This window comes from Mucilaginibacter sp. 14171R-50 (assembly GCF_010093045.1).
In the GTDB taxonomy this organism is placed as follows: domain Bacteria; phylum Bacteroidota; class Bacteroidia; order Sphingobacteriales; family Sphingobacteriaceae; genus Mucilaginibacter.
Genome location: NZ_CP048115.1, coordinates 2,419,156 through 2,476,826, shown reverse-complemented (window position 1 = coordinate 2,476,826; position 57,671 = coordinate 2,419,156). Strand labels below are relative to the sequence as shown.

62 protein-coding genes and 3 tRNA genes (2 of these 65 only partly in view) are annotated in these 57,671 nt (G+C 42.5%); 32 read left to right on the top strand and 33 right to left on the bottom strand.

Translation table 11 applies throughout. The features are described from left to right. The 17 genes from GWR56_RS11400 to GWR56_RS11320 all read right to left on the bottom strand — a co-directional run. Positions 1-280, bottom strand: the beginning of a protein-coding gene (locus GWR56_RS11400; protein ID WP_162431366.1) for a 4Fe-4S dicluster domain-containing protein. The gene continues 311 nt to the left of window position 1, outside the view; 280 of the gene's 591 nt are visible here — the first part of the coding sequence; its start codon is at positions 278-280; the stop codon falls past the left edge of the window. A gap of 106 nt (positions 281-386) precedes the next feature. Continuing rightward, a complete protein-coding gene (locus tag GWR56_RS11395) occupies positions 387-1,457 on the bottom strand; it encodes a complex I subunit 1 family protein (protein ID WP_162431365.1) in 1,071 nt (356 codons plus the stop codon). 687 nt (positions 1,458-2,144) lie between these two features. Beyond that, positions 2,145-2,984, bottom strand: a complete 840-nt coding sequence (gene murI / locus GWR56_RS11390) for a glutamate racemase (protein WP_162431364.1) — start codon at positions 2,982-2,984, stop codon at positions 2,145-2,147. Between the two features lie 62 nt (positions 2,985-3,046). After that, a complete protein-coding gene (locus GWR56_RS11385; RefSeq protein ID WP_162431363.1) occupies positions 3,047-3,559 on the bottom strand; it encodes an OmpH family outer membrane protein in 513 nt (170 codons plus the stop codon). A 49-nt stretch (positions 3,560-3,608) separates the two neighbouring features. Then, complete coding sequence (locus tag GWR56_RS11380; RefSeq protein WP_162431362.1) at positions 3,609-4,139, bottom strand: OmpH family outer membrane protein; 531 nt, start codon at positions 4,137-4,139, stop codon at positions 3,609-3,611. Positions 4,140-4,155: 16 nt separating this feature from the next. Then, entirely contained in the window at positions 4,156-6,708 is a 2,553-nt protein-coding gene (bamA, locus tag GWR56_RS11375; protein WP_162431361.1) for an outer membrane protein assembly factor BamA, read from the bottom strand. Between the two features lie 63 nt (positions 6,709-6,771). After that, on the bottom strand, positions 6,772-7,512 hold the full coding sequence (locus tag GWR56_RS11370; RefSeq protein ID WP_162431360.1) for an isoprenyl transferase: 741 nt from the start codon (positions 7,510-7,512) through the stop codon (positions 6,772-6,774). A 392-nt stretch (positions 7,513-7,904) separates the two neighbouring features. Beyond that, complete coding sequence (locus tag GWR56_RS11365) at positions 7,905-8,426, bottom strand: biopolymer transporter ExbD (protein WP_162431359.1); 522 nt, start codon at positions 8,424-8,426, stop codon at positions 7,905-7,907. A gap of 131 nt (positions 8,427-8,557) precedes the next feature. After that, on the bottom strand, positions 8,558-9,343 hold the full coding sequence (locus tag GWR56_RS11360) for a DUF6089 family protein (RefSeq protein ID WP_162431358.1): 786 nt from the start codon (positions 9,341-9,343) through the stop codon (positions 8,558-8,560). Between the two features lie 124 nt (positions 9,344-9,467). Further along, positions 9,468-10,349, bottom strand: coding sequence for an NAD kinase (locus GWR56_RS11355; protein WP_162431357.1), 882 nt, complete (start codon positions 10,347-10,349; stop codon positions 9,468-9,470). Between the two features lie 9 nt (positions 10,350-10,358). Then, positions 10,359-11,021, bottom strand: a complete 663-nt coding sequence (locus tag GWR56_RS11350; protein WP_162431356.1) for a CBS domain-containing protein — start codon at positions 11,019-11,021, stop codon at positions 10,359-10,361. A 2-nt stretch (positions 11,022-11,023) separates the two neighbouring features. Next, positions 11,024-11,785 carry an alpha/beta fold hydrolase gene (locus GWR56_RS11345; protein ID WP_162431355.1) on the bottom strand — a complete coding sequence of 254 codons (762 nt, stop codon included), beginning with the start codon at positions 11,783-11,785 and terminating at the stop codon, positions 11,024-11,026. Positions 11,786-11,908: 123 nt separating this feature from the next. Next, positions 11,909-12,358 carry a GatB/YqeY domain-containing protein gene (locus GWR56_RS11340; protein ID WP_162431354.1) on the bottom strand — a complete coding sequence of 150 codons (450 nt, stop codon included), beginning with the start codon at positions 12,356-12,358 and terminating at the stop codon, positions 11,909-11,911. Between the two features lie 117 nt (positions 12,359-12,475). Further along, positions 12,476-13,234, bottom strand: a complete 759-nt coding sequence (locus GWR56_RS11335; RefSeq protein ID WP_162431353.1) for an SDR family oxidoreductase — start codon at positions 13,232-13,234, stop codon at positions 12,476-12,478. Between the two features lie 78 nt (positions 13,235-13,312). Further along, positions 13,313-14,068, bottom strand: a complete 756-nt coding sequence (locus tag GWR56_RS11330) for a DoxX family protein (protein ID WP_162431352.1) — start codon at positions 14,066-14,068, stop codon at positions 13,313-13,315. A gap of 197 nt (positions 14,069-14,265) precedes the next feature. Further along, positions 14,266-14,976, bottom strand: a complete 711-nt coding sequence (locus GWR56_RS11325; RefSeq protein WP_202925311.1) for a DUF1080 domain-containing protein — start codon at positions 14,974-14,976, stop codon at positions 14,266-14,268. A gap of 8 nt (positions 14,977-14,984) precedes the next feature. After that, complete coding sequence (locus tag GWR56_RS11320; protein WP_162431351.1) at positions 14,985-16,352, bottom strand: Gfo/Idh/MocA family protein; 1,368 nt, start codon at positions 16,350-16,352, stop codon at positions 14,985-14,987. Between the two features lie 195 nt (positions 16,353-16,547). Between GWR56_RS11320 and GWR56_RS11315 the strand changes: the two genes are divergently transcribed. The 4 genes from GWR56_RS11315 to GWR56_RS11300 all read left to right on the top strand — a co-directional run bounded on the left by GWR56_RS11315 (position 16,548) and on the right by GWR56_RS11300 (position 19,408). Continuing rightward, positions 16,548-17,162: a hypothetical protein gene (locus GWR56_RS11315; protein ID WP_162431350.1), complete on the top strand. Its 615-nt coding sequence runs from the start codon at positions 16,548-16,550 to the stop codon at positions 17,160-17,162. Then, the gene (locus tag GWR56_RS11310) at positions 17,155-17,847 is read left to right on the top strand and encodes a DUF3307 domain-containing protein (protein WP_162431349.1); all 693 of its coding nucleotides are present in this window, start codon (positions 17,155-17,157) and stop codon (positions 17,845-17,847) included. The genes GWR56_RS11315 and GWR56_RS11310 overlap by 8 nt, the downstream gene beginning before the upstream one ends. Positions 17,848-17,954: 107 nt before the next feature. Continuing rightward, positions 17,955-18,686, top strand: coding sequence for a bifunctional demethylmenaquinone methyltransferase/2-methoxy-6-polyprenyl-1,4-benzoquinol methylase UbiE (ubiE, locus tag GWR56_RS11305; RefSeq protein ID WP_162431348.1), 732 nt, complete (start codon positions 17,955-17,957; stop codon positions 18,684-18,686). Further along, the gene (locus GWR56_RS11300; RefSeq protein ID WP_162431347.1) at positions 18,683-19,408 is read left to right on the top strand and encodes an outer membrane beta-barrel protein; all 726 of its coding nucleotides are present in this window, start codon (positions 18,683-18,685) and stop codon (positions 19,406-19,408) included. The genes ubiE and GWR56_RS11300 overlap by 4 nt, the downstream gene beginning before the upstream one ends. On the opposite strand, the gene GWR56_RS11295 is transcribed toward GWR56_RS11300, so the two are convergent. After that, positions 19,389-19,928 (bottom strand): GNAT family N-acetyltransferase, encoded by a 540-nt coding sequence (locus GWR56_RS11295; RefSeq protein ID WP_162431346.1) that lies wholly within the window; start codon positions 19,926-19,928, stop codon positions 19,389-19,391. The genes GWR56_RS11300 and GWR56_RS11295 overlap by 20 nt on opposite strands. Before the next feature lie 58 nt (positions 19,929-19,986). After that, positions 19,987-20,679: a S24 family peptidase gene (locus GWR56_RS11290; RefSeq protein WP_162431345.1), complete on the bottom strand. Its 693-nt coding sequence runs from the start codon at positions 20,677-20,679 to the stop codon at positions 19,987-19,989. A gap of 194 nt (positions 20,680-20,873) precedes the next feature. Between GWR56_RS11290 and GWR56_RS11285 the strand changes: the two genes are divergently transcribed. Both GWR56_RS11285 and GWR56_RS11280 read left to right on the top strand, forming a co-directional pair. Beyond that, on the top strand, positions 20,874-21,056 hold the full coding sequence (locus GWR56_RS11285; protein ID WP_162431344.1) for a hypothetical protein: 183 nt from the start codon (positions 20,874-20,876) through the stop codon (positions 21,054-21,056). A 44-nt stretch (positions 21,057-21,100) separates the two neighbouring features. Next, positions 21,101-21,517 carry a hypothetical protein gene (locus GWR56_RS11280; protein ID WP_162431343.1) on the top strand — a complete coding sequence of 139 codons (417 nt, stop codon included), beginning with the start codon at positions 21,101-21,103 and terminating at the stop codon, positions 21,515-21,517. 70 nt (positions 21,518-21,587) lie between these two features. Here the strand turns inward: GWR56_RS11280 and GWR56_RS11275 are convergent, their stop codons facing one another. The 4 genes from GWR56_RS11275 to GWR56_RS11260 all read right to left on the bottom strand — a co-directional run bounded on the left by GWR56_RS11275 (position 21,588) and on the right by GWR56_RS11260 (position 24,430). Further along, entirely contained in the window at positions 21,588-21,920 is a 333-nt protein-coding gene (locus GWR56_RS11275) for a hypothetical protein (RefSeq protein WP_162431342.1), read from the bottom strand. Between the two features lie 70 nt (positions 21,921-21,990). Beyond that, positions 21,991-23,325: a sensor histidine kinase KdpD gene (locus tag GWR56_RS11270; RefSeq protein ID WP_162431341.1), complete on the bottom strand. Its 1,335-nt coding sequence runs from the start codon at positions 23,323-23,325 to the stop codon at positions 21,991-21,993. 156 nt (positions 23,326-23,481) lie between these two features. Continuing rightward, positions 23,482-23,772 (bottom strand): RNA-binding protein, encoded by a 291-nt coding sequence (locus tag GWR56_RS11265; protein WP_162431340.1) that lies wholly within the window; start codon positions 23,770-23,772, stop codon positions 23,482-23,484. A 118-nt stretch (positions 23,773-23,890) separates the two neighbouring features. Next, on the bottom strand, positions 23,891-24,430 hold the full coding sequence (locus tag GWR56_RS11260; protein WP_162431339.1) for a hypothetical protein: 540 nt from the start codon (positions 24,428-24,430) through the stop codon (positions 23,891-23,893). 308 nt (positions 24,431-24,738) lie between these two features. Here GWR56_RS11260 and GWR56_RS11255 point away from each other — a divergent pair, with 308 nt between their 5' ends. The 6 genes from GWR56_RS11255 (at position 24,739) to GWR56_RS11235 (ending at position 30,162) form a co-directional block, all read left to right on the top strand. Next, complete coding sequence (locus tag GWR56_RS11255; RefSeq protein WP_162431338.1) at positions 24,739-25,200, top strand: terminase small subunit; 462 nt, start codon at positions 24,739-24,741, stop codon at positions 25,198-25,200. A gap of 208 nt (positions 25,201-25,408) precedes the next feature. After that, positions 25,409-26,623, top strand: coding sequence for a PBSX family phage terminase large subunit (locus GWR56_RS11250; protein WP_162431337.1), 1,215 nt, complete (start codon positions 25,409-25,411; stop codon positions 26,621-26,623). 69 nt (positions 26,624-26,692) lie between these two features. Beyond that, entirely contained in the window at positions 26,693-27,340 is a 648-nt protein-coding gene (locus GWR56_RS11245; RefSeq protein ID WP_162431336.1) for a hypothetical protein, read from the top strand. Between the two features lie 59 nt (positions 27,341-27,399). Further along, complete coding sequence (locus tag GWR56_RS20700) at positions 27,400-27,525, top strand: hypothetical protein (RefSeq protein ID WP_255456696.1); 126 nt, start codon at positions 27,400-27,402, stop codon at positions 27,523-27,525. 80 nt (positions 27,526-27,605) lie between these two features. Continuing rightward, complete coding sequence (locus tag GWR56_RS11240) at positions 27,606-28,046, top strand: hypothetical protein (RefSeq protein ID WP_162431335.1); 441 nt, start codon at positions 27,606-27,608, stop codon at positions 28,044-28,046. Between the two features lie 40 nt (positions 28,047-28,086). Then, positions 28,087-30,162: a hypothetical protein gene (locus GWR56_RS11235; protein WP_162431334.1), complete on the top strand. Its 2,076-nt coding sequence runs from the start codon at positions 28,087-28,089 to the stop codon at positions 30,160-30,162. 97 nt (positions 30,163-30,259) lie between these two features. Here GWR56_RS11235 and GWR56_RS11230 read toward each other — a convergent pair whose 3' ends face one another. Then, complete coding sequence (locus GWR56_RS11230) at positions 30,260-30,694, bottom strand: hypothetical protein (protein ID WP_162431333.1); 435 nt, start codon at positions 30,692-30,694, stop codon at positions 30,260-30,262. A gap of 66 nt (positions 30,695-30,760) precedes the next feature. On the opposite strand from GWR56_RS11230, the gene GWR56_RS11225 reads away from it, so the two are divergent. Both GWR56_RS11225 and GWR56_RS11220 read left to right on the top strand, forming a co-directional pair. Beyond that, on the top strand, positions 30,761-32,809 hold the full coding sequence (locus GWR56_RS11225; protein ID WP_162431332.1) for a hypothetical protein: 2,049 nt from the start codon (positions 30,761-30,763) through the stop codon (positions 32,807-32,809). Positions 32,810-32,921: 112 nt separating this feature from the next. Then, positions 32,922-33,497 (top strand): hypothetical protein, encoded by a 576-nt coding sequence (locus GWR56_RS11220; protein ID WP_162431331.1) that lies wholly within the window; start codon positions 32,922-32,924, stop codon positions 33,495-33,497. A 196-nt stretch (positions 33,498-33,693) separates the two neighbouring features. Here the strand turns inward: GWR56_RS11220 and GWR56_RS11215 are convergent, their stop codons facing one another. Together GWR56_RS11215 and GWR56_RS11210 are read right to left on the bottom strand one after the other, a co-directional pair. Continuing rightward, positions 33,694-33,849 (bottom strand): hypothetical protein, encoded by a 156-nt coding sequence (locus tag GWR56_RS11215; RefSeq protein ID WP_162431330.1) that lies wholly within the window; start codon positions 33,847-33,849, stop codon positions 33,694-33,696. Between the two features lie 276 nt (positions 33,850-34,125). Then, positions 34,126-34,785: a hypothetical protein gene (locus tag GWR56_RS11210; RefSeq protein ID WP_162431329.1), complete on the bottom strand. Its 660-nt coding sequence runs from the start codon at positions 34,783-34,785 to the stop codon at positions 34,126-34,128. Positions 34,786-34,881: 96 nt separating this feature from the next. On the opposite strand from GWR56_RS11210, the gene GWR56_RS11205 reads away from it, so the two are divergent. After that, positions 34,882-35,019, top strand: coding sequence for a hypothetical protein (locus tag GWR56_RS11205; protein ID WP_162431328.1), 138 nt, complete (start codon positions 34,882-34,884; stop codon positions 35,017-35,019). Positions 35,020-35,112: 93 nt separating this feature from the next. On the opposite strand, the gene GWR56_RS11200 is transcribed toward GWR56_RS11205, so the two are convergent. Next, on the bottom strand, positions 35,113-35,250 hold the full coding sequence (locus tag GWR56_RS11200; RefSeq protein WP_162431327.1) for a hypothetical protein: 138 nt from the start codon (positions 35,248-35,250) through the stop codon (positions 35,113-35,115). Between the two features lie 408 nt (positions 35,251-35,658). On the opposite strand from GWR56_RS11200, the gene GWR56_RS11195 reads away from it, so the two are divergent. From GWR56_RS11195 to GWR56_RS11140, 12 genes are all read left to right on the top strand, one after another. Next, positions 35,659-36,039 carry a hypothetical protein gene (locus tag GWR56_RS11195; RefSeq protein ID WP_162431326.1) on the top strand — a complete coding sequence of 127 codons (381 nt, stop codon included), beginning with the start codon at positions 35,659-35,661 and terminating at the stop codon, positions 36,037-36,039. Positions 36,040-36,232: 193 nt separating this feature from the next. Next, positions 36,233-36,832 carry a hypothetical protein gene (locus GWR56_RS11190; RefSeq protein WP_162431325.1) on the top strand — a complete coding sequence of 200 codons (600 nt, stop codon included), beginning with the start codon at positions 36,233-36,235 and terminating at the stop codon, positions 36,830-36,832. A gap of 56 nt (positions 36,833-36,888) precedes the next feature. Beyond that, entirely contained in the window at positions 36,889-39,303 is a 2,415-nt protein-coding gene (locus GWR56_RS11185; protein ID WP_162431324.1) for a hypothetical protein, read from the top strand. A gap of 45 nt (positions 39,304-39,348) precedes the next feature. Then, the gene (locus GWR56_RS11180) at positions 39,349-39,636 is read left to right on the top strand and encodes a hypothetical protein (protein WP_162431323.1); all 288 of its coding nucleotides are present in this window, start codon (positions 39,349-39,351) and stop codon (positions 39,634-39,636) included. Positions 39,637-40,281: 645 nt separating this feature from the next. Next, positions 40,282-41,466 (top strand): head maturation protease, ClpP-related, encoded by a 1,185-nt coding sequence (locus GWR56_RS11175; RefSeq protein WP_162431322.1) that lies wholly within the window; start codon positions 40,282-40,284, stop codon positions 41,464-41,466. A gap of 105 nt (positions 41,467-41,571) precedes the next feature. Continuing rightward, positions 41,572-42,780 (top strand): hypothetical protein, encoded by a 1,209-nt coding sequence (locus tag GWR56_RS11170; RefSeq protein WP_162431321.1) that lies wholly within the window; start codon positions 41,572-41,574, stop codon positions 42,778-42,780. A gap of 104 nt (positions 42,781-42,884) precedes the next feature. Further along, complete coding sequence (locus GWR56_RS11165) at positions 42,885-43,472, top strand: hypothetical protein (protein WP_162431320.1); 588 nt, start codon at positions 42,885-42,887, stop codon at positions 43,470-43,472. 336 nt (positions 43,473-43,808) lie between these two features. Next, positions 43,809-45,080 (top strand): hypothetical protein, encoded by a 1,272-nt coding sequence (locus GWR56_RS11160; RefSeq protein ID WP_162431319.1) that lies wholly within the window; start codon positions 43,809-43,811, stop codon positions 45,078-45,080. A gap of 79 nt (positions 45,081-45,159) precedes the next feature. Further along, positions 45,160-45,774, top strand: a complete 615-nt coding sequence (locus tag GWR56_RS11155; protein ID WP_162431318.1) for a hypothetical protein — start codon at positions 45,160-45,162, stop codon at positions 45,772-45,774. Beyond that, the gene (locus GWR56_RS11150; protein ID WP_162431317.1) at positions 45,774-47,246 is read left to right on the top strand and encodes a hypothetical protein; all 1,473 of its coding nucleotides are present in this window, start codon (positions 45,774-45,776) and stop codon (positions 47,244-47,246) included. The genes GWR56_RS11155 and GWR56_RS11150 overlap by 1 nt, the downstream gene beginning before the upstream one ends. Positions 47,247-47,294: 48 nt before the next feature. Then, positions 47,295-48,860 carry a hypothetical protein gene (locus tag GWR56_RS11145; protein WP_162431316.1) on the top strand — a complete coding sequence of 522 codons (1,566 nt, stop codon included), beginning with the start codon at positions 47,295-47,297 and terminating at the stop codon, positions 48,858-48,860. 2 nt (positions 48,861-48,862) lie between these two features. Continuing rightward, positions 48,863-49,249 carry a hypothetical protein gene (locus GWR56_RS11140; protein ID WP_162431315.1) on the top strand — a complete coding sequence of 129 codons (387 nt, stop codon included), beginning with the start codon at positions 48,863-48,865 and terminating at the stop codon, positions 49,247-49,249. Here the strand turns inward: GWR56_RS11140 and GWR56_RS11135 are convergent. Further along, positions 49,244-49,972 (bottom strand): FkbM family methyltransferase, encoded by a 729-nt coding sequence (locus GWR56_RS11135; protein WP_162431314.1) that lies wholly within the window; start codon positions 49,970-49,972, stop codon positions 49,244-49,246. The genes GWR56_RS11140 and GWR56_RS11135 overlap by 6 nt on opposite strands. 138 nt (positions 49,973-50,110) lie before the next feature. On the opposite strand from GWR56_RS11135, the gene GWR56_RS11130 reads away from it, so the two are divergent. Continuing rightward, positions 50,111-50,332: a hypothetical protein gene (locus tag GWR56_RS11130; protein ID WP_162431313.1), complete on the top strand. Its 222-nt coding sequence runs from the start codon at positions 50,111-50,113 to the stop codon at positions 50,330-50,332. A 61-nt stretch (positions 50,333-50,393) separates the two neighbouring features. Next, positions 50,394-50,645 (top strand): hypothetical protein, encoded by a 252-nt coding sequence (locus tag GWR56_RS11125; protein ID WP_162431312.1) that lies wholly within the window; start codon positions 50,394-50,396, stop codon positions 50,643-50,645. Positions 50,646-50,691: 46 nt separating this feature from the next. Here GWR56_RS11125 and GWR56_RS11120 read toward each other — a convergent pair. Next, positions 50,692-50,775 (bottom strand) — tRNA-Leu (locus GWR56_RS11120). 74 nt (positions 50,776-50,849) lie between these two features. Further along, positions 50,850-50,933 (bottom strand) — tRNA-Leu (locus tag GWR56_RS11115). A gap of 113 nt (positions 50,934-51,046) precedes the next feature. On the opposite strand from GWR56_RS11115, the gene GWR56_RS11110 reads away from it, so the two are divergent. From GWR56_RS11110 to GWR56_RS11100, 3 genes are all read left to right on the top strand, one after another. Continuing rightward, positions 51,047-52,057, top strand: a complete 1,011-nt coding sequence (locus GWR56_RS11110) for a YCF48-related protein (protein ID WP_162431311.1) — start codon at positions 51,047-51,049, stop codon at positions 52,055-52,057. A gap of 129 nt (positions 52,058-52,186) precedes the next feature. Beyond that, positions 52,187-52,259 (top strand) — tRNA-Lys (locus tag GWR56_RS11105). A 104-nt stretch (positions 52,260-52,363) separates the two neighbouring features. Next, positions 52,364-52,978, top strand: a complete 615-nt coding sequence (locus GWR56_RS11100; protein ID WP_162431310.1) for a hypothetical protein — start codon at positions 52,364-52,366, stop codon at positions 52,976-52,978. Between the two features lie 652 nt (positions 52,979-53,630). On the opposite strand, the gene map is transcribed toward GWR56_RS11100, so the two are convergent. The 3 genes from map to GWR56_RS11085 all read right to left on the bottom strand — a co-directional run. Beyond that, positions 53,631-54,398, bottom strand: a complete 768-nt coding sequence (map, locus tag GWR56_RS11095; RefSeq protein WP_162431309.1) for a type I methionyl aminopeptidase — start codon at positions 54,396-54,398, stop codon at positions 53,631-53,633. 133 nt (positions 54,399-54,531) lie between these two features. After that, positions 54,532-56,259, bottom strand: coding sequence for a RagB/SusD family nutrient uptake outer membrane protein (locus GWR56_RS11090; protein ID WP_162431308.1), 1,728 nt, complete (start codon positions 56,257-56,259; stop codon positions 54,532-54,534). 10 nt (positions 56,260-56,269) lie between these two features. Next, a protein-coding gene (locus tag GWR56_RS11085) for a SusC/RagA family TonB-linked outer membrane protein (RefSeq protein WP_162431307.1) crosses the window boundary here: on the bottom strand, positions 56,270-57,671 show its 3' end. Its footprint extends 1,586 nt past the window's final position; 1,402 of the gene's 2,988 nt are visible here — the last part of the coding sequence; the start codon falls outside the window, past its right edge; the stop codon is at positions 56,270-56,272.

Below are 57,671 nucleotides of genomic sequence, written 5' to 3'. Positions count from 1 at the left end.
TCGACTCGATATCGATGCAGTTTACCGGGCAAATCTTGGCGCACAGGTCGCACACTATGCAATCGTCAATCTCTACATCCAACTGGTAGCGGCCCACTTCGGGCACCGGCAGTTCCTGTTTAGGATACTGTATGGTATTGGTGTTATTTTGCTGATGAAAATAGTTATCGTTAGTAATAGGCGTAACGTTACGTTTCGCGTTTGAGGCAAACAAAGCCTTTACGGTAAGGGATAGCCCCTTCCATGCCGTTGTAAAACCGTTTATTGCTCTTTTAATCAAATCCTAAACCCTAAACCCTAAATTCTAAATTCTAAACCCTAAATTCTAAACTTAAATACTAAATCATAAAAATCCGAAATCGAAAATCTGAAATCCGAAATCAACCTTACATTACCCACAGCCGCCATACACCCGATATCAGCATACATACAAACGCAAGCGGGGTCAATACCTTCCAGCACAGGTTCATCAGTTGGTCTACCCGTAAACGTGGAAGTGTCCACCTGATCCACATTTGCACGCCTACCAGCAGCAGCGTTTTCACCAGCATCCAAAAAATGCCCCATAAGGTGCCAGTGGTCCATGTTGCCAAAGTTACCGAACCTATGTTTGGTAAAGGCGTGTTCCATGCACCTAAAAACAATATTACGCCAACCATCGATACCAGGAACATCATGGAATATTCGGCCAGGAACACCAGCGCGAACTGTAACCCGGTAAATTCGGTATGGAAGCCGGCCACCAGCTCCGATTCCGCCTCGGGGATATCAAATGGCGCGCGGTTACTTTCGGCCAGCGATGCGATAAAATATATGGCGAAGGCCACCAGTAAATGCGGCGCCTGGAAAACATTCCATGAAAGCATACCCCCTATTTGGGATACATCCCAAAAGCCAAAAAACTTTGCTTTATCAGCGGATAGTACACCCTGCTGAACAGCGATATCCTGCAAGTTTAATGTCTGCGCTATCATTATTACGGATATCAGCGCGAAGCCGGCAGGTATCTCGTAAGAGATGATCTGAGCCGCCGAACGCATAGCGCCTAATATTGAATATTTGTTGCTTGAACCCCAACCGGCCATGAGTATGCCAAGAGTTTCGATCGAGATGATCGCGAAGACATAATACAGGCCTATATTAATATTCGCGGGCACCAATCCGGGTGCCCACGGCAGGGCCGCAAAACCCAGGTAAACGCCTATAAATATGATAACGGGTGCCGCCAGGAACAATATCTTATCAGCCGCCGCCGGAATGATCATTTCCTTTTGCACCATTTTTATCATATCGGCCAACACCTGAAGGGTACCATATTTACCGGTTTCGGTAGGCCCCAGACGATGTTGTATAAAGGCGCTCACCTTACGCTCGGCGTATACGCCAAACATGGTGAATAACCCCACAAAAGCAAATAATCCTGCTGCTACAATAAAATATGTGAGGTAAAAATTCAAGGGCGCTTGCTTTGGGTGCAAACTTAATAAATGATGGGGATAGTTGACTGGTTTAGTAGTTGTTTTTTACAGTGTTAAGGTTGCTGGAATCATGGCGATCGTACGTTGGTACTTCGTGAGGACAGGTAGTGTGCTGTATGAGCCGTCAGTGGATGTTACTTTCTTTTCTCTCAAAAGAAAGTAATCAAAAAAAATCGCGGCTGCGTCCTGTTCTGTGAAAGGGTGTGCTTTCGCACTGCCTGTACTATCCGAACAGGCCAATGCCGCATTTTGAGGTTACGTTCCGTTCATCAGGCTCGAAATTATAACAAAGAGCGCGGGGTTCCGTCAGAGTGAGCGGGCCGGGCGTATGGCGGGAATGCCGGTTTAGCTTTTTTCGATGGATTGGAGCAAAACGAACAATCGGGAAAAAAGCGTTAAGAACCGGCAGGGCGGGCGGAAGCATCGCTCTGACTTGATTTTTTGCTACTTTTTGATCAAGCAAAAAGTAGTAGCCCTCCGCGGCAATGAGCGGCTAACGTTCATTCAAAGCACAACACTTTAACAGTGCGTGAGGGATGGTAGTGAGTTATTGAGCCGTTAGTGGATGTCACTTTCTTTTCTCTCAAAAGAAAAAGTACCAAAAAGAAAAATCGCGGCTGCGTCCTGTTCGTGAAAGGTTGTGCTGAGGCAATGCCTGCTACCCGATCAACAACCTTCTCTTACATCAACAAAGCTGCTTTTAATTTCGCTGCCAAAAAATTGCGATGCGTGGCTGTTAAATTCAGGCGTGTCATCCATTGTAGTGTAAAACCGGCGGTCGCTGGTTTTGCTGAGCCGTTGTTCCATTTCCGGATGGCGGTGCAGGTAATCTGTTAAACTGGCGGCCACAATATCGCCCTGGGCCACCACCTTTATATTGGCCGGCAGGTGGGCCTTTATCTTATCCTGCAAAAGGGGGTAATGGGTACATGCCAGCAAAATGGTATCTATACCGGCTGATTGCTGCATCAACTGATCGAGGTATAGCTGTACGTAATAGTCGGCACCGGGCTTGTTGTATTCGCCGTTCTCAATCAAAGGCACCCAAAGCGGGCATGCCTGTTGAAAGACTTCAAGATGAGGGAAAAAACGCGCTATCTCTAACAGGTATGAGCCTGACTGTACGGTGCCCTTGGTGCCCAGTACGCCGATTTTTTTTGTTTGGGTATAGGTGCCGATTACTTCGGCCGTGGGCCGGATAACACCAAGCACACGCTTATCAGCATGGCTGCCGGGCATGTCCTGCTGCTGAATAGTACGCAATGCTTTTGCCGATGCTGTGTTGCAGGCCAATATTACCAGCGGGCAGCCCTGTTTAAACATCCACTGCACACACTCCCAGGTATATTGATGTATGGTATTAAAAGACCGGTTACCGTACGGCGCCCTGCCATTATCGCCTAAATACAAATAATCGTACTCCGGCAGCTGCTCTACTATTGAGCGGAACACGGTTAATCCGCCGATACCCGAATCAAATACGCCGATAGGGCTCCCTGTTAACATATCTCAAAAATAAAAAAAGCGCCCCGGAATGGAGGCGCTTTATAAATAATTTAATTTTCAGATTACTTCAATCCTAATTTAAGCTTTACTGCAGCCATCAGGTCATCGGCAGCCGGCGATACCACTAAATATTCGCTGGTTGTATCTAATACATACGAGTAACCTTTTTCCTTCGCAACAGCTTCAACCGCCCCGCGCGCTTTGTCGATAAGTGGTTTACCTAACTCACCGCGTTTGGTCTCAACCTTTTGCTGTGAAGACTGTTGGTAATCCTGTAAACGCTTAGCCAGATCCTGCAACTCGGTTTCTGCAGCTCCGCGCGCCGCATCGGTCATTTTATCCCTGCCGGTTTGGTAGGCCTGGCCCTTGGTTTGGTATTCGTTATTCATTGCGGTTAACTGGTCAATGAACTGTTTTTGATAAATTTCAAGCTGAGATTTTACTGTTTTGGTCTCAGGCATCATGTCAATCAATTGCGAAAAATTGATGTGACCAATTTTTGACTGCGCCTGGGCAAAGTTGCCTGCAAATAACATTCCTGCTGCAACTAAAGCAACTTTAAATAGTTTTTTCATTTCTGTTCTTCTGTGTTTAATAATAGTTCTGATTTTAAATATAAAATTTTTATTTGGCAAATACACCCGGCTTTAACCCCAAGCGGGTTATTACCGCATCGCTTTTGTTATAACGCGGATTTGCGTACAGCATTATAACTTCGCTGTTTTTGTCAAATATCATGTCCAGGTTTTCGCTTTCGGCAACAGCCTGTACAGCTTTAGACACTCTATCCTGTATTGGTTTAATTAGGGCATTGCTTTTTTTAGAAAGCTCGCCATCCGGCCCAAATATCTGGCGCTGGTAATCTTTGGCCTGCTTCTCTTTATCCACTATTTCCGCTTCGCGGCGTTTACGCATTTCGGGGGTCATTAAAACCTGATCGGCCTGGTAAGCTTTATACAAACGGTCAATCTCCTGGAAACGGCCGTCGACATCCTTTTGCCATGACTCTGATAAAGAAGCCAGCTGCTTTTGTGATGATGTGTACTCGGGCATGTGCTTTAATATGTAATCCGAATCAACATACGCAAATCGTTGTGCCAGCGCCGCTGTGCAGGCTGTAAACGTAATAAAAAGTACTAATATTATCTTTTTCATAAACTGCTATGCAAATTTAGTTAAATCCTCCGCTTAAGCTCTGTGAAATTGTAAAATGGAAATGGCCTTTGTTAGCATCAGGCTGGCCCGGGATTTTATCAAAACCATAACCATAATCTAAGCCCAATAAGCCAAATATCGGTAAAAATATCCTTGCACCCACACCAACCGAGCGCCTAACATTGAACGGATTAAACTGGTTAAAATTATCCCAAACGTTACCACCTTCGGCAAAACCGAGCAGGAATATTGTGGCCGACTGCCCAGTAATTACCGGGTGCCTTAACTCAAACGTATATTTATTGTAAATGGCGCTGCCTTGGTTTGTATTGGCATTTAAGTTTGAGCCTACTGGCACTATCGAGAAGTTTTCGTAACCACGCAAACCTACCACATCGGTACCTTGTAAAAACTGGTAACTTTGCATACCATCGCCGCCCAGTTTAAACCGCTCGAATGGTGACGGGCCTACCAGCTTGTTATACTGGCCCAGGTAACCAAAACGCACCTGCGACATCAGCACCAGTTTACCGGTTATCCTCTGGAACCACTGCGCGTCAAATTTCCATTTATAATACTCAACAAAGTGATACCTTTCTTCAGGGGTAGCTACCTTATAATTGATATTGTTAAACAATGAATACGGCGGCGTTGCCTGTATGGTAAGCTTAATATTTGAACCTGATGTTGGATAAAGCGGCATATCAATAGAGTTGCGGCTTAGCTCCTGGGTCAGTTTAATGTTATACGATGTACCGTTCTGGAAAAGGTAACCGCCGTAATTATCCAGGTCATAGTGATCTACGTTTAACGAGTAGTTTAACTGGAAATAGTTATCGGGCCAGTTTAAACGTTTACCTAAAGTTACACCAATACCATTTATACGCAGTTTATTGTAATAAGGGCTCGATTTAGGGTAATATTGCCCCGTTGAGCTGCCTTGCGTGTAAGCAGATAAAGCAAAGTAAATTGGTTTTTTACCACCCAGCCACGGTTCAGAGAACGTAAACGAGAAGTTTTGATAAGTACGCCCGCTGGATTGACCTCTTAAACTTAGTTTTTGGCCATCGCCTTTTGGCAGTGGTTTGTAGGCTTTAAGATTGAATATGTTACGCAGGGCAAAGTTGTTAAACGTTAAACCCAGGGTACCTACCAGCTGGCCGCCCCCAAAACCACCCGAAAGCTCAATCTGATCTGACGGCTTTTCAACCACGTTGTAAACCAAGTCTACCGTACCATCTGCCGGGTTAATGTTGGTTGGCCTTGGTTCGGTTTTTTGCTCATCAAAATTGCCTAGCTGGCCAATTTCGCGCGCGCTGCGTATCAATAATTCCTTGTTAAATTTCTGGCCGGGTTTAGTCCTTATTTCGCGCATCACTACTTTATCATTGGTAACATCGTTACCTTTAAGCAGTACGCGGTTAATGGTGTATTGCGGGCCCTCGTATATCCTGATATCCAGATCAACGGTATCGTTATAGATACGTGTTTGCACTGGGTCGGCCTGGAAAGTTAAATAACCGTCATTTAAATACAACGATGAAACATCATCGTTATTTGGCGTTGGGCCGGTTAAACGCTTATTCAGTTCTTCTTCGCTGAATACCTGTCCTTTTTCAATCTGTAGTATCCTTGTTAAAGCTTCTGTAGGATAACGGGCGTTGCCTGAAAATTTGATATTACCGAAGTAATATCGAGGCCCCTCGTAAACTTTAATTTTTACATCAACAGATTTTTCATCGTGTTTGGTAACCGTATCGCTTAAAACTTCGGCATCACGGTAGCCTTTGCCCTGCATTTTTTCTACAAGGGTTTGTTTGTCTTCCTCGTATTTATCCTGCTTAAACTTTTTGTTGCCGAAAATGTGCCAAAACTTTTTCTCGCGTGTGTTTTTAAGAAACTTGCGAAGCTTAGCGTCAGAGAAAGCTTTGTTTCCCTCAAATGTTACGCTGTTTATTTTAACTTTGGATCCCTTATTTACAGCTACGTCCAATATAACGCTGTTAGGGTCGCCGGGATCTTTTGTCTGCTTTATATTAACGGTTGTATTCAGGTAACCCTTTTCGTTAAAATGCTTTTTAATGATAGCGGTGGTAGTGCTCAGCAGGTTTTCGTTTACAATTTTGCCCGTTTTATCGTTCAGTTTTTTGTTAACGTCCTCAATTTCGCCCTTCCGGATACCGGTAATATGTAAACGTGACAAACGCGGACGCTCCACAACAGCTATTTGCAGGTATATGGTATCCATATTTATCCGGGTAACATTTAGCTGCACATCGTCAAAAAGGCCCTGCTTATACAGGTCCTTAATAACGTTGGCGTTTGCTTCGCCCGGCAAATTGATCCTGTCGCCTTTATTTAATTTAGATATGGTAAGCAGTATATCTTTGTCTACATATTTGGCACCCGATACGGTAATATCGCCTATGATATAATCTTTAGGGTTAAGGTAACTTAAGCTATCGGCTGATATGGATTGAGACAACGGAGATTGCCTTGAACCATTAACCTGTGCCAGTGCTGCGGTGCTTATAATAGAGAAGAAAAGGGCAAAAAAAACTTTATTCATCCGAATATTTTAGTGGGCTAAAAATAATTTATACAGTTGTTAAAAAGTGTTAAAAGTAAAAATTTAGTTTACCTGCTCACTTGTCATCCCAAAACGACGCTCGCGTTTCTGGAAATCGAGTATAGCCTCATACAGGTCTTCGCGCCTGAAATCAGGCCAAAGTTTTGTAGTAAAGTATAGCTCGGCATAGGCAATTTGCCACAGTAAATAATTACTTATGCGGTATTCGCCGCTCGTTCTGATCAACAGTTCGGGGTTTGGCATACCGCCGGTATATAAATTATCTTCAAACATTTTTTCGTCAATATCGGCGGGCTGCAATTCCCCGCTTTGTACTTTAGCAGCCAGATTTTTAGCGGCGTTCACAATTTCGCCCCTCGAGCTGTAGCTTAAAGCAAGCGTAAGTACCAGCCCGGTGTTATCAGCTGTGTGGTTAATGGCGTTTTGCAACTCCTTATGGCATTTGCCCGGCAGCATGCTCAGGTCGCCAATAGCATTCAAACGTACATTGTTCTTCATCAGCTTGGCAATCTCCTTATTAAGAGTACTGATAAGGAGTTCCATAATAGCGGTTACCTCAAATTTTGGCCGGCTCCAGTTTTCGGTGCTAAAGGTATATAAGGTTAGGTACTCGATGCCTAACTCACCGGCACCCTCAACAATATCTCTTACAGACAGCACCCCGTTATGATGGCCAAACACCCTTAACTTGCCTTTGCCCTTGGCCCACCGCCCGTTACCGTCCATAATAACGGCTATATGCCGGGGTAATTTCTGAAGATCTATCTGGTCCTTATAACTCATTTCCCGAAGGGCTTTAACAGCTTGGTTTGGGCTGCTGCACCTGTTGCATTGTAAAATTTAAAACCTTTTTTAGCAAAGCTTTCAATTACTTATGCTATTTTTTTCAGGTGACAAAGGTAAAACTTAATTGTATTTATTTTAGTATGCGGTAAAAAGAAATAATTGCAGGGTGAGTATATAAAAACTCCACGAGGTGAGACCCCAGCCTCTCTCCGGCAGAAGAGGACTTTAAAATCTACCTGCCGGAGGAGGTGCGGTTGCTATCGATCAGAAGGGGTATCAATCGGAAGTTTTCTGAAAAAAATTTTGCGTTGCAGCCCAAAGCTTTTTCGTTCAGATCCTTCAAAAAAAGCCAGAAAAAAGTCGGATAAATTCAAGTTTTTTCGATGTTATCACAAAGCCTGCATCTTCTTTAGCAAACTAACATCCTTTGGCGCTATATCGGCAATAGCGTATTGCTGTACACCGGTTATGTTCAATTCATCGATCGTGTTTACCAGGTTGCCGTAAACAGCTTTTTCAGACGGTTTGATGATCACTATCATACTTTTACCGGTGCTTTGCATTACGCGTCTCCGGGTTTCAAGTATAGCATGGCGCAGGCCGCTCCGGCTATAGTTGGTTATCGCCGGCGCGATAGCTGGCTTATCTGCAATGCCTAAATAATACATGGCTTTATTATCTTTACCAAGACAGATGGTCATGGTACGCGACTCCGCCGCACCCGCCGGCTCATCGCCCACCGGCATAGCTACATCCATTGCTTTTGGTTTTGTTAACGATGTGGTAAGCATAAAAAATGTAATAAGCAGGAATGCAAGATCTACCATCGCGGTAAGATCTACCCTTAATGCAGGTTTTTTTGAACGATTTTTATTTCCTGATTTTTCGGAGGGTGAATTTAATTCGGCCATGGCAATACAGTTTAAGGTAAAACAATAGGTTACTAATTATTAAACGTATAAATGTACTGCTTTGTTCCATTAAACAAAATTAAATTTTGTTTAATTCATTTATATAGAATAATATTCTATTTCGCGCCGTTTTAGTAATAGCACGCAGATGTTACAAATGTGTAAGAAAGCGTGAAGCCAACAAACATGTAATAATCCCGGGGCTTAAAATCGCCCCGCTGGGTACCGGGAGCCCCTATGTAAACATGTGTTTTTTCGCCCGAACGGTCGGCCAGTTTTACTGCCGTGGCACTCGATAACCGGGACGGATCTGCATACAGGCCGCTTACATCGTCAAGGTAATCTGTGGTGGTGTACCTATATCCCAGGTCGGCAGCTACCGTCCACTTACCCGAAAAATTGTACTTAAAGCCGGCGCCAAAAGGAATTACAATAGTGGTGGTTGCATAAGGGTTGCTTTGCCCCTCGGTGCGCAGGGGCCTTAAGCCCACAACCTTATCATCTAACACAGCCCTTGGGGCGTACGATGTAACACCCGCGCCAAGGTATATATATGGTGTGTATTTGTTTTTGCCGGCGTCGGGTATATAGCTCATGAAATTAAACTCGCCCATCAGGCTAAGTTCATTCAAAGGGGTTTTAAAACTGAGGTTCCGATCACGAAACTGCTGGCTGGACGACGTACTATCGGCACCACTTATCTGCGCGAAACTGTAGCTTAGCTTTACCCCCAAATAACGGTTAAAGTTTCCTTTCACAAACAAACCGGCAAATCCGCCGCTGGGTTTAACGGGGTTATTTACATTCAGGTCGCCAATGTAGCCTGCGGCGCCTATTGCCCCTCCTATTTCCCAGGTTTGGGCCTGTACCTTAATAGTGATAAACAATAGTAAAAAAGCTGCAAGAAATTTACGCATTAAAGGCAATTTAATAATTGTTTAGCCTCACCTAAATCCTCTCCAAAGGAGAGGACTTTAATCTCTCTTTTTTGAACCCTCTTCATTGGAGAGGGCAGGGTGAGGCTAAGCATCAAAAGGCAATTTAATAATTACGGGCATCTAAACCCCATAATAGCTTTTTCCTTAACGTAGACAGGTAACTTTCATTATTAAGGCGTACCAAATTAAGCTTAAAGCCAGCCTTATACACTTTAAACTGCATGGGCTTATTAACTATTACGGTTCGGCTATCGCACGATACAATATAGTTATTGCCCCGGTAGTCAATATCCAGCGTAAGTGTGCTGGTATCGGGCAATACTACCGGCCTTACATTTAAATTATGCGGCGCAACGGGCGTAAGTGCAATACTGTTTGACTGCGGAAAAATGATAGGCCCGTTACAACTTAACGAATAAGCGGTTGACCCCGTTGGGGTTGATATAATGATACCATCGCCCCAATACGAGTTTAAAAACTCGCCGTCAAGGGATACGTGGGTGGTTATCATAGCACTATCGTCGCGCTTATGAATGGTTACATCGTTCAGTGCAAAGTTATTGTCGCCAAACAGGTTTTGTTCTGAATCGATAACCAGCAGTTCGCGGCTGTCTAATGAAAATTCGTGGTTGACAACCGCGTGTATAGCAGCCGCTATATCGCTTTTGTTGATACTTGCCAAAAAGCCCAGTCTGCCAAAATTGATACCGATAACCGGTACGCCCGAATCGCGGATAAGGGTCACCACATCCAACAGGGTACCATCACCGCCAAGCGTTAAAAAAATATCGATATGGTTTTTTATAGGTTCTTCGCAATTAAGGGTGGCACACGCAGATATATCAACATTTCCCTGTAAGTAATCGCTTAGCGCAGGATGTACATAAACGTCAACCTTATGCTGTGCCAGACTATCGAAGACCTGGCGGATATACGGAAACACCGATGGATCATTAAACTGTCTGCCGTAAACTGCTATCTTCATATGGTAAGGTTACAAATTCAGGTAGTTCATGAACGAATCAAACCTATCCATGGAGTTGTCATTATGGTCGGTGAAGTTAAAGGTGGCTTTAACATCGTAATTATATCGTAAAAACGTTGCCAGTATATTTGAAATATCCTGCTTGTTAACCTTCAGGGTTACTTCGATGCGGGTGCTATCGGGGAAAGTGCGGACATACGAGCTCAATACCTGCGCGTTATCAGACTCAACAACCTGCGACATGTGTGCCAGGGAGTTGTTTTTATTATCAACTTCTAAAACGATGATGCCGCCCGGCTCGGATACCGAAGTAAGCTTGGCAAAATACTCGTTCATGGCGTTAATGGAGATCATGCCCTGGTAATCCTTTTTTGTGTTAAGCACCGGCACAACGGTCAGTTGTCGTTCATAAAACAATCTGATCACATCATAAACATGTTGTTCTTCCAGTACATACGGGTTAACCAGCGATAAAGCAAGCGAGCCGATGGGCGCGTTAAAGTCGCTTTCTTCCACCAGGTCGTCTTCGCTTATAAGACCCAGAAACTGCTCCTCGTTAACAATTGGCAAATGGCGAACTTTAAACTCTGCCATACGGTCAAAGACCTTCTGTATACTATCAGAAGTATGTACCGGTGGCATAGCGTTAGATATCAGCTCAATTGCATACATGGTTATTTTTTTATTTTATTTAAAAACATTGCAAGATACCTGTTAAACTCTTCGGGCCGTTCCATCATGGGCGCGTGGCCGCATTTATCTATCCAATGCAGTTCGGCATTGGGCAACGACTCGTTGAATTCCACAGCCACCTCCGGCGGGGTGATCTTATCATCGCGGCCCCATATCAACGATACCGGCATGGTAATTTTGCGCAACTCGGTTTTCATGTTGTGCCGTATGGCCGATTTTGCCATAGCCAATATCCTGATCACCTTATGGCGGTCATTTATCATTTGATATACTTCGTGCACCAGTTCGTCCGTAGCTATCGCGGGGTCATAAAAAGTGTATTGTACTTTCTCTCTCACAAAATCGATACTTTCGCGTCGCGGGAAGGAACCGCCGAATGCGTTCTCGTACAACCCCGAACTGCCGGTTAAAACAAGCGCCTTTACATACCCCGGATGTGCCAGTACATAGATGAGCCCAACATGCCCTCCCAGCGAATTACCCAGCAAAATAACGTTGCTAAGTTTTTTGAATTTTATGAATTTATGTACAAACTTTGAAAGGCTGCGTACCCCGGTTGTCAGCAAAGGCATATCATAAATAGGCAAAACAGGAATAATGACCCTATAGTTCGGGCTAAATGCTTTTATCACCTCGTCCCAATTGCTTAAAGCGCCCATTAACCCATGAAGCAGCAACAGCGTTTCGCCTTCGCCTTCTTCAATGTAACTGAAACCTTTTTCTTCTTTAAGCGCAAAATTCATATATGAAGGATGTGAGTTATCATGTAAATATATCAGGCCGCGCCTGGTTTTGGTCTCAAATGTTGTAAAATTATAATTATAATACCGTTTACAAGGCTTTGTTTGATAATAATTACGCTAAAACTAACCCAATAGTTGTTTTACCACTTCTGATACGGTTTTACCATCAGCACGGCCGGCAAGCTCTTTATTGGCTACTCCCATTACACGTCCCATATCTTTTACCGAAGTTACACCCAGCCTTTCTATAACATTCTGTACAAAACCTTCTATCTCAAACCGGGTCATCTGCTTGGGCAGGTATGGCTCAATTACATACATTTCGGCCATTTCTATATCATAAAGATCATCGCGGCCCTGAGTTTTGTAGATGTCTGCAGACTCTTTGCGCTGTTTAATAAGCCTTTGCAAAACTTTGATCTCGGCATCCTGAGTTAACTCTTCAGCAGCACCTTTTTCTGTTTTGGCCAGCAGCAATGCCGACTTAATGGCGCGTAAGCCCCTCAGCCTGTCGGCTTGCTTACTTAACATGGCTTGCTTTATATCCTGGTCTATCTGCGTTATTAATGACATGGTTTTAAGTTTTAAGTCCGACGGTCCGGTACGTCCGAACGACGGAAAGTATTTATATTATTATCCGTTCTTGCAATTCTTCTTTCGGACTACCCGACAGCCGGGGTATCCGACTTATTACTTCCTGAATATATTAGTTGCTGTGGCCTGCGCCGTTGGCATAATAACCAGGTCGTTAATGTTTACATGCGCCGGGCGCGATATTGCAAACCAAATTGTTTCCGCTATATCATTGGCTACAAGTGGCTCAAAACCCTCATATACTTTTTTTGCGCGCTCTTTATCGCCCTTAAACCGTACCTCTGAAAATTCCGTTTCTACAGCGCCGGGATGTATGCCGGTAACCCTGATACCATAGCCATTCAGATCTATACGCATACCTTTGTTAAGGGCATCCACGGCATGCTTGGTAGCACAATAAACATTCCCGTTAGGGTAAACCTCTTTCCCGGCTATCGATCCTAAGTTAACAATATGCCCGTAGCCGTTTTTTATCATCCAGTTAGATACTACGCGACTTACATAAAGCAACCCTTTTATATTGGTATCTATCATGGTTTCCCAATCTTCGTAACTACCGTTTTGAATAGGGTCTAACCCCTGACTAAGGCCGGCGTTGTTAACTAATACATCAACTTTTTTCCAGTGGGCGGGCAGGCCTTCAAGGCTTTGAATAACCTGTTCGCGGTTGCGTACGTCAAATGACGATACAGCTACCTCTACATTGTATTTATGATTCAGTTGCTGCGCTATTTTTTCCAGGCGCTCCATACGCCTACCGGTAAGTATCAGGTTGTATCCCTCGCGCGCAAATGTGTGGGCACAGGCCTCGCCAATCCCTGCGGTGGCGCCTGTTATCAGTGCTATCTTTGCCATAGATATGAATAACTATCGGCAACGAAATTATGTTTTTATGTTGACTTTATTTGTCTTTTTACCGTAAGGATAGTTTGGCTACGTTACTGCCGGCTTATCTACCGGGTTAAGCCGTTTTATAAACGACAGGCTTATCAGCAATAATACAACAAGCGTATTATATAAAACCAGCTTTTGCACCATTAGGCCAAACCTGCCGGCAAGCGTTATCATTATCATATTCAACATAACCAGGGCAACTATAATTGCCTGCATTTTGGTAACGGCTTTTACCTGTATTATAGCGTACCCAAAGCATACAAATGCCGCTATGGCAAAGGCATTGGTAAATATAATATCGTACCGCGAAGCAATAATTGCAACTGCAGCAAAAACCATCCCCGCTATGTTGTATATATTATATGTATGCGCATCTATAATAGTGGGCTTTACCGATGATGCCCGTTTAGGGTTTACCAATATTTTTAATTTATGCCAATCATAAATAAGTAAAAGCACATTTAACAGGGTGAAGAAACCATTAACATACGGTGTGCCCTGCCAATTAAGGGAGATGGTTACAGCAAAGATAGATAAATTCATAGGCACAAGCATAATTGCACCAATGGTACTAAACCGTTGCGATAGCAGCAGTATACCGCACACTACCTGCAAAGTAGCCACTACCCGGGCAAATAAAGCTAAACCATATTTTGCCAGCATAGCCTCAAACAATGGCGGGCCAATTATTTGCCCGAAATGCCCGTTGGTTAGCTTACATAAACCTGACGACAAAAAAATGTAGCCCAGGAACAAACGAATGAGTACAATGAAAAAATCTTTATGGTGGATCATAATGCTGGTTTAGATTTTACAAAGGAACCTGCATTTTAAAAACAGCTGAAATCTATTAGACAAACAAGCAACGATGGTAGACAAATTTGAGGGCAATGTAACACTTGCCAGACGAACAGGGTTCGATAATCGACGAAATAAAAAAGGCCTGTCGATTGACAAGCCTTTTCAGATAATTAATGCTGATGCTTAGTTCCTTACAACCGCCTTATTTTGATATTACGGTAGTAAGCCTTATGACCGTGATCCTGTAAAGCGATACGGCCAATTTTAGCCATGCCATATTCAGGATGGTCTTTCCATTTACCTTCGGCTTTTTTCTTTTGCCAGTCGGCATCCCATGCGGTAAACTCAACTATTTTCTTTCCGTTTAGCCAATGCTCAACATGCCCGTTTTTAAATATAATGCGGCTGGTGTTCCACTGCCCAACCGGCATTATCTTTTTTTGCGAATTGGGGATGTGCATAGCGTAATCGGCGCCGGTTTTTTGCCATTCCTCCAGTTTATCAGGAACCCAGCCTATATCATCTATGATCTGGTACTCGGGGCCGGTAAGGTACGATGCCTCGTATTTAGGCGATTCTACAACATGGTATAATACGCCGCTATTACTTCCCTTGTCAATCTTCCATTCCCAGGTAAGTTCAAAATTAGCAAACTGCTTGTCGCTAACAATATCGCCCCCTGTGTCGGTACCTTTCACCGCGCCAAGGCAAACCAAAGCGCCATTCTCGATCTCCCAGTTCTTAACCTCGCCCTTTTTATTATAACCATGCCATCCTTGCAGGTCCTTTCCGTTAAATAAACTTATCCAACCAGCCTTTTTTACCTGGCCAAAACTTTGCATGCTGCCAAAGCTTATGGCTGCTGCAAGCCCTAATACCTTAAAATTTGTTTTCATCATCATAAGTATTGTTATGATTTAACCATCTTCATTTTCTCAGGATCCCAAAACATGGGGCTGTTTTTATAATAGCTATCGTTACACAATAACGCGGGTGCGGCAGCGCGGTAACCAAAAACAGCATCTTCGGTAACTTTACCGTTGTTACGGATAGCCGTTATCCAATTGTTCATATGGTCGTAAGGGCCACCCAGATAGCCTTTTTCGGCGTTAAAGGTAATTTCTTCAGGAGGTAGAATATGCTTCCGGCCCGAGTCGGTTTGCCCCGCTTTGCGCATCTTTTCGATATAAAAGGGATCGTCCGACTGGATAACCTTATTCCGCTTCAGGGTAACGCTGTCCCAGGTGATATCCATTGAGCCCTCGCTCCCAACCAGTTTAAGATAAGTGGTACCGCTTGTGCCATCAACAAAATTACACCGTAACGACAGGTTGAACGCCGGGTGGGCAACAGTTTTACCATAATCAAAGGTACCTAACAAAACATCAGGCACTTCGCGGCCATCGTTCCAGTAACGCAACCCGCCGGATGCATATATTTTATTTGGCCCCATTGAGCCGGTAATAAAGTGCAGACTGCTAAACAGATGAACAAATAAATCACCCGCCATACCGGTACCATAATCGGTATAATTTCTCCAGCGGAAGAACCTTTTGGAGTCGTACGGCCGTTTTTGGGTATTGGCCACATACGTTTCCCAATCAACCGTTTGCGGCGATGCATCATCGGGTATAGGGTATTGCCACACTTCAACCGGCGCCCGGCGCGCCCAAAAGCCTTCGGCATAATTTAATTCGCCAATTGCCCCGCTTTTTAATAGCTCATGTGCTTTTTCGTTACCTAACGATGATACCCCTTGACTGCCTACCTGGAATACCTTGCCCGTTTCCTGCTGTGCCTTAATCACCGCGGGGCCCTCGGTAACTGAGTGTACCATTGGTTTTTCGCAGTATACGTGCTTGCCCGCGTGCATAGCATCTACAGAAATCTGCTGGTGCCAATGATCGGGCGTGGCTATAATTACCGCGTCAACATCCTTGCGGTTCAATATTTCTTTATAAACTTTAGTGGTATAAATATCAGCTCCCCAGCGTGTTTTGGCATCCTTTAAACGGCCATCATACAAATCGCAAACAGCAACAAGTTTTACACCCGGCACCTGCAAGGCCACTATGGTATCCTGCGTACCCATGCCCCCCGCGCCTATCAGCGCTATATTAACCTGGTCGTTAGGGCCGTACTGGTTATACTTTTGTTTAAGGTAATGAAAACTGTGCTTATCCGCAGCTATTAAGCTGCTTCCGGCGGTAACAGCAGCGGCGGTGGTAGCCAGCTTTTTTATAAAGCCCCTGCGGGATGCTTCAGAATTTTCTTTCATGGTTTACGCGTTAAGGTTATTTAATTGTTATGAACTTATAAGGAAGCTTTGATGCTTAAAGGCGAAAGGTATAGTTTTTTATAAAACATTTCAAGTGCAATATCCACCAATAGCAATATTAGGCTTTTTAAGCTAATTTTTTGTTTATTAGGTTATTTATACTAATTTTATAAAAATTAGGTAATTAAGCCCAATATGAATGCAGTAATTACAGCAGATATAGTTAACTCTACCATTTTAGATAAAGCGTCATTTAAAAAATTGATAAGCGCCCTAACCGCCCTTTTCGGAAAGGATAATTTAGAGATCTATCGCGGGGACAGTTTCCAGGCATTTGTTAAACAAGCCGACGATGCTTTATTGGATTGTATAAAAAGCAGGTTATTGGCTATACAATACAGCCGCAAACAGCGCATTGATATAAGGATGAGCATTAGCATTGGTTTATTGAATACTGATACGGGTAAACTGGGCTCAAATATGGATGAGCTGTTCATAAGTTCGGGCAGATATTTTGATAAATTTCAAAACACGTCTCATAAATTGTATATTGTAAGTGGTATAAAAGAGGCTGATTTTACTTACGAAATTATGGCCCAATATTTAGATAGTATACTGGAACGGGTTACCGCGCGGCAGGCCGAGGTTGTGTATCAGTTACTGTGTGGTAAAACCCAGGTTGAAACCGCCCGACTGTTAAATAAAACAACAGCTACTATAAGCCAGCATGTAAAAACAGCCCGGTATGACGAGATTGAAAACATCCTTAATAAATTTGATATACTAACCAACCAGTTGCAACATGGATGAAAGCATTATATGGTTAATAAAACTTATACTGGCGCATTTGATAAGCGATTTTGCCCTGCAGCCCACAAAGTGGGTTACCGGTATGGAGCAGCATAAAATTAGATCGAAGTATTTGTATTGGCATACCCTGGTTACCGGCCTTGCAGCATTGTTGCTTATTGGATTTAATTATTGGGCGGTAGTTTTAATTATTACCATAAGCCATTATATAATTGCTGTGCTAAAATTATATACCAAAAATAACTTCGTAACTTTTACAATAAGCCAGTTGTTACACCTTGCGGTAATAATAGCCTGCTGGCTTGTTGTTTTTGAGCAGCACCGGCCGGGTGCCGGTGCAATTGCAGCCTTTTATAGCGGCAGTCGGTTTTGGACATTTGCTGCCGCCGCGTTTTTCTTAACCTTACCCTCGTCAATTATTATTGGTCAGGCCACCAGGCAATGGGCAGTACCTGCCGGGTTAAAAAATGCCGGTAAGTACATTGGAATAATCGAACGGATTTTAATATGCCTGTTGGTATACCAGGGTCATTATGAAGCTATAGGCCTATTAATAACCGGAAAAAGCATCCTCCGTTACAATAGCTCGAACGAAGAAGTTAAAACTGAATATCTATTGATTGGAACCTTGTTAAGTATATTTATAGCTTTTGCCGTAGGATTAGCGCTTAAAATGGTGGTTTAAACTGATGAAAATTATTCATAACAAAATCAAATTTGTGGAGCCGTACGCCAACCGTTAATTATGAACCATAACTATGCGCCTCAATACTTATCTTTGCCCGCATAGTCATGAGCAAAACCGTAACACCATACCAAAACCAGCAAGTCGCTAAAAAAGAGCAGGTAGCCGATATGTTTAACAACATTTCAAAAACCTACGATTTTCTGAATCACTTTTTGTCGCTTGGGATAGATATTATCTGGCGTAAAAAGGCAATTAACGAGCTAAAAAAGGACCAGCCCCAGCTGATCCTTGATGTAGCTACAGGTACCGGTGATTTTGCTTTTGAGGCGTTATCTATCCTAAAGCCCAAAAAAATAATCGGCGTGGATATTTCGCAGGGTATGCTGGATATCGCGAAGCAAAAGATAGCCAAGCGTGGCTTAGGCAACAAATTTGAAGTTAAGCTGGGCGATTCGGAAAAACTGCCTTTTAATGCTGATGAGTTTGACGCGGTTACGGTAGCCTATGGCGTACGTAATTTTGAAAACCTGGAAACCGGCCTTGCCGACATTCACAGGGTGCTTAAACCGGGCGGTAAAGCAGTTGTACTGGAGTTTTCGAAACCAAAGGGTTTCCCTATAAAACAGCTTTACGCCTTTTATTTTAATTACGTTACTCCGGGCATCGGTAAGCTATTTTCAAAGGATGCAAGGGCGTACACATATTTGCCCGAGTCGGTAGCAGCCTTTCCTGACGGCGAAGCTTTTACTAACCTGATGCAAAAAGCAGGCTTTAAAAATACCAAAAGTCGCCCTTTGGCGTTTGGTATCTGTTCTATTTACACCGGTATTAAATGATAAAAGCCCGCCTTTTCATAACCATCATATTGATGGGCTGCAGCAAACTTTTATTTGCGCAGGCGTGGGGCGGCGGTGCCGATAGCAAGGATCTTAGCTTCGGATTCTCCTTTTCATACATCCAGAGCAGCTTTAAGATAATTAAGCAACCATACTGGCGCGATGCCTTTTTTGATACAGGGTTAAACCAATATGCTACCAGTAAATTAACTGGCATAAGTTCTAAGCCGATGCCGGGTTTTGCTGTTGGCTTTTTAACGCGTTACCGTATTACCGACCACCTGGAGACACGTATTACACCGTCGCTGGTATTTGCCGACAGGGCCGTAAGCTATACTTATGAGCAACCGGAGCAGGATGTTACCAAGCCCGTACAAACTACTACGGTTGATTTTCCGTTACAGCTAAAATTAAAATCTGACCGGATAGGCAACTTTAGGGCTTACCTGTTGGGTGGCTTAAAATATTCGGGGGCGATAGGTTCCAAAAAAAATGATGTCAACACTGCCCCTACCGAACTTTTGCTAAGGAATATAAAAGGGTACTCTTCTTACGAAGCGGGCGTTGGGTTTGATATTTATTTTGAGTATTTTAAACTATCACCGGAAATTAAACTCAGCAACAGCTTTGGCAATATCCTGTTGTCAGAAAACACGCCTTATGCAAACCCCATCAGCCGGCTATCCCTGCATACTTTTACATTTAGTCTGCATTTTGAATAGACGCTTGGTCCAACCTCTTTTCAAAACAAACAAAGCTTAAACCAGGCCTAAACTCTAAGGTTATTTCGCCTTTTAAACTATATCCCATTTTTGGGAAGAGCTGCCGTGTTGCATGGTTCTGGGTGTTAGTATCTATGCGTAAAATATGTATACCACGCTCAATGGCTACAAGTTCCGCCTGGTACAGCAGGTCGGCAGCAAGGCCCCTGCCCCTAAAATGAGGGCTTACCGCCAGCCGGTGCGTTACGATAGCTTCTTCGCTGGTATCAAGCCCCACCTGTGCGTACTCGGGGTATTGATCGGTAGTAATTGCGGTTACACCGGCAATTTGGCCTTCAACTTCGGCCACCCAAAGCTGGCCAGCTTTAATATCGTCCTCAAATACCTGCGGGTTGGGGTATGTATCATCCCATTGCAAATTGCCTGCTGCGCGCATAATGGGTACAACATCGGCTACAACCTCCATAATAGCGGGTATGTCTTGTAAAGTGGCAAGGCGGACGGGAGATTGATTTTCCATTAAGATTTAAAAAATGTAAGATGTTTGCATATCTGCATTCTGCACATATGTATATTTATTAATGGTTATGCTTTTTGTGAATATCTTTTACCAGGCATAACTTCTTTATTTCATCTATGCGGATGGGAAACGGCGCATATTTTAGACGTCCTGCAACCATTTCTGTTACATTATCCGAGTGAGCGATCACTTCTTCCGGGTTATCGCTGGCCAGCAGTCGCTTATACATGCGGTAATCGCCCCACTCAATATAATATACTTCTCCGGGCAATATCTTTTTATCGCTGATGATCTTGAGGGCCACCCAGCAGCCATTCTCTAAATACGGGTACATGGAGTGCCCCCAAACAGGCAGGGCAAAATCGCACTCCTCTATCCCCGGGAAATTCATACGACCCACCGGGCGCGAATCATTTATATCATTATAAACCTCGACACCAGATGCCGTGGCGGTAATTTCGTACATCGGTATCCCCTCCTCACTTCGTGCGGCTACAGTTTTCTCGGTATTTTTTTTTCCTCCTAAATGCTCCGCATATTTTTCTTTAAATACCTTCAATTTTTCGGGATCAATGTTTTGGCGGCTTTTAATGATCTCGGTAATGGAACTGGCCGAGTTGAAGTTTAAAGCTTCAGCCAGTTCGGTATTATTGTTAAATGCCTTACCCCTTAGTTGATTGTAAAGTATAATAAACTCCAGTGTTTCAGGTCGTACTGTTTTTATTTTGTTGGGTTTCGACAGGTCATCCATAACAATAAAAAATAATTAAAGATTTTTCTTGATTTTAATAAAGATATTTCTTTATATTTGTTTGTTCAATAATTGCTAATTTAAAACTAAAAATCAGTAAAACAAATAATCGCTTTACAGAACTTACAGAATATACTTTAGCTATCCGCAACAATATGTTTACAAGTCATTTAAAATCAATAGCTCAATAACCTATGTATATCGCATACTCTGCCCTGCGCACTAAACAAAAAAACGGCAAGCACATGTCAACTAGTCGGGAACTAACCAAACGCGCTGCGGGCTATATAGCTGCCTGCGATAAGTACCGTCATGAGATCGCCGCAATACAAAAATATATACCTGGGTGGATGCCGCCTTTTGAGGCGAATGCGTGAGTGACTTACTTTTCTATGAATATTAACCATTATTAAATAAAACAATGATAAAAATCGCACAAAAACTTAAGGACCAGCTATGGTGGCTTATTATTACCGTTGATTATAATTACAGCCGAATAAGCATTGCCGACCACGACCTGACGGATGACACGCTTACCCTTTGGCTGGAGGATAAACAGGATTTTAAAAATTCCCTTGATGATTGCCTCCAGCTGGACATCTCCGTTAAAAACTTTGCCAGGATAATTAAGGATGAAAACCTAAACAGTTATGAAGGCCAGCGCCTGCACCCTAATAAGCAGTTTGTTTACAAAACACGTGTGCAAATAAACGAAGCGATAGCCTGGTACAAACAGGATGCTACGCTTATAGAGCAGCAATGGGCACGGGAAGCAATGCTAAAAGCGATATTAACGCAATTAGTAGAGACCGAGGCCGCGATGGATAAAAATTGGTAGCGATTATGCCATTTAGCATTTAGAGCATATTTGGTCTATACTGCTCATATTTAGCCTACCGAATTGTGATTTACTTAGCTTTAACCAATTGTTCCTGGTCTGCCTGCACCAGCTCTTCAACTTCGCTTATCGTTTCTGCAGGGGCGGTGGCGTAGTTAAGCTTGCGGAAACGCCAGATGGCGAAGGCCGGTTCCTGATAGCGATTTATCAATTTAAAAAATTTGGGGAAGTTATGGACCTCATCAAGCAGCACCCCGGTTACAATACCGTTGTTATCTAATATTTCGCGAATGGTATATTCTTTATCTTCGGTGATCCAGATCTCAAAATCGCGCCTTATTTCGGTGCTTTTGTCGGCGTCGATCTTATCATTTATACATATCACTTTATCACCCGGTCTCATAGTAAGTCAAAATTAAACTCAAAAGTAAAAACAGCTTTACAAATTATCACAATCTTTTTCGACTTTTGAATTAACTGCCGGCCGGCATCGATACGAAAAAAGCGGCCCCGTGGTCGGGCGAGCTCTCTACCCAGATGTGCCCCCCTTGCATTTCTGTAAATTCTTTGCAGAGCAATAAGCCAAGCCCTACCCCTTTTTCGTTATCGGTACCAAAAGTAGATTGCGCTTGTAAAGAAAACAGTTCTGCCTGCTTTTCGGCAGACATGCCGATACCATTATCACGAACAATAAGCCAGCACTCGCCACCGATCTGTTTTGCTTTAAAACTTACTTGCCCACCGGGCGGAGTAAACTTAATAGCGTTACTTATAAGGTTGCGTATAACCAATTGCAGCATATCAATATCGGCTACAATGCGGATATCCCAATCTATTTCGTCAATAAGGCTAATATTTTTTTTAAGGGCGATGGCTTTTTCCAGCTCCACGGTATTGAAGAGCGCGTCGCGAAGGTTAACATAACCAAGTTTTACATTAACCCCGTCCATTTGAGTTTTTGACCATATAAGCAGCTTGCCAAGCATATCAATGGTCCGGCGGGTAACTTTAAGCAAATCACCTTCTACCATCCGGCGTTCAGCTGTATCCAATTCGTACTCTGTAACCAGTTCAAGGTAATTTTGGATATTACTTAAAGGCGAACGCAGATCATGCGCTATTATCGACATCAGCTTATTCTTCTCGGAGTTAATGCGGGCTAATTCCTGGTTTTGCTGAGTAATGTGGTGATTTTGCAGTTCAATGGCATTTGCCTTATCAGATGCGGAGCGTTTTTCGTAATCATAATTACGTCTGAAATAAGTTACTGTATAATACAGCACTATAACCACCACAACGTAAGCAGATGTTAGGTCGAGATACCGGCTGGAGCGGTTTACGTAGGTATTTGGCACCCATGCCGGATGATAATACTCCACCAGGTGCAATCCAACAATGATGATCATATTAAGGGCAATCCAAAATTTCTGCTGATTTTTAGGCACAACGCATAACACCAATAAAATACACAGGCCCATTAGCAGGTCCGTTGGCCCATAAGTGCCCGAGTTGTATATAAAATTCGTTGCGAACAGCAGGTTCCCGATGACAGTGAATATGGTAACCGTTACTTTGAAGCTGCCACGGAAACGCGACAAGTAATAAAGTGCTGAAAATATAATAAGGGTTAAAAGACTAAGCAAGGACACAAAGGGCAGCCCTATAAGGTAATTAAAGGGCACGTTATAAGCCAGTGCAAGTATCGAAATGAGGCAAAGGGAGTGAAATATCCTGATCTCTAAAGAGAACTCGGTAGTAGAGCCCGTAAGCCTGAGCCATAGCCTGTTTATGTTTCCAAAAAGGCGCAAAATTTGTTACGTGTTTAGGTTATCCAAGGTACAAATAAATATTGGCAGCACAAGTACTAAAGGACGTTTCTTAAAAATAAAATTAATTACACGGAACAGCACAAAAAAAGCCCTGCAAAAGCAGGGCTCATGATATTTTAAGAAATTATATAGGGCTTAGTTACGGCTAAAACCGCCTCTGTTACCGCCGCCGCTAAAACCGGGGCCTTTATCCTCTGCTATATTAACGGTTATGCGTTTGCCATAATAGCTTTGGCCGTTCATACACCTGATGGCTTCTTTAGCTTCTGCTTCGTTAACCATTTCAACAAATCCAAAGCCTCTGCTTTCTTTTGTTTCACGATCTTTAACGATCCTGAGGGACTTAACAGGCCCAAAATCACCAAAAACCGCATTTAGTTCGGCCTCACTTACTTCTAACGGAAGGCCTCCAATAAATACTTTCATTAATCTCCTTTTGTTTTTCTGTAAAGATACGCAAAAAAGGCCGGTTTTTGGCCGCCTTGAGGCGAAGGATGGGGTGTGTAAAGCGTTTTTTACAATAAGGTGTCAATACTGGGGATGGCTACTTTTGTTGTTTCTTCAACTTCAGTTCAAAGGTTCCTTCTACCCTGTAAAGTGAGGAGTTGGGTTCGTCATCCTTAGATAGAAACGTAAAAAAATTGCCTTTTGCAAGCACATCTTTGGTGCGATACTGCAGCAGATGTATCACACCGGCATCGCCAGGTTCTGCATATTGTGTTAAGGTATACTGCCTGGTATGCATTACATCGGCCATCATTAGTAGCTGGCCGCCCGCTACAGGCTTGATCAGACTATCCGCGGCAGCGCCTTTTGAGCTTACACCAAAACTTATAGTATGTTCTTTATTAATGGCGGTGATACCAAAGTACCGGTTGTCGCCCGCGCTCATATTTACAAAAGCGACAGAATCTTTAGCGGCATCAAAGGTGTAAACAGAATCCTGCATTTTCAAGGTAAGCGTGCCTGCAACGGCAAGGAAATTATCAGGAGATGCAGCGCTTAAAGCGCTATCGGCATTTAAGGCGATCTTCTTTTCATCAACAGCCTGTTCGCCGGTATCTTTTTGGCAAGACACCGCCATAACCGAAAGGAGCATGACAAGTGAAAAATACCAATTAGTAAACCGTTTTTTGCGCATAGGTACGTGGATGTTATAAAAATATAAATTTTTTATTTAAAAATGGCATCTACAACTTTTAAGCCAAAAATTTAACATTTTTTAACGGTAATTTATCCTTTTAATGGATGAAGAACTACTGTCGGTACCTGCTACCCTCCCCTCCTGATATAATAAAGAATTTTCTGTATTTACTTGTTTAATTAAAGATTTATTCGTACATTTGTATATGTCAATTCCAAAAGGCATACCAATCATACTCATTTTCTTATATGACTCATTTTTATTCTATTGCTGAACTCAGCGATCGTGTGGAAAAATATTTCCTGTCCGTGGCCGGCCAACCGGTACCCGAGGCAAAACCGCCGTCAAAATATATAAAAAAAACATCGCCACTGGCAATGTATACGCCAAAAACCGATAAACCCCAAGTGCCCCTGCTCACCGGTTTGGCCTTATTTCTCGGGTTTCCGAGCCTGGCTGATTTTGAGGCTTACGAGCAAACCGGGCTGTTCAAAAAAACCCTGCGGGAAGCCCGCCTGCGTATTGAATGTGAATATGAAAAAAAGTTGCACCAGCCTGCACCAACCGGGGCGATTTTTGCTTTGCGCTGCATGGGGTGGACAGAAAAGTCGTCGGCACGATCAGTAAAGGCTGCACCTTCAAAATTAAAGATAAGCGTTATCAATACCGGCCCTCAAATTGCCGGAACCGAAAAAGAGGTAGACATTTAATTTAAAGGGCATGACTACCTTGTTAACACCATTTCTGATAAAAAGCTTTTTCGATTAACGCCGGCCGTAATATGATTCATAACAGACAATACAATTTACGCCTAAAGATGATAATAAATTTTGTACTGCTATTTATAAAATTGCCCTTATACGCTTTTAAATCATCCAACATCGCTATTAAATGTTCAATCTATCCTAAATGTCAATAATGAAGGCCTCAATATTATTCGGGTGTAATTATTTTGCCGCTACTGATATCATTGTAAACCAGGGTGGTACAAGCTCGGGTAAAACCTATGCTATTTTACAGGCGCTTTTTTGCTTTGCAGCAAATAACCACAAACAAATAATAACCGTAGTTGGGCAAGACATACCTAACCTTAAATCGGGCGCGCTACGTGACGCCCACGCCATACATGATCAATCGGATATATTTAAAAGTTTAGTTAAAAGCTTTAATAAGACCGATCGAATATTCGAGTTTATTAACGGCAGCATGATAGAGTTTAAAAGCTACGCTAACGCGCAGGATGCAAAGAGCGGAAAGCGCGATTATTTGTTTGTAAATGAAGCTAACGGCATTGAATGGGATGTTTACACCGAGCTGGCGCTGCGTACCAAAAAGAAGGTGTATATCGACTATAACCCCAATACCGGTTTTTGGGTACACCAAAAACTGATTGGTAAACCTGGCGTACAACTGTTTATATCAGATCACCGGCACAACCCGTTTATTGAACCAGCCCTTCGCGCCAAGATTGAATCATTGAAAACGGAGGACCTGGAGCTATGGAAAGTATACGCACGCGGGGTTACCGGTAAAATAAGCGGGCTGGTATTTGATAACTGGCACATTTGCGAAACTATCCCTACAGATGCGACATTGATTGCGGCGGGGCTCGATTTCGGCTTTACCAACGATGAAACCGGCTGCCTGTTGGTTTATAAACAAAACGGGGAGCTTTGGGTAGATGAGATACTTTATCAAACCGGCCTTACCAATACGGATATATCGCAAAAGCTACCAGAGTCTGGTATAAGTAAAACAACGTCAATAATAGCCGACAGCGCCGAACCAAAATCTATTGAAGAGCTTAAACGTTTAGGCTGGCATATCACCGGCGCAAAAAAAGGCGCTGACAGTATAAAAAACTCTATAGACATTCTTAAACGGTATAAAATTAACGTTACCCGCAATAGTGTTAACCTGCGTAAAGAATTAGGCAGGTATAAATGGAAAACAGACAAAAGCGGGAATACCATAAACCAGCCTGTTGATACCTATAATCACCTGATAGACCCCTTACGCTATGTAGCGCTGAACAAATTGAATACCAAAGGTAACGGCAGCATAAAAACCAGACTGCCTGCGCCCGAACCGCCGAAAGCACGAACCATTGAAGGGCTGATAGGCCTTGCTTAAATACACCCATCCCTGTAACTCACATGCATTAATAGCTCCCCCTTCAGGGGGTTGGGGGGCTCCTTTTTTATGATAGAAAGAACACTTGCTACAACACATGGCCAATTGCCGGTTAAGATACCATCGCAATTAAATGAAGTTACCCTTGGGCAAATGATAGCCTTACAGGATAACCCTGAACTTGGTGACCTGGATGCCATTAGTATATTATCGGGCATACCTGTTACCGACCTGCAATCGGTACGTAACGCAAATGATTTTATACAATTCGCGGATGCTGTACTCTCTTTATCGCACCAAATAAAACATTTGTACAACAGCGATGATATACCCCAAAAAATAACTTTAATGGTGGGTGATAAGCCAGTTATTGTAAAGGTTGTAAACAACCTTTCGGTTGAACCGGCAGGGGCATTTATGGCTGCGCGGGATGTTATTGCCGACGAGATAACCGAACATATTAAAATATACGGCGAAGATAACTGGAAAGAGTATTTTAATCCCTCGCTTACTGCTTGCTGCAAAATATTGGCCTTTTACTTTTATTGCCTAGCCACAGGAAATGTATATGATGAATATGCCGCGGCGGCATTTACCGAAACCATAAAAAACATACGGGTAACGGAGGCACTGCCCATAGCAAAACATTTTTTTATGAGCTATCCCAACTTATCGAAGCCGAGAACAGGCTTCTGGCATCGGCTGCTACGGCTTTAGAAAAAAGGGCGGGCATACACGCCTTCGAAAAGTTCAGGTACATCAACACCATAAACTCGTTGGCGGGAGGCGACATCACCAAGTGGAGCCTGGTGCTGGCCATGCCTTACGAGCGCGTGCTTACCAAACTGCTGCTTAACAAAACCGAAGCTGAATACCAGAAACGTTATAGCGAGATGATGTAAAGCCAGTAGGCAGTTAACTGTTGGCAGTTGGCAGTTTCCGATAACTAATCTCTAATCAACCAATCACTATTCTCTAACAAATGCGTAATCAAATACAAGCCGTAACACAAAGCCTTACCGCTAATCCGTCATTCTTATATGGTACCGAAAAAGAGTTGAACACCCTGGCAGATGATGCTGCCTTTCCGTGTGTATTTATGTATCCCATGCAACCCATTTTGGTATCGCCGCAGGTAAATGGTTCGGTAGATAATACTTTTACCGTTTACCTGGAATTTTTGTACAAAACAGAATTCGGGCAGTTTACCGCGGAGAACGAAACCTATATACAGCAAGCCCTGCAAATGGCCAACGAGTTTATAGTAAAGGCGGCCAAATATCGCGATGGCAACGGCCGTTATTTTCGCATTAAAGCGGGCGAAAAAGCAAAGTGCCTGCCGGTTTACAACAAGTTTGACGTGAACACCACGGGTGTAGGCCTCACCATAACCCTTAATACCATGTATTACAACGCCTATTAAGTCTGCCTTTTTTAAGCCTTTAATTTTAACCATCACCAAAATGAATTTGATAGCCAATATCGAAACCTATAACCTGCCGTCAGTAATATTGGATAGTAACAATAGCAGGTCGCAGCAGGCCCGTGTATCTATAGCCATTTACGACCCTGTAACCGGAAACCCTACAAATGGCAACAACTGTAAGGTTACCTACAAATTAACCGACGAGTTTAACAATACATCAACCCTAAGCGCGTTTGTTCCCGGTTTAAGCGTGGTGATCTACGAAGGAGAAGTTGGACGCGTTATTTTTGACAGGCCCTACCATGTGGTTTCCTCCGCTGCAAAAAAATTTGAGATAGTTTCTATTACCGGCGGCGAGGTGCCCTTGCCCCCGCCCCCACCCGGCGATATCCAGATCATCAGCTTAGATATTAGCCCGGAAACATCTTCAGGAGCTCACAACGGCCAAGTTACGATAAATGCAAGTGCTACCTACTTACCCTTGGGTTATGCAATTGATGGGATCACTTCGCAGGCCTCGCCAATATTTACCGGCCTTGCGGGCGGGACGCATACAATTGTTATAACAGATGCAAACGGACAAACATCAAGCAAAACGTTTTATATACCTACGGTTAACAACCTACTTGTTTCAGATCCGTCGGTTACATTGCCGGGCGGTAATATATCCCGCTGGAACGCTGCTTTCAACCCGGTTGTATTCACCTATCAGCGTAAGGACTTTTACGTTACCGACTTGCAATTGCACACTATAAACGGTAAAACACGTGTAGTTATCAGTGATGATGCATCGGCTGTTACAGCAGGGGATTTGATCTATATAGAAACGCCCGCCTGCACAGGCACATTTAAGGTTACCGAAAAATACGCCAATAATATACTGGTTATTGATACACCCTTTACAGCGGGCAGCACGGGCTTTATCAACATAAACCGTTTAAGGCCATATTATAAAATACTTACCCGTGTTACTTTTTTTGACAAACTAACAGGGACGGAGAGCAGCATCATATCCACCAACCGCCCCAATAATAAAGGCATAACAAAGGCAGATATTTCGAACTTTTTACAAAGCCTATTGCGCGCTAAGGACGCAAGTGATTATACCCAAAGTAATTACAGGGACGATAACCTGAGCGCCAGCTATAAAATAGCCTACGCCGAAGAATGGGAAGGCCATACACCGGTGTTTAATTTTATCGACCACCCTTACTATGTGGTATATGCAGCCAAACAATTAGGCGAGCGTTATGGCGGCAACCTGGCGGCTTACGTACCTTTTAGCACGGCACCTAATGGTGCGGATAAAGCCCGATGGATAACCGATTTTGCCGAACCGGCCTACAGTAATAACTACCCTTTTGATATCAGCTTTATTTACAGTGAAGACATGGTAGGCCGCGACTTGTACGGTGAGTTTACCCTGTTGGATATTAACCGTAACCCATTGCCAGGTGGCCCGCAAATACAGCACCTGCTTAACGATGACGGCTCGTGGCTGCTTACCGAGGACGGCAGCAAATTTGTAATTGCCGATCAAAACCAGCTGATAGTACAGCTGCCCGAACAGCTCGGCCTTAATCGCTTGCTTATCCCGGGTCCGTTTGCTGAAGATGTTTATTACCTGGACGTAGCCCTTAAGTATGATGATTCTGACGATGTTACGCACACTGTTACCCAAAAGCAAACCATACGGGTTGACGACGCGATTGACGACCAATCGGTTTACCTGCGGTGGATCGGCCTAAGCGGGAGCTGGAATTACTACCGGTTTATTTACAACCAGGAAGTAAGCCTCGACGTGCAAAATGCTGTGATCATTAAAAACTACGTAAGCGACTGGGAACACCAGGACAGCATTGAAGAAGTAATAAGTAAAACCGCCGGCCAAAAGGTAAAGGTAGTGGCCGAGGACCTTTCTGTCGCCGATATTAAAGGTTTACAGTCCATCAAGTACTCGCCTAAGGTGCAAATGCTGGTAAACAAAAACCCGGTTAAATGGCAAACCATTGTCATCAACACAGCAACTTACAGCGAGTACGAAACCCGCAATGGCCAGGCGCCATTCAGCGTTACGTTTAACATGCCGGCCATTAATATACAGGTGCAGTAATGCCTGTTGTAATGTTGAATTTAAAGTATTAAAAGTTATCAAACTTTACTTATCAACACATAAACAACAAACCTTTTGATACCCGTTAGCCAGCGGGTCATTTACTTAAACTCAGCACTTGCAAAGTATGTGAGCCGTCTGTATTATTGTTCTTTATGGTAAGCGTTATCTCACTGTCAGACAGTTTGGTTACAGTAAAAGTGTTATGATTTACAAGGAAGAACATGGGCTTAACGGTCAATACAGAATTTTCAAGGGTATAATTGAAGCTAACCAGATTCGCGTAAATTGGGTCAGCGGGGTGTTGCATTCCAGTGCCATTATCATAAAAAGTAAAATGGGTACTTGGGTCCGCGGGATCATACTTTGTATCCGATGATACCTGTTCCGCGCCATTAACAACCGTAGCAACTTTATATGCTGTTGCATGCCATTCGCCTTCAATTGAAGCGGCAACATTCTTACTTTCCTTTTTGCAGGCTGTTAAGCCTGCTGTAAATAGGGTTAGCAATAAAAGAACTTTAAATTTCATGTAATGAGGCGTTTAATGGTTAAGTAACCAAACATATTAATTTTTCTATTATCATTTTTTAAATAAATGAACCAACTCCAACTATACATAAACGACGAACTTGTTGACCTGGCCGACGATAGCCCCGTTGCGCTCACCTTCCAGATAAATAACCTGGCCGAGGTAAAAAACCAGCAAGGAAATACCAGCAACCAGTTTAAGCTGCCGCTTACGCAGCGCAACCGGCAAATATTAGGTTTTCCGGATGATGTGGCTTTTACCACTTCTCTCCCGTACGATAACTACCAGGCCAGGATCATTCAGGACGGGCTGGAAATTGTACCCGCCGGGCTGGCCGTTTTAAACAGCGTTGATAACGATACCGCGGCCATCACAGTACTAAGCGGCAACGTTGATTTTTTTGACGCACTGGATGTAAAGATCTATGACATGGGCGATAGCACTACCACCACAGGTGCACGCAAAGCCTTTGAGCAATACATGCACACGTGGAAGGTAGCCAGCGTTGTTAATTCGCAAACGAACACCGATGGCTGGATATGGCCTGTGGTTGATTATGGGCTTATCCCCGCCGATTTTGTAAACAACCCGCAAATAGATGTGCGCTACATGCGGCCGGGTTTCTTCCTGAAAACCGCTATCGATAAGTTTGTTGCCCTGGCCGGGTACAAGGTTAACCCCGATTCGTTTTTACTGAAGCAGCCCATGTACGAAAAGCTGATCGTGCAGTTTGCAGGTGATAGCTTTGAGCATGGTACCGATTATCAGAAGTCGCCGGATGAGCAGGGGGTACTGGCTACGCTGGGTCGTAATTTTCAGGCATCGCATCCCAACACCCACAAGGCAACAGGTATAATCCCCTTTGTAAATGTGGTGAATAATAAGAATGGCAACTACAACCCATCCACGGGCGTCTATACGGCTACATCTGTTGTTAAAGTTAATATGACCTTAAAAATACCCTCGTTTTATTTTCATGGTCGCCTTTCAAGTGATTACAAATCCAATGTGGAGATCAGGCTATTTTTCCATGACCCTATAAATGGCGATACAGATTTAACAGCAACACAATTCGACTTGACAGATGCTATTCTTGACCAACCGATCAACTATGCTAATATCACCGGCTCAAAAAAAACTACCGAGTTGGTTACCCTCTCTGCCCCTGCCGAACTTGTCCCGGGTTGCCAGTTAATGGTTGTTTATGTGTTTCAGGGATACACCGGCTCTGATTTCAGCATGCCGGCAAATTGCGAATTATCCATCACTGCCGATAATCACGATGTGCTGTACGGCCAACAAGTGCAGTGCGAGCGCATCTTCCCCGATATCACCCAAAAAGATCTGCTGAAAGATACCCTGCAGCGTTTCGGCATTATCTGCCAAACCGATAACACCAACCGCATGGTAACCTTTTCATCCTTCAGGGATATTGTAGAAAACATACCCAGGGCGCTCAACTGGACCGGCAAATGCCTGGACCAGGGTAAAACTGTTACCTTCCAGTTAGGTAATTATGCGCAGATAAATAATTTGCTGTATAAAGAGGACGAGGGCATTTTTCCGCAAAAGTTTGGCAACAGTCAAATTAAAATTGCCGATAAAACCCTGCCCCTGAACGCCGATTTATTTGAGAGCCAGTTTGCCGCCACCCTTAACCGCCCCTACCTTAACGGCAGCATAGCGCAGATACTAAAGGTTGACACCAGGGATGACCCTGAAACGATTGATTTTAGTATAAGCACCCAGCCGCGTATACTGATCAATGAACATTACGACCTGAAACAATACAGTAAACAAATTACCTTTACCGATGGTGCCGTAACCCGGGTGTATAACGATGTGATATCCGTACCATACTTTTATAAAAGCGGCGGCACACACAGCCTGCAATGGGAAGACCTGCGACTTAAATACTACCCCGAACTGGAGAAAATACTGCAGCAAACCAAAAAAGTTGAACGCTATTTTATGCTTACCCCGCGTGATATCCTGGAGCTTGACCTGCTCATCCCCATTTACCTGGAGCAGGACAGCGCATACTATTACATTAACAAGATAGACAGCTGGCGCAAAGGCCAGCCGGTGAAGGTGGAGTTGGTGAAATTGGGGTAAAGGATGCTGTTAAGCAGCTAATAATTTAAAAAAAATGTTTTTGAATTGTTAAAAACTATCAATACATTTACCAATAAAATTAGCAAAACCTTATTATTACCAAAACCTTATTATGAAAAAGTATTACTTTTTGGTGCTTCCATTTTTCTTGAGTGCTTGTACACAGAAAACAAATTCAAAATACACCTACACTGCAATGCCCAAAAATGAGTTGGAGTTTATTAAAGAATTAAACCTAATAGACTCTGCTTTTCAGCGACAAAACAATGAGATCACTAAAAAGGAGTTTCTTGAAAAGGGAAAGAAAGATGTATCCAACTATGTTTTAAACCATCTGAAGATTGATAATTGGGTAGCAATAGTAAATGAGATTGAAGTTGGAGAAACTGATTTAGCTAAGTATATAAAAGTTGAGCTAATGGTACCTAATGCTAATTGGCGTGAAGACAAATACCCCGAATTTAATTCCTTAATACTTGTAAATACTATTTTGGATAAAGATAGTAAAATTAAAGATCAGTTAAGAGCCATAAAAAAAGGTGACGAGGTTCTAATTTCTGGAAATATTGTTAAAAGTTTATCCGATGGCATAAATGTAATAACGCATAGCCCTTCTGGTGACGAAGAGTCTACTTTTAGCAACCTGGAACTATCTGTTGATTTAACTGACATTAAAGGGACACATTGAAAATAAACGTATTAACCAATTTGTAATAAACCGCATTGCGGCTTATATTTTCCATTAAATTATGCCAATAGGCATTTAATACATAATAATATATCAGATCAAAAATTACTGTTGATATTAATATCAACGCCGACAGTTTAAATCAAATCCCTCAATACAAAGCAGCCTTTGGACTATTATTTACCCACCCAGCGTACTATTCTATGTAATAAAAAATCACTATATCTCCTGCAAGTGTCCGATATATAACATTTAAAATATCTTTTTGCTGAATGTTATTCTCGTTAACAAAATTTGCAAGTTTCTCTTCTTTCGACCAACCTGAAAACTCTTTAAATATTAATTTTCTCATAACTTTTTTATTTATCAATAATAATAAATGACATGGCAGACGACGACAAAATTTCTATTAATATTAGCATTGACGTCAAAACAATGTTAACAAATACATAAATTCATTTAATGCTTTGCGAAGTGCTGTCAATAGCCTATCTCAGCTTTTAAATTCATTTTCAGGTAACATAAACACTTTGAATAAGAATTTGTCCCCCCACTGGTCGAAGTTTGCAACTTCGTCCTAAAACCGGGCAATAGTTTTCTTTGCAACCTATCTAAAAATGCTGTTGTCTTATTGATGTTTCCCTTTTTTCCAAATATCACTAACCATAAGGTCAATATTCCATGGAAGGTCTTGGTCATAAAAGGTTGCAAAATCTATCTTCCCTTTATTATTAAAGTGAGTAACTGCGCCAGATACTATTATGGTGTCGCCCTTGTTCAAGTCTTTAATAAGTGTTAATTGCTTTTTTAGCGGCGCGCCTTTGGGCAACTTTGGAATAGTATAGGTGAAGTTAACCCTGTTATCAATAGCGATAGTGTCAACAGAATTGTCAACTTTTATAGGGGAAACCACTTTCAAGTTATAAATGGGATTTTCATCCCACCCAAATATTTGACTTATAGTGTTTGCATCAGACCTATTATCATTAACTTCATCAACAATAAACTCCCAGTTTTTAAATTCTTTGAGGGTATCTTTTGCATACTTATTAAAATCTTCTATATGTGCATCCTTTTTTATTGAGTTTGAAGTGATACTATAATCAGATTCGGCACGAACCTTATTTAAAAAATAGATCTGATCTTTCGGACGCAAATCAGAGTCAGCTTTAGTATCCTGGGTCTGAACATTTTTATTTGCGTTTATGGCTTTTTCTTTAGTTTGATTTTGGCATCCAAATAGTGTGATACTTAATACAACAGCTAAAAGTGGTTTAATACATCTCATCTGATAAGGTTTATTTCTTTTAAAAATGCTAATATAATTGGCATATACCTAATCATACTAAAACTAATATTCCAAATAACATAATTAACATATAATATGAATACAGATTCACAAAATATTGGTATTACTAACGATGATATTGAGAGAGCCAAAAAATATAAAGAAGCGCTCGATAATTTAAAGAGTTCGGTGATTGGCCTTAACATAAGCTACCGGAATTTGCCGATAGTTTAAAGGCACATCTGGAGATTAACAACTACGTTAAATAGTTTGATAGCTTACGCAGCTCAATAAATAGCTTATCACACCTACAACTTCATTTTCAAGTTATGCATAATACCATAGTGTCGGCCCACCTAATGCTTCGGTAATAATTAAAATATCTTCTCTTTTAATATTAAACTCCTTAACAAATTCTATCAGATCTTGTCGGATACGAAAAGCTTTTACGTTTAATTCTTTCATAATTTTTTCTTTAAATATTAATATGGCCAATGATAATAAAATTTCTGTCGATGTTACCGTATCTGGTGATGGACAGAAACAAATAGATACTACGTTAAATCATTTTGATAGCTTACGTAACCCGATAAGTGGGCTATCGCAGCTATTTAAAGCCAATTAAATGCCATTTGGCACAAATTTCAACATCTGATACTAAAGAACAGTTAGATAAAGATTACTATTCTTTGGTATAGTAAAAGAGGCTAAAATCACCGTTCCCGGTTTTACATACAATTTGAAGTATATCTTCCTGTTTGATATTATTTTCGTTAATAAAATCTGCAAGTTTCTCATCCTTCGAAATTCCACCAAAAGTTTTAAATCTCAATTTTCTCATATTCTTCTTTTAAATAAAACAATTATACTAACATGGCGAACGATAACAAAATGTCAGTTGATGTGATAATCAACGATGACGGGCAAAAACAAATAGACAAATACACTCATTCTTTTGATTCTTTCCGTAATTCAGTTAATAACTTGTCACAACCACTGAATTCATTTTCAAACAATCTAAACGCACTTGATAAAAATTTATCCAAATACACAGATTCATTAAGTAAACTTAATAGTCAAAATAAGGAGGCCACAACTATTGGTGAAGATATAGATGAAAAATTCACTAAGACCTTAAACGTTTTCTCAACTGGGATAGGCATTCTTAAAGCATTTAAAATAGAATTAAAAGCATTAGCTGTAAGCTTAACAGGGGCCTTGCTATTATTACCGCTTTCCTTCCCGAAATATTAAACTTTGCCAAAGCATTATTTACCGGTAAAGACTCCTTAAACGCAACGGTTTTAAACTTTAAAAATCAATTTTTAAAAATGCCAAAACCAAATCTCGCATAATCAAAAACTTATTTGCTTTTACTAAATCGCATCTTTATATTTACCAATAAAATTAGCAAAAACTAAATTATGGTATTAAATAATCTATTGTGATGAATAACTCTAAAAATTCTAAGCTCCTTTTAAGATCGGTATATATCTCTCTTATTGTTTTGGCAATAGGGTTGCTTATCTATCTTAATTTCCAAAGGCTTTACGCCGTTTATATTTATACATTTAAAACAGAAGGATTTGAACGGGGAGATAAAGTGTATGCCTCAAATGCCTCAATAGGCTCAAAAAATAAAGAAACCGCAATTGCGGCCTTGCGAATGATAAGGCCCATGACAGAAGAAGAAGTCAAGGATATTATTATGATGTCGCCGGATCAACGTATGCTTTTTTTAAAAGTTGCCCGAAACCCAAATTCAAAGCCATATCTAACATACCTTATGTCGTATTTTGATACCAAGGAAATTTTAAAAAGCAAAGTTACAGTTCTTGGAGAATATCAAGCTGCCTTGATAACACGTTTAAAGCCGCTTAACCAGGATAAATTATATTATGCTACATTTTATGCACTTAAGCCTAATAAAAAGATTTATCGCTTCGAATTTAGCAACACTGAACTACCTGATGGTTACACTTTAGCTGATAGCCTGGTGTATGTAGATCCATTTTTTGCAAGCAATAAAATAACGTCTATTAAATAAGAAGCACTTGCTTTTTACTTAATAATTATGCCAAATAGAATATAAATCATAAATACATGTCAGATCAAAAAATCAATGTTGATATTAATATCAACGCCGACAGTTTAAATCAAATCCCGCAATACAAAGCTGCCTTTGATAGTTTAAAATCTTCAATAGATAATGTTAATAAGGAAATAATAAAATACAATAATCAAAATAGGGAAAGTGTAACTTGGGGCACAAAAATTAAAGGGGTAGTTAAAGAATTATACGAAACTTACGATACCTGTAAAAAGGTTATCAAAACGGCAAGCGACGTATTTAAAAGCTGGACAAATGTTGCCTCAGTAGCTTTTACCCTCATAACAACATACGGTCCGCAGGTGCTTGACTTTTTAAGCGATATGTTTCAATCAGATAAAACGAAAGAAGCCGCTGAAGCATTAAGAACTTACAAAGATGTAATGGCCTCGTATATAACCAACGTATCTGATGAAATATCCCAATTAGGGATGTTGGTTAATATTGCCAATAGTGATACACTATCTAAAGAAAACAAATTAGAGGCCGTTAAACAACTGAATAACCTTTCACCTCAATACTTAAACAACCTGACACTTGAAAACATCAAAACAAAGGAAGGAATTGGTTTATTAAATGAGTATACGGCTTCTTTAAATAGAAAGGCAATGGAAGAAGCAATCCAATCTCAAAGAGTTGATTTAGTGAAACAGCGACTGACATTAAAACCCGAATATGATGAAAAGAAGCGATTAGTAGAAGATTTCAGAACGGGAAAGAGAAAAAGCAAAGAACCTTTCAAACAATTAGGTTATAGCACAGGAGCCGGCTATGTTGAAGGAAGCGAAGGTTATATTGATGTGCGAAAGCCCGCAGAAAAAGCCTTTACAGAAGTTGCCAAAAAAGATGCAGACATTCTGAAAAAGATAAGTTTACTTGATAAAACTTTATCTGAGTCCCTCGTAAGATATGCACCAAAACCTGATTTGAATAAGGCTCGCGATAAATCATATTGGGAAATACAGTTAGCCAATCAACAAAAAGAACTTGATAAATTGGATGCAGGTTCTAAAGATTTTGAAGCTAAAGCAAAACCTATTATCAAACGAATAAATGAAACTAAGAAAACCTTAAACATGTATTCTGTTAACGAGATTAAAATATCCGTTCCGTCAAAACGCAACGAACCTAAATCGCCCAAACCGGATGCGCCCAGTGGCGAACAACTAATGGCTGCACATGCCAAAACGTTAACGGAAACTATTCAGTCCGATAAAAAAGCTTACGACCAGGAAATGGCCTTGCTGGATAAGCAAATCAATAAGAAACTTATTAACCAGGCCGAATACAATAAAAAAAGCCGCGAACTGCAGGAACAATATCATCAGTCTATAGGCAAGATGACCAATGAGTTTATCAAACGGGACATGCAGGCTACTTTGGAACATTCAAAACAAGTAGCAGAAGCTGAAAGCCGGAAAAAGGGTATTGAACAGGACGAGAAAAATGTAAAAAAAGCCATACTACCATGGAAACAGTTTGAGGCCGAGAAAAAGCTGATAGAGGATAAATTTGCTTTCGAGATTTTCCAGGCCCAGGGTAACGAAGAAAAAATAAAAGAAATAAAGGAAAAAAGCCAACAGGCCCAAACGGAGTTAGCTCAAAAGTACGAGCAGCAGCGCAAGGATTTTGCCCTGAACACTGCCCAGCAGGTGGCAGATAAAGCTTTCTCTATCATTGGTAACAACATCAAATCCGCAAGCGATGCCAAAATAAAGGGGCTGGAAAAAGACAAGGCCGGCGAGCTAAGCAATAAAAACCTCACCGAAACGCAGCGCAAAGCCATTGAGGATAAATACCAAAAAAAAGAGGCCCAGGAAAAGGTAAAGGCATTCAAGGCTGAGCAGCGCATGTCGGTACTGCAGGCAGTAGTGAACGGCGCGCTGGCGGTTACCAAGGCAACCGCGCAAACGGGCGTGTTGGCGCCATTTGTTATCCCCGGCATTATAGCCTCAACCGCTTTGCAGATAGCCACCATTGTAGCCCAAAAACCACCGGCGTTTGCCAAAGGCGGCCGGTTCGTATCTGATGGTCGTGGTGCGTTGCTGCCCGGTTATAGCCGTACCGATAACACCAACGCCTACCTGCGCAGCGGCGAGGCGGTGGTAGTGTCGGAAGCGATGCGTAACCCCTGGGCTCGTAATTTGGTAAGCGCTATAAACGTGGCGCATGGCGGCAGGGATTTTTCGGTACCTAACACCGGCCGCGGCTATGCCATAGGCGGCATATTTACCGACGGCGGCAACGCCAACCGCTACTATAGCCAACCTGTTAACGATGTAAAAGAGCTGGCCAACACCATGGCCTACCAGATGATCAATAACTTCCCCCCTATTTATGTGGATGTGAAAGACGTTAACAACCAGCAGAATATACTGGCCCAAACGGTTAACAGGGTGAATTTGTAGACGAAGCCCCCTAACCCCCTGAAGGGGGAACAAAATTTTAAAAATATGAGCGAAACTAATAAAACTACCTCTCAAAAACTCCCCCTTCAGGGGGCTGGGGGGCTAAATATCCAAACAGCAAACACACTTTTCGACGAGGGGATCTTCTCGGCTATGTATAAGGCCGGGTTTATCACCACTAAAGTATTCACCTACCGCGAAATTTACCTGTGGGTAAACGCCCAAGTACAAACCCGCGGCATCAGCAAAAACCAGGCGGTGTTGGAGGCCGAAGTAAAGTTTGAAAAAGACGAGCGTACCATTTGGCGGGCATTGAATTGCTTTTCGGAGTAAGAGAGTGCGGCGATTAGGGTGCCTGTTGCGAAAATGTTAAGTACTGACAAAGTACTGTCACCATTGCAATCAATAATAGTCCCGATATTTGTATAGTTCGGTCGTCACAAATTTTGTCAGTTTGAGCCTGTCGAAGACTTAGCAAAGCGACTAATGGTTCGGCAAGCTCACCATGACAAGAACTACTGACAAAGTACTGTCACCACTTCAATCAATTATAGTCCCGATATTTGTATAGTTCGGTTCATCACATTTGTCAGTCTGAGCCTGTCGAAGACTTAGTAAAGCGACTAATGGTTCGGCAAGCTCACCATGACAAGAACTACTGACAAAGTAATGTCACCATCGCAATCGATAATAGTGCCGATATTTGTATAGTTCTAACGCCAGGTCATGCTGAACTTGTTTCAGCAGCTCTCTTGAAAAAGTTAACGTCGTACGGATTACTCGTACTATGAGATCCCGAAACAAGTTCGGGATGACGATAAAAAACACCACTGACAAACTACTGTGACCAAAACAAAAAACAATTATCCCGACCTTTGAATATGCCAACCGGCATTTAAAACCAATCGGGCTTCATACTGCTTCTAATGATCTTCCGGACGTTCGGACATCCCGACTTCCCGCGACTAAAAACAAAACATGAAAATATACTTATACGATACCGAAACGGATTGCATTGGCTCGGGTAGCCTGTCGTCCGCCTATGTAAAATCACAATTAGATGCTGCTGCCGGCGCCGATGTAGCGGTGCACATCAGTTCGGTAGGTGGTTCGGCCTTTGATGCCATAGCCATTTACGATCTGCTGAAAAAGTACCCCGGTAATGTCACCACCTACATAGATGCCCTGGCGGCGTCGGCAGCGTCGGTAGTAGCCATGGCGGGCAGCAAAATTGTGATGAGCAAATATGCCCTGCTGATGATACACAAACCAATGGTAGGCAGCGGCGGTAATGCCGATGAGCTTTTAAAAGATGTGCAGATGTTAAATGTAGTGCAATCGCGCCTGGCGCAGATCTACATGGACAGATCCGGGTTGGACGGGGTTACCGTTAATAGTTTGATCAACTCCGTCACCTGGATGACTGCCGACCAGGCGCTTAATATGGGTTTTGTAGATAGCATTGAAGATTACAGCGAAACCATCATCAACAGCGCACTAATCAAAAAATACACTGATACGGCACCGGCAGTTTACCAGCGCTGCATCAACAAGATCTTAACAAACAAAAGCAATATGAACATGGACAACAGAGAACTTATTGAACGCACCACCACCGTTCTGGATAAGATCATGAACTTTTTTAAGCGGGTGGTAAACAAACAAACCATCACAGACAAAGGCACTCTGCACCACGCCGGTGACATGACCGAAGGAACCGAGGTTTACCAGGACGAGGAGTTAAGCGAACCCGCAGTTACCGACACCTACACCACCCCCGAAGGCAAGCAGCTGGCCATAAAAGAAGGCAAGGTGCAAACGGTAAGCCCCGCCCCTGACGGCCAGGACGATGATGAGCAAGAAGAAGCGCCTGCATCAAAATTTAAGCTAACCAAAAAGCCTGGCGAAGTACAAAATAAACTACAGGAAATAAAAGCCCGCCTGCATGCTCAAAACGCATTGCTTAATGAGGCGAAGGCTGCCCTTGAAGATGCGCAAACCCGCCTCAACAAAACCCGCGAAGAAGTGAAGAACGAAATAAAAAGCGACTTCACCCCCGAAGGATCTAAACGCAGTAGCAAAGCAAAAACCGAAACCCAACCCTTTTTTGCCCCGCAAAGCACGCTGGCCCAAAACGCGGTGAAAAGAGCGGTGGGGAAATAACAGTAGCGAGTATTTAGTATCAAGTATCGGGATAAACCTCATTCCAAAATACTTGATACATGATACTTACTACTTGATACTAACTAAAAATACTAAAATCAACAAATGGCTCAATTTACATTTACAAACAACACCTATGCCGGCGAAGCGCTGGCAGGATTTATGGCAAGCACGCTGCTGGAGGCCGACTCCGTAAAGCGAGGGCTGCTAACCGTTATTAACGACGTAAAACAACGCAAGATCATCCTGGATGTGGACGACGACGTGGTATTGCAAGATCCATCGGGCATATTTGCCGATCAGGGCACCACGGCCCAGCAAACCGAAAGCTACCTTGACCCTGTTGTGTACGAATTTATGAAACAGGAACAATGGGACAAACTGGTACAATCATGGGAGAGCCAGCAGCTAAAACCCGGCGCGTTCCTTGATTACGAAGGCGTGGTAGACCTTAGCGACTTTATGGTGCAGCGTTACTTAACCAAAATACAAATAGCTAACGAGCGCTTGTACTGGCTGGGTAAGGGTTCTACCAAAGAAGCGGCCTTTACAGCACCTTTCACCGGTTTATTACCATCTATCGCGGCAGCAAGCGGTGTCTACAAAGTAGGCCTGGGCAAATCAGAAACCTCTATGGCAGCTACGGCAATCAGCGCATCCGGCGTAGTAACCGTAAGCAGTACCGCAGCCTTAAGGGATGGCGATGTGGTAACCATAACCGCGGTAACCGGCACAAGTAAAGATACTACCAACGGCGGAAGCGGTGTGGATGTTCAGGGCCAATCGTACTTTATACAGGTTATCAGTTCAACTACCTTTAAACTGGTACGTAACTACAACGAGGTAAATACCCGCAAGGCAGCAACTTTCAGCGGCACATCTACTGCGGCCACCGTTAGCTACATCAACGCGAGCAACGTGTTAGGTGTATTAACCGGCATCTACGCACAACTTGATCCGGCAGACCGCAGTCAGGAAGATTTTAACCTGCAAATACCTTTACACGTTGGCTATGCCTATGCGCAGGCACAGGCAGATAAAGCGGTGAACGTGTTAAACGCCTTTACCGATCCTAAAAAGATGGACTACCTGGGTGTACCACTACAACTGATGAACCACTGGCAGGCCAACACCATCTTAGGCGCGCGCTCGTCAAACCTGTTCCTTGGAGTGGACCTTTTGGGGGATGCTTCAGAACTGTCTACCGTTTACATGAAGCCTTATACCAACGATAACGTGGTGCGCATGAAGGCCCGGATGAAAGCGGCTGTAAACTTCAAATTTGCAAACGAGCTGTTCTACTTATCAGCTTAACTGCTGTGAATGGTGATTGGTTGATTATGTGAATAGGTAATACGCTTCATTATCAGCCATACAACCAATCAATTAAATCAACTACTTAACTTAATCAACTAATAATGTCAATTTACAATAAAATAAATGCAGGGTTTAGCCTGGGCACAAACGGGCCAATTACTTCGGGCATCGAAGATGTAGTGTACATATTTAACCAGGATGATATGGTGCTTACCTATGATGTGGCAAACCCGCTTATCATCACAGACCTTACCCCTGTTGCTACCGCCAAGGTTTACAAATTTGAAGGCACCAACAACAGTTTTAATACCATGAGCAAACTGGCTAAAACCCAGGTTGGCCCCCGCTATACCGAGGAGATAGATTTTAATATCGCCGGCTTGTCTACCGATGTTAAAGCCCAGTTAATGGCAATGGGTTATGGCCGCGTAAGAGCCATAGCGGTGAATAACTATAAGGACAGCGACTCGGCCGTAGAATTGTTTGGCGCGGTGAACGGCCTAATTGTTACCGAAGCAGAACGCAACGCAGCCGACGAAACTTTAGACGGCGGCTACAAAATCAAATTAACCAATCCGGATAAGTTGAAAGAACCATACCCTCCCCGTGCTGTATCTATCGCTCCCGAAAGCGGAGCAGCTACCTACGCCAGCACAATTGCAGCGCTTGAGGCATTGGTTGCGGTTTAAGTTTAGCTGATGGTTCACTGGTCATAGCATTTGATCGTGAACCATATAACCCACTGTGACCTATGAATCAAGAACTAAACTCATGAAAAAATATATTCTTAAACCCGGCACGCACCAGTTTGCCCCCGGCTCACCGGCAGTACATTGCAATAACAACTTGACCGATAAGGAAGCTGAATGGTATTTGCAGCGATACCCTCATATAGCAAAGCTGTTTACCCCCCAGCCCCCTGGAGGGGGAGTTTTCGAAATAAAGGAGGAAAAACCTAAAATGAAAAGACGTAGAATAAAAAGAGCTGGAGTTTCGGCTCCCTGTTCAGGGGGTGAGGGGAGCTTATGAAAACCTACTTACCACAAATTGAACGGCGTATACTGGTAAGGCCCAATCAAACCTTCGGCATACTCAACTACGATATGGATAATGCCTATCCGCAGCGTATGCTGGAGTTGGTTGGCCAATCCCCTACCGCCAAAGATTGCTGGAACAAGCGGGCAAAGTTTATTGCCGGCAACGGTTTTGAAGAAGCACCCGTCGGTAAGCAGATCATCAATGGGAAGGGACTAACGGTAGCTAAGCTATTAAAAGCTATCGCAACCGACAAGGCGCTATTTCGAGGGTTCGGCATTCATGTAAATTACAATGCAAATTTCAAAATAGCATCTGTTAACTACGTGAAGTTCGAGGACATCCGCATGGGTGATACCGATAATGCAGAAACTGCTGATAAGTTTGCGATCTATAACGATTGGGGGCGCAAGACCTGGAAAAACATCATGCGCAGCAAGATAATTTTCCTGGACGCGTATAATGCCAATGAAACGGTGATTGCACAGCAAGTTAACGCTGCCGGTGGCTGGGACAAATATAAAGGTCAGTTATATTATTTTAACCCCGAGGTTTGCGATTACCCGCTGATAGAAGCCGACTCGGTATGGGAGGATTTTGAAACCGAAGCCGGTATCAAGATCTTCAACAACCGCGAAGTAACTACCGGCTTTTTACCATCTACCATGCTGTTTATGCAATCGCGCCGCGAGGAAGCTGATAACAGTGCAGATAACGGCAATTCAAATACACCTTCGCAACTAGAAAAAGATCTGGGCACGTTCCAGGGTGCGAAAAGCGCGCAAAAAATAATTGTGATAGAGTATGAGGACGAAAACGCAAAACCCGAGTTTCAACCTTACGCTATCCAAAACAATGATAAGCTTTTTGAAACTACCGAACGATCTGTAGAAGCGCGGATCATTAAAGGCTTTTCGGTTCCAAAGGAACTGGTTAATGCCGAAAAAGCATCGGGCCTTAGTAACGGTGGCGAAAAAAAAGAAGCTATCCGCGAGTTTAACGACAACACTGCTCCCGACAGGCAGGAACTGAGCGAAGTATTTGAAGAATTGTTCAGCCATTTCTGCAGCAATATCAACCCAACTGCTAACTGGAATATTACCCCGGTACCCGCTAATGTGGCTGATGATATGATCGGCATAAGAGCGGGTGCAAACATTAACCAGCTTTTACAAGCTGCCATTCCCGCCAAAAGCAAAATAGCCGCCCTTGTATATGCTTATGGCTTTAAACAGGACGAAGCAGAGGCGATGTGCATCTAACATGCCGGCCGGCAAATTATTCACGATTATCAAAATATTAAACCTACCCGCCGGCTGGCGGAGATTGGAGGACTATGTTATGTTAAATTTAATTACCCCCGAAGCCTTGCAGCGTTATGCAGATATTGCTGCAAACATAAAACCGGAACGTATAAAAGTATTTATACAAAAAGCCCAGGAGCTGGACTTGAAGCCTTTTTTAGGCTACATCTTATATTATGATCTGATCAAGAACCTTGATACCGACGGCCTGTTAAAGGACGACGCCCCGCAACATTATAAAGACCTTGTGAATGGCTGCGAATATCTGGACGATAATGGTTACATTGTTTTATACCAGGGGCTGCTCCCGGTACTCTCCTATTTTGCTTTTGCCCGCTTTATTGAGGCAGACAGCGTACACTACACTGCAACCGGTCCCGTAACTAAACGTTACGATAATGCCGATGCTTTGCCTGCAAAAGATATTATAAAACTGGTACAGCAACAACGGAGCACGGCCAATGCCTATGCTAACGAAACCGAACGCTTCCTGTTAGATCATAGAGAAGATTTTCCGGTATGGCATTATAACCAGAAAAATAAAAGCAGCAGACAGGCCGGTCCGCGCATTCGCTCCGTTGACATCACAGATTTCAACTTTCCGGCTGACAACTTTAGTACGAATCAACTACTAACCGAATTTTTAAACTGATGGCGATAGATAAAAAATTAAGTGATCTGCCGCTTATAAGCACTATCACAGCGGCTGATAAATCTATACTTATACAAAACAACGCCGATTATCAGTTCAGCTTTAATAGTCTCCTTGAGTTTATCAATTCGGGATTAAACACAGGTGCGACTGTTTCATTTGGTATTTCCTTACCTCAAAATACCATCGGCAAAAACGGCGACCTGTTTATCAATACCGCCAATGGTACGTTCGCGCAAAAAACATCCGGTGCCTGGTTAGTAAAATATACCCTGCCATCGGCAGATGCCGCGAAAGATGGAACCGTTTTGTATGGATCGGGCGCGCCGGGCACAGGCATCGGCGTTAATAATGATACCTATATCGATACAAATACAGGCATCTTTTATCGTAAAGCATTAGGTGCGTGGTCGCAGGTATTTTCTATGCAAAACGGGCCGCAAGGGCCGCAAGGCGAAAAAGGCGACGCAGGAACTGCGGGGCCGGCGGGCAAAACAGTTTTAAATGGCACATCTAATCCATCAAACTCGCTTACCGGCAATGACGGGGATTTTTACCTCAATACAAGCACATATATACTGTTTGGGCCTAAAACAGGAGGCATGTGGGGCACCGGCACATCATTAATTGGCTTACAGGGCGAGGTAGGAGATACAGGCCCGGAAGGTGAAAAAGGAGATCCGGGCCACGGTATACCTACAGGTGGTGCCACGGGGCAAATATTAGGAAAGATTGACGATGATGATTATAACACCGGCTGGCTGGAAAACTCTTTCTCTAATTTGGCTGGCCAGCCAGAGGACAATGCTGCGCTCGGCGACGCATTGGGCACTAAGGTGGATAAGTTAACAGGCTATGGTTTAAGCCAGGAAAATTATACCACAGCTGAAAAAGGCAAACTTGCAGCGTTATCTCAGCATTTTAAAGGTAATTACACCACCCTTTCGGAACTTTCAACCGCTAACCCTGCCGGAGAATCAGGGGATTATGCTTTTGTGGATGCCGGGATAGGCAACGAAGCCAAAATGTACATCTGGGACGGCGACGACAATGTTTGGCTGCTTAGCTCCGGCGGAGGCAGTTCTCCTGATGCAACCGAAACCTTACCCGGAATAGTCGAACTTGCTACCATCGCAGAAGCCCTGGCACGTACCGACGACCAGCGGGCAATGACTGCCTTGAAGACAATAACGTTGATACTCGACGAGAAAAAGAAGGTAAGTTACCAGATCAATCCGTATGGATTAAATGAGGTTTCGGTGTTGATGGAAAATGGGGGGCAGGTAAACAGCATCCTTATTTCGGGCGCTACATCCCCCAAACTGAAAATTGGCACCGCAGGTTCTTACCCTGCCGGTTCGCAAACATTTCCATTTGCCTATGCTGCAAATGATAGGGTTTTTATAACATATAATTACAGCGACTTGGGTAACGCGAGCTGTAATATCAAACTTAAATGTCAGGATAATTAACGGCCTAGCCCTCCTGAACGCTTTTTAAAAATTGAACAATCAAAAATTATGAGTGCAACATATAATTGGGCCTACCGGCCCGGAGTAGCAAATAAATATGGGATAACTATACCCGCAGGGGCGGACAACGTAAGGCCTGCCGGGTATTGCTATATAGCATTATTCGGTAGCGACATCAGCGGTAACGGCAGCAGGCTTTTGCCTTACAAAACGTTTGCCAAAGCTTATTCTGTTTGCGGAACCGTAAGCTACATTTTCGGTAGTGGCGTATATAGGGAAATAATTTCAGATCCAATTGTTATTTGTATAGGTGACGGTGATGTTATTTTCAACGGGACACAGCTCACATCGATGGAAATGATGACATGCTATAACATCAAATTTGTTAACTGGACCAATAGTTTTTCAAATTTACATTGGCCTTTAACCGACGTTACGTTTGAAAATTGCGTAAACTGCTTTGGCTCTATGACAAGTTTTGGTCAGGCATCGAGAAGTTGGAAAAACGTTACAATAAACAGCTGTACAGGTATTTTAAGAATCGGAAATACATCAGGTTTGATGGTTGGTTATCAAAATCAAGTAACCTTTTATAACTGTTCTAACCTTGGTATTATTGGTGATGATGTTTTGAACAACAATATCAATATGATTTTCCATAGCTGTAATATTTGGTTTGATAAAGCTTCCTGCCTTTCGTATTCTCTATTCTTTAATTGTAGGTTTGCTTTCGCCGGGGCACGCCCTACGTTATCCACTGGCTTTACATATTATGGAGCTATTGCAGATTTACGTGCAGCCCATCTAATAGCTTTTCCAGCTCTAGTGACCAATTTCATCGGATGTTCGATAGCCGACCCTAAATTTAATAATCCGACAATCGGGGATTTCTCCTTAAGATTTGATAGCCCGGCAAAAAATCTTTCCTATTTTGGGACATATGTAGGCGCAAGAAGCATAGCACAGGGTTTAAGAGTCAGAGCAATTGAAGGTGATGGCGATTTTGATTTCTCTACAGCGGTAAATTGTACGATAGCTGATGATAGCATCATACCAACTGATCCAAATATAGATGCTATTATCGAAACAAAAACAATAGAAAACACTTTGGGCAGGCAGATTAAATCCATTCCACTTCAATACTTTAATGCCGACAGAAATGGTCAATACGTTGATAGTATCCCTGATTTAGATATCATAACCAAGGCTGCCGGTGACACTCTTACGATACCGGCAAGCTATCTTGTTGAAGGAGGTTCAATAAGTTACAATTCGGCGACTTATACCGCTGGTCAAAGATTTACGACTGTCACCGGACATACTAACTTTACAACCGGCACATCCGGTGTAGTCAGAGAGATCTTAGAAGCCCCACAAAGGCATACTATAGAGATGAAATTAAGCGATGTTCAGCCTTTTACAACCGAAGCCTTTAATCATTTTGAGCCAGGTATTACACCCACAACCAACAATCTAGGAGATAGCCGCACAGGAGCAATTATCAGGGGAAACGGCGACCCGGCTTTTGTAAGGGGCGCCACCGTGGAATTCCCTGTAAATAGCAGGTTTATCAAGCTTAGATTTACAATACGAGTCAATAATTTAAAACCTTAAAGATGGCCTACAAAGTATTAAGCGGCGAGCTAGTCCTAGGTGTGCTATATTATATATCTGGATCTCAATCAGTGATTTATGACTCTTCAATATACAATTCAGGTCTGTATTTTAGAGCCGGAACCCTTAAAACATACTCATATACCGGAGTCGGATCGCAAGAAGTAAACGAAGTAGCCGAAATTAGAGGATTAGCACTTGAGTATTTTGAAATAAGGAGCGACCAGCCGAATTATAATGAAAGTACGATATTTAAGGGTTTTAGTTTAGAGTATGATTTGAACGAAGCCGAGAAAACGGTAAATGAAACAACAAAAATTCAGAGTTGTGCAATTGAGTTAACCGATTATCCTTTTTTTGCTCTTTCCATAACAGAAAAACGTCTATAGCTGATGCTTGTTCATGTAGACGTTATTTGAATAATGTAATTTAGTTCTAACGTTATAAATTGGGCTCAATTCGTAAATATTGAATATTTCAAAGTCGTTTTTCTCCATGAAAATATCCATATCTGAAAAGTGCGTTTTTGTAGCTGTCCTTTGATACCCAACCTCTGTAACTATATATCTCACTTTTTTTAAGTAATCGCCCATACCCTTTAAAACTTCGAGCTCATAACCCTCTACATCAATTTTTAATATATCAATGACACCGGTAATTTTCTGTTCTGACAAAAAATTATCTAGCCTTAAAACGGTAACTTTTTGTGTGGATTGGGCTATTTCGTCATAGCAAGCTTCTTTTAGGGTGTTGATTGTTGCGCTATTATAAACGGGGATTTCTAGGGTTTCAAATTTATCTCCTAATGCAATATTAAAAGAGCTTATATTTTTAAAACGCTTAGTTGACTGCTGTAATTTATCAAACGATTCGTTTATAGGTTCAAAAGCAAAAATCTTAGCTGATGGAAACCATTTACTAAATTGTATGGCCACGTCGCCAACATACGCTCCTACATCTAGAATTACATTTGCATCTCCAATGGTTCGTTTTAAATCAAATATGCAGTTTCGCCTATATGGGTAATTTTTTTTAACAAAACTCAGACGTGAATTTATTAATAGGTTTTCGGCCTTGTCAATCGCCTGTCCAATAAATAGTTTCCAATTCATTTGAGCACTTTATAAGAATTCTAAAGTTAGTAACAAAACTGTACAAATCATTTTGTATTATATCAAATCGATCGATGACATATTCCAACCTTAGTTTACGCTGCTTTCCTATGGCCTATCTATATAATTATCATTCTTATGGAAAAAAAATACACCTTTTGGGAACGCCTAAAAAGCGACACCCCAACGTTTTTTAAGCGGATGCAGGTTTTCGGAATCGGCCTGGCCGGTATGGGTACCTCGCTTTCGCAAATCACCGGAATGCCGGTAAAACTTACAACCATCATAATTGCTATTGGCAGTACAATTGCAGTGTTGGCGCAGTTTGCTGTTAAACAATATGAGCCTTTAAATGATTAAAGCCTCGATTTACAATTCATCTACACAATACCGCGTATAAGGCGCGATTATCTTTACTTAAATGACATCTATTGAACATCGACAGTTAAAAGGCATTACTATAAAAAATATTGTTGTGACGATATTGGGCACTGCCAGCATTGTGACTTCAGTTTTAACAACTTTTTTTCAATTGAAGGGGGAAATAAGCGAAGTCAAGATTCAGCAGGAGGCCCAAAATCGAATAAACGAAGTGCGCCTGAAGGTGCTTGAAGAGCAGGTAGCCGTGTTACAAAATAAAATAGAAGAGATCAGGCCTGCAACCCTCAAATAGCCACTCGCCGTTTAAGCTGCAGCTAAATCCAGGTATCATCATACAGTGCCCGGAACGAGATTCGAACTCGTACATCCTTACGAATGCCACCCCCTCAAGATGGTGCGTCTACCAATTTCGCCACCCGGGCTTTATCAAGTAAAAGTCTTAAGTCGAAAGTCCGCCTAACAGCTTCGGACTTTAAACTTAAGACTTCAATGGATGTGCCCGAAGAGAGACTCGAACTCTCAAGAGACAATTCTCAACGGCTTCTGAGACCGCAACGTTTACCAATTTCGCCATCCGGGCATTTATGAGGTTGCAAATATAATTGTTTTATGCAATGCCAATAAAATAAATGTAAAATAAGCGCCGATTTTGCAAAACACGATTCAAAAAGTAACTTCGGTAAAACTTATAGCATGGGTATCAAAAAATATATCTTACTAGTAGTATTATTATCCGCGGGTATTTGCCTAAAAGCCCAGAAGATAACACCGATTGAGCAAAACAGGCCCAACAGCTTTCGCGGCCTTTCTGTAGTAAACGACAACATTGCCTGGGTTAGTGGTACAGCCGGAACTATTGGGGTTACCAGGGATGGTGGCTTTACCTGGACATGGCAGCAGGTAAAAGGATTTGAAAAATGTGACTTTAGAGACATCGAAGCGTTTTCTGACACGGAAGCTATAGTTATTTCCTCCGGGTCGCCGGCCTATATTCTTAAAACAACAGATGGAGGAACAAGCTGGACGATAAAATACCAAAAAACTGACACCGCATATTTTTTGGATGCAATGGATTTTTCTGACAAACAGCATGGTTTTGTTTTAGGCGATCCTATCAACAATAAATTCCTGTTGTTACAAACCCTGGACGGGGGCGAAACGTGGAGTACTGTTGTTAATGCGCCCCTTGCTTTAAAAAATGAAGCCGCATTTGCCGCAAGTGGTACCTGTTTGCGGGTAACTAACAAAATAACGATAGTTACCGGTGGAAGCAACAGTCGAATTTTGACTTCGCCGCTTATAAATCAAATGTGGACGGCCACAAGCTTACCGTTAACTGACGGCACCGCAAGCAGAGGGGCTTTCTCGGTAGCGTTTGGTAACGGCAGGGCAATTATTGTAGGCGGTAATTATGCGAAAGACCAGCACACCGATTCTGTAGCTTACTTGTTTCGGATAAACCATACAAGTTATACGGGCAGTACCCCTGCATCCGGGCCTGCTGGATATCAGTCGTGTGTTGAATATATTAAAGGGAATACCTTTCTATCAACCGGCACCCCCGGGACCAACGTAAGCACTGATGGTGGTAACACATGGCATAAAATTGACAGCGATAGTTACAATGTATGCAAAAAGGCGAAAAACGGCAGTCTTGTTTTAATGGCCGGCGACAAAGGAAAATTGGCAATAGTTAAATTTTAAAATTTTGTGTTTGAAGCACTTATTGTAAACTTTACAATTTATTAAAAATAGGCTTGCGGGATATATCAATAAACCCTATATTTGCACCACTTTAAACGGAAACGGTATAACAGCCGAAAGTTAAAAGTTGATTCCGTAGCTCAGCCGGTAGAGCATAACACTTTTAATGTTGGGGTCCTGGGTTCGAGTCCCAGCGGGATCACTGAATAGCTAGATACAATGTATCTGGCTATTTTTGTTATATATTGCAGTAATCCGTAATCCAATTTTAATCAATCGAATGTAAGGTCCTAATTTTCAGAACTGATGAAATACATTTTTTGCATCCTTTTGACTTATATATATATTTTAACGGCCTCTGGTCAAGATAAATATCTAAAACCCTCAGAATTAAATTCGGAAACCGGAATTTTAAAAGACTACTATATCGGGTTATTCCCATTGCTTTATAAAGATTTTTCTGACAAGCCATCGGCTCGGTATACATTGATTCCTTCTTTCTCTTCAGAATTTGCTTTCTCTGTTGAAGAAAAAGCCAATCACTTTTTTATCAATTCTAACCATCTATCTACAAGCTATTGGTATTCAAAAAATAAAAGTAAAGTAAAAGTGAAACATGCTTCTACTGAAATTACCAAAGATTTTTATAATAGAATTTTGACCTTATTTAATATAGCTCTCAAACAGACTCGTCAACCAGAAGAAAAGACAATGGGGTTCGACGGCGAGACAAGTTATTTAAGCGCGGTTGTAGATGGTCATATTATAAATGCGGAGACTTGGTCGCCTGATCAAACTTCACACATGGGACTACTTGTTGAAATATGCAAAAAATTGTATTTAATAGGATTGGGAAAAAGCACTTCTCAAACTGAGGTTTCGAAAGAAATTGATCAGTTGTTGATAGAGTTGCAAAAATGAGTTAACGCTATTTTATAAATCACTAGGTTACCATAAAATCGGCTATTTTTCTTAGCTTCTCAATAAACTGGTTCGAAGTAGATACCATAGCGTTCACGGAGTATAGCCAGATATAATATATTTTGCTATTTTATTTTATATTACGCTAAATTCCTCAAACCCATTTTTAATCTGTATGCAAGATGAGCTCTTTTTCTAATGCTGCTGGTTCTACCACTGATTTTCACCCTGCTCCTTTCGGGCATATCAACTATTTTTCGCTCAGATATTTTGAATAAATTTAGTGAACATGAACAGGGGATTTTATTATTCATAAAAATGGTTTTGATCGCTGTTGGAGTTTTTGTGGGAAGTTTGATAGTAAGTTTTTTTTGTTCTTTCCCTTTTCTTTGTTGGACATTGACCATAAAAATTTGACTTGAAGCTATTACTCGTCCTTCTTTTCGTTTTTTATCTGCCCAATCTTTTTCATTTTCTCAATAAATCGGTTCGATATAGGTACCACAGGGATCACCTCTAGGGACAAATCAAGTAAAATTGATTTGTCCCTTTTTATTTCTATATCTTCTTTGATTGCCTACGAGGTTTGTAAACCTAAATATCTTACTCATTTACAAAGGGAGTTAGAAACCCTCAAGAGTGCCGACTGATTTTATTGATCCCAAATACCGTTCTGCCCAGTAAGTATTACCGGCTGGCCACCTGTAACCATAATGGTATGTTCATGCTGGGCCACAAAACCTCCCCTGTTGCCGATAAGTGTCCAGCCGTCTGCTTGTGTATCGGCAATGGTCGACCGGGTTGATATAAAAGTTTCTATTGCTACTACCGAATTCTTCTTAAACCGCGTTGTATTATATTTATCGCAATAGTTTGCTATCTCATGCGGCTCTTCGTGCAAACTGCGGCCCACACCATGGCCTGTAAGGTTTTTTATTACTGTATACCCGGCTTTCTTCGCCTCGGTTTCTATTAGCCTGCCTATCTCTGAAACCCTTACACCACCTTTGATATTACTGATGGCTTTTCGCAATATCTCTTTCGATGTGTCAACGAGTTTGCCATGCCCATGAATATCCTCGCCCAACACAAATGAACCGCCGTTGTCGGCCCAATAGCCGTTTAATTCTGCTGATACATCGATATTTACCAGGTCACCCTCTTTTAATATCTTATTTGCCGATGGTATGCCATGCGCAGCCTCTTCGTTGATGCTAATACATGTATAGCCAGGGAAGTCATAAGTTAACTTAGGTGCGGAGTATGCGCCCATTTGTGCCAGCAACTCACCGCCGTACTCGTCGAGTTCCTTTGTTGAAATACCAGGCCTGGCAAATTCGCGCATCTTTCTAAGGGCGATCGCAACAGCGTCGCTTGCTTGTTGCATCCCTATTCTTTCGTCCTCTGTAGTTATTGACATCTCAAATTTTTATCTACGTCAAAATTAACGATTAAGATTCATTTCGATGCGCTGACAACGCTTTCCTGACATTCTATAAAAAAAGCGGCGCCCTCATTTTGAAGACGCCGCCGCATAAACCAATCAACCAATCTTAATAACCCGGATTTTGCTTTAATTGCGGGTTTATATTAAGAATATCTCTGCCTATAGGGAAAATCTCCGTATGGTTATCAGCATCAGGTTGCTTATCCCACCAGGTACCGGTGGAAAACACACCCCAGCGTATCAGGTCGGTACGACGGCGGTTTTCCCCCAGGAACTCCCTGCCCCACTCATCCAGCATTTCCTGATCGGTTAACTGGCTGCCATCCGCTTTGTACAAGCTTGGAGACCCCTCCGGATAGTTACGCTTCCTTACCTGGTTCAGCAACTGTGCTGCCCCTGCCTTATCGCCTTTACGATAAAGGCATTCGGCCAGTGTGTAGTAGATCTCCGTAAGCCTTATTTCTGCATAAGCTGATGTAATACGGTTAGGATCTGGCGTAGGGTAAATGGGATATTTAACTAAAAACACACCCGAGTTATGATCGGCGTGATTCATGTTCGATTCTTTATCAGCGATCTTTGTACCGGGTTTAGCACCAAGGAATTGGCCTACCTGGTCGCGAATGAACAATGGATATGGCCCTTTGTTGCCACGTACGGTGTCTTGCACTGTTTTACCATCCACTACACGTGTAAACGGCAGATAACCGTATAAGAACATGCCTTCGCGGGTACTATTGCCCAGGTTTTTATACTTTTTTAAGCGAAGATCATCCGGGTATCTTTGAAACTTAACAAATGGCTTGCCCAGTTGAAAGTTATATTCAACGCTGTCTACATCGCGGCCGGGCTGCAGTGCAAAACGGGGATTAGCACCACCCCAATCAGAAAATCCTAAATATAGAGGAGCATCATAGGTAATACTCCACCAAAACATGCCGCCGTCATACTGCCAGTGCGTACGGGCTAAAGTACCGGGGAAACCATAAATAGTTTCAGAGTTAACCGTTTTGTTTGTATAGTCAAACGGTGCATCCCAACGCGTATCTAACTGGTAGCTACCGTACTTACCGGTGATAATATCACGGCATACCGCTTCGCATTCAGTGAATTTTTCAGTGCCAGTGTACACCTTAGCGTTTAAATATAATCTTGCCAAAAGAGCCGCCGCACCTGCCTTTGTCCAGCGGCCTATACCATTGGCGCCAAGCTGGTCGCGGGTTGGCAGATCCGGTATTGACTCGGTTAATTCCTTTTCGATATAAGCGAAAGTTTCCTGAGGGGTTGATTGCGGGTTACCTTGAGTCGAGCTTTTAACATCGGTAACAATTTCTATATTCCGGTAAAAGTCAAACGCCCTTAGGTAGAACCAGGCACGTAGCGTACGCAGTTCAGATTTAAAATCCGCAAGCTCTTCAGGAGTAACACTTAATTTCGCAGGGTCTGATATAGCTTCCATATCCTGCAATGAATTGGTAGCTAAAACAATCCCCTGGTAGAAATTTTTCCATGCACCGCTTGTAAAACCATCGTTAATGTTCCATGTGTGATAGTGCATACGCTGATAGTACCCCCCGTCCTGCCAGTCGCCCTGGCGGTTATAGGTACCTATCTCATCACTGGCATTTTCACCTGCCGCATACACGTCGTTACCTTGTATACTCCAGTAACCGTGCTCAAAGGGGCGAAGAAAATCGCGAATAACATCGTCACGACGGGTTAAGAAACCTGCGGCATCTACCTTATCGTAAACGTGCTCATCCAGTTTTGTACAACTGCCGCCAACAAGTGCCGTTAGCAACAATCCTGTTATATATAATTTGTGCTTTTTCATGTTATTAAGATTAGAATGTTGCCTGCAGACCAAATATTAGTTGAAGGGTTGAAGGGTAATAGTTCAGCGACGTATTAACCCCCGGAGTAAGGCCGTTTATCTGTATCAGGTCAGGGTCGCCACCTGTGTATTTGGTAAACGTGTGGATGTTCCTTCCGGCTGCGTATAACCTTACAGATTTAAGATATTTTGATCTTAGCGGTTGTGTGTAACCCATAGATACATTATCGATCTTTACAAACGAGCCTGATTCAAGGAAGTAATCAGATGCAATTGATGTAGTAGAGTTGTTGGTCAGTTTTGAATATTTGCTTTTACCATCATATGCCGATTTAAGCACGTTTGCGTCAGGTTGGCTTGACGGTGTACCGAGGTAAAACGCGGGGGTGTTGAATATTTTATATCCAAATGCTCCTCGCAGAAAGATATTTAAATCAAAGCGTTTATACTGAAAACTGTTATTCATTGACGCTACGAATTTTGGCAAACCATTACCTACAAATTGTCTGTCCTGATCGGACGCCTGATTAGCTACTACAATTGTTCCGTCATTTTTGTATACAAGTAATTCGCCGTTATCATTTACACCGGCAGAACGCAAAGTATAAAACTCGCCTATGCTATGCCCTTCCTGTATCCGTTGGATTGCCCCTGGCGAACCGGGTGCCGGTAAGCCTGCAACATCCTGAAACGGCGCTCCTTTATAAAGATTATTAGAAAAAGAAATGAATTTGTTTTTATTATAAGAAAAAGCAACACTGGCGTTATAGTTAAATTGACTGCCCCTCACAATGTGACCAGTCAAAGTTGCCTCGATACCGTTGTTGCGCATTGTACCCACATTGGTGAAAGTATTATCTTGCGGGTTTGGCGGAAGAGGGACTTGATAAGAGCCCAGCAAATCTTTATTGGTGCGTACATAGTAATCAATAGAACCGCTTAAACGGCTGTTTAGCATTGTGAAGTCGACACCTACGTTGATGTTTGTAGAACGCTCCCAGCTTAGGTTAGGGTTTACGTTCTGAGCCGGACCATACACCTGGTATTGCACGCCATTAAACGGGAAATATCCGGCACCACCATATAACAGCAACGAAAGGTAGTTACCAAAGTCCTGGTTACCGGTTATACCATAATCAGCCCTTATTTTTAAATCGTTGATCCATGACACGCTGTTCTTCAAAAACTCCTCCTCAGATATGCGCCAGGCACCGGAAACCGCAGGAAAATCGCCCCATTTGTTATTTGCACCAAACTTTGATGAACCTTCGTGACGTAAACTTGCAGTAAGGATGTATTTGCTGTCAAAATCATAGTTTAACCGCCCGAAAAAAGCTATAAGTGTTGAGCCGTTTTGGGTTGATCCAACAGCCGACTGCCCCTGGCCGGCCGCCCCGCCATTGTACAAGCCC

Coding starts and splice junctions, on each gene's coding strand:
- GWR56_RS11250 (WP_162431337.1), top strand. CDS start 25,409: ATGAAGGCCTCAATATTATTCGGGTGTAATTATTTTGCCGCTACTGAT.
- GWR56_RS11145 (WP_162431316.1), top strand. CDS start 47,295: ATGAGTGCAACATATAATTGGGCCTACCGGCCCGGAGTAGCAAATAAA.
- GWR56_RS11295 (WP_162431346.1), bottom strand. CDS start 19,928: ATGGAAAATCAATCTCCCGTCCGCCTTGCCACTTTACAAGACATACCC.
- GWR56_RS11170 (WP_162431321.1), top strand. CDS start 41,572: ATGGCTCAATTTACATTTACAAACAACACCTATGCCGGCGAAGCGCTG.
- GWR56_RS11285 (WP_162431344.1), top strand. CDS start 20,874: ATGTATATCGCATACTCTGCCCTGCGCACTAAACAAAAAAACGGCAAG.
- GWR56_RS11355 (WP_162431357.1), bottom strand. CDS start 10,349: ATGAAGATAGCAGTTTACGGCAGACAGTTTAATGATCCATCGGTGTTT.
- GWR56_RS11245 (WP_162431336.1), top strand. CDS start 26,693: ATGATAGAAAGAACACTTGCTACAACACATGGCCAATTGCCGGTTAAG.
- GWR56_RS11325 (WP_202925311.1), bottom strand. CDS start 14,976: ATGATGATGAAAACAAATTTTAAGGTATTAGGGCTTGCAGCAGCCATA.
- GWR56_RS11195 (WP_162431326.1), top strand. CDS start 35,659: ATGGCGAACGATAACAAAATGTCAGTTGATGTGATAATCAACGATGAC.
- GWR56_RS11090 (WP_162431308.1), bottom strand. CDS start 56,259: ATGAAAAAGCACAAATTATATATAACAGGATTGTTGCTAACGGCACTT.
- GWR56_RS11350 (WP_162431356.1), bottom strand. CDS start 11,021: ATGTATGCAATTGAGCTGATATCTAACGCTATGCCACCGGTACATACT.
- GWR56_RS11220 (WP_162431331.1), top strand. CDS start 32,922: ATGAAAAAGTATTACTTTTTGGTGCTTCCATTTTTCTTGAGTGCTTGT.
- GWR56_RS11225 (WP_162431332.1), top strand. CDS start 30,761: ATGAACCAACTCCAACTATACATAAACGACGAACTTGTTGACCTGGCC.
- GWR56_RS11365 (WP_162431359.1), bottom strand. CDS start 8,426: ATGGCCGAATTAAATTCACCCTCCGAAAAATCAGGAAATAAAAATCGT.
- GWR56_RS11165 (WP_162431320.1), top strand. CDS start 42,885: ATGTCAATTTACAATAAAATAAATGCAGGGTTTAGCCTGGGCACAAAC.
- GWR56_RS11260 (WP_162431339.1), bottom strand. CDS start 24,430: ATGGCGGTGTCTTGCCAAAAAGATACCGGCGAACAGGCTGTTGATGAA.
- GWR56_RS11380 (WP_162431362.1), bottom strand. CDS start 4,139: ATGAAAAAGATAATATTAGTACTTTTTATTACGTTTACAGCCTGCACA.
- GWR56_RS11370 (WP_162431360.1), bottom strand. CDS start 7,512: ATGAGTTATAAGGACCAGATAGATCTTCAGAAATTACCCCGGCATATA.
- GWR56_RS11100 (WP_162431310.1), top strand. CDS start 52,364: ATGAAATACATTTTTTGCATCCTTTTGACTTATATATATATTTTAACG.
- GWR56_RS11185 (WP_162431324.1), top strand. CDS start 36,889: ATGTCAGATCAAAAAATCAATGTTGATATTAATATCAACGCCGACAGT.
- GWR56_RS11310 (WP_162431349.1), top strand. CDS start 17,155: ATGGATGAAAGCATTATATGGTTAATAAAACTTATACTGGCGCATTTG.
- GWR56_RS11155 (WP_162431318.1), top strand. CDS start 45,160: ATGTTAAATTTAATTACCCCCGAAGCCTTGCAGCGTTATGCAGATATT.
- GWR56_RS11230 (WP_162431333.1), bottom strand. CDS start 30,694: ATGAAATTTAAAGTTCTTTTATTGCTAACCCTATTTACAGCAGGCTTA.
- bamA (WP_162431361.1), bottom strand. CDS start 6,708: ATGAATAAAGTTTTTTTTGCCCTTTTCTTCTCTATTATAAGCACCGCA.
- GWR56_RS11330 (WP_162431352.1), bottom strand. CDS start 14,068: ATGATCCACCATAAAGATTTTTTCATTGTACTCATTCGTTTGTTCCTG.
- GWR56_RS11215 (WP_162431330.1), bottom strand. CDS start 33,849: ATGAGAAAATTAATATTTAAAGAGTTTTCAGGTTGGTCGAAAGAAGAG.
- GWR56_RS11160 (WP_162431319.1), top strand. CDS start 43,809: ATGAAAACCTACTTACCACAAATTGAACGGCGTATACTGGTAAGGCCC.
- GWR56_RS11235 (WP_162431334.1), top strand. CDS start 28,087: ATGAATTTGATAGCCAATATCGAAACCTATAACCTGCCGTCAGTAATA.
- GWR56_RS11290 (WP_162431345.1), bottom strand. CDS start 20,679: ATGGATGACCTGTCGAAACCCAACAAAATAAAAACAGTACGACCTGAA.
- GWR56_RS11280 (WP_162431343.1), top strand. CDS start 21,101: ATGATAAAAATCGCACAAAAACTTAAGGACCAGCTATGGTGGCTTATT.
- GWR56_RS11140 (WP_162431315.1), top strand. CDS start 48,863: ATGGCCTACAAAGTATTAAGCGGCGAGCTAGTCCTAGGTGTGCTATAT.
- GWR56_RS11110 (WP_162431311.1), top strand. CDS start 51,047: ATGGGTATCAAAAAATATATCTTACTAGTAGTATTATTATCCGCGGGT.
- GWR56_RS11190 (WP_162431325.1), top strand. CDS start 36,233: ATGAATAACTCTAAAAATTCTAAGCTCCTTTTAAGATCGGTATATATC.
- murI (WP_162431364.1), bottom strand. CDS start 2,984: ATGTTAACAGGGAGCCCTATCGGCGTATTTGATTCGGGTATCGGCGGA.
- GWR56_RS11315 (WP_162431350.1), top strand. CDS start 16,548: ATGAATGCAGTAATTACAGCAGATATAGTTAACTCTACCATTTTAGAT.
- GWR56_RS11135 (WP_162431314.1), bottom strand. CDS start 49,972: ATGAATTGGAAACTATTTATTGGACAGGCGATTGACAAGGCCGAAAAC.
- GWR56_RS11240 (WP_162431335.1), top strand. CDS start 27,606: ATGCGTAATCAAATACAAGCCGTAACACAAAGCCTTACCGCTAATCCG.
- GWR56_RS11255 (WP_162431338.1), top strand. CDS start 24,739: ATGACTCATTTTTATTCTATTGCTGAACTCAGCGATCGTGTGGAAAAA.
- GWR56_RS11125 (WP_162431312.1), top strand. CDS start 50,394: ATGACATCTATTGAACATCGACAGTTAAAAGGCATTACTATAAAAAAT.
- GWR56_RS11335 (WP_162431353.1), bottom strand. CDS start 13,234: ATGGCAAAGATAGCACTGATAACAGGCGCCACCGCAGGGATTGGCGAG.
- GWR56_RS11320 (WP_162431351.1), bottom strand. CDS start 16,352: ATGAAAGAAAATTCTGAAGCATCCCGCAGGGGCTTTATAAAAAAGCTG.
- GWR56_RS11180 (WP_162431323.1), top strand. CDS start 39,349: ATGAGCGAAACTAATAAAACTACCTCTCAAAAACTCCCCCTTCAGGGG.
- GWR56_RS11265 (WP_162431340.1), bottom strand. CDS start 23,772: ATGAAAGTATTTATTGGAGGCCTTCCGTTAGAAGTAAGTGAGGCCGAA.
- GWR56_RS11275 (WP_162431342.1), bottom strand. CDS start 21,920: ATGAGACCGGGTGATAAAGTGATATGTATAAATGATAAGATCGACGCC.
- GWR56_RS11200 (WP_162431327.1), bottom strand. CDS start 35,250: ATGAAAGAATTAAACGTAAAAGCTTTTCGTATCCGACAAGATCTGATA.
- GWR56_RS11300 (WP_162431347.1), top strand. CDS start 18,683: ATGATAAAAGCCCGCCTTTTCATAACCATCATATTGATGGGCTGCAGC.
- GWR56_RS11345 (WP_162431355.1), bottom strand. CDS start 11,785: ATGAATTTTGCGCTTAAAGAAGAAAAAGGTTTCAGTTACATTGAAGAA.
- GWR56_RS11210 (WP_162431329.1), bottom strand. CDS start 34,785: ATGAGATGTATTAAACCACTTTTAGCTGTTGTATTAAGTATCACACTA.
- GWR56_RS11385 (WP_162431363.1), bottom strand. CDS start 3,559: ATGAAAAAACTATTTAAAGTTGCTTTAGTTGCAGCAGGAATGTTATTT.
- GWR56_RS11175 (WP_162431322.1), top strand. CDS start 40,282: ATGAAAATATACTTATACGATACCGAAACGGATTGCATTGGCTCGGGT.
- map (WP_162431309.1), bottom strand. CDS start 54,398: ATGTCAATAACTACAGAGGACGAAAGAATAGGGATGCAACAAGCAAGC.
- GWR56_RS11205 (WP_162431328.1), top strand. CDS start 34,882: ATGAATACAGATTCACAAAATATTGGTATTACTAACGATGATATTGAG.
- ubiE (WP_162431348.1), top strand. CDS start 17,955: ATGAGCAAAACCGTAACACCATACCAAAACCAGCAAGTCGCTAAAAAA.
- GWR56_RS11130 (WP_162431313.1), top strand. CDS start 50,111: ATGGAAAAAAAATACACCTTTTGGGAACGCCTAAAAAGCGACACCCCA.
- GWR56_RS11360 (WP_162431358.1), bottom strand. CDS start 9,343: ATGCGTAAATTTCTTGCAGCTTTTTTACTATTGTTTATCACTATTAAG.
- GWR56_RS11150 (WP_162431317.1), top strand. CDS start 45,774: ATGGCGATAGATAAAAAATTAAGTGATCTGCCGCTTATAAGCACTATC.
- GWR56_RS11340 (WP_162431354.1), bottom strand. CDS start 12,358: ATGTCATTAATAACGCAGATAGACCAGGATATAAAGCAAGCCATGTTA.